Genomic DNA, 57,671 nt, shown 5'->3' on the forward strand with positions numbered 1-57,671 from the left:
CACAGTTCCTGTCCTCCGTCGGCACCCTGACGCTGCCGGTGCAGATCTACAACTCCCTGATGTTCGACATCGATCCCAGCGTGACCGCGGTCAGCGCGCTACTGATCGCCTTCGCAGTCCTCGCCCTGGTGCTGGTCGGGCTGGTGCGCTGGCTCGGCTCCGGCCGGCAGAACGCGCTGCTGTCGGTCGAGACCGCGACCGGGATCGCCGCCCCCGGAGGCGAGGCCGAATGACCACCCAGCGCTCGTGCTCCCGTGGCACACCATCCTGCGATCAGCGAAAGGCCATGCGCATGACTGACACGCTTACCTCTCCCTCATGGGAGTCGGCAGTCCTGGAATCCATCCCTCGTGGCTTCCTCGCCCACGACTGGCAACCCGCCGCCGGCGAGCGCACCTTCGAAGTGCGCAACCCCGCAACCGAAGAAGTCATAGCCACCGTCGCGGACTGCGGGGCACAAGACGCGTTGAGTGCGCTGGACGCGGCGGCCGCAGCCGCCGACGGGTGGGCCTTCACCAGCCCGCGGGACCGCGCGACCGTCCTGCACCGGCTCACCGACGCCATGATCGGGCACCGTGAGCGTCTGGCCCGGATCATCACCCTGGAGATCGGCAAGACGATCACGGAAGCCCGGGGCGAGGTCGACTACGCCGCAGCCTATTTCCGCTGGTACGCCGAGGAAGCGGTCCGCCAGCACGCTCGCAGCACCCCCTCCCCGGACGGCAAGAGTCACATCGTCACCGTCGCCGAACCGGTCGGGCCCTGCCTGCTGATCACTCCGTGGAACGTGCCGCTGGCCATGGCCGCCCGCAAGGTCGCCGCCGCCCTGGCTGCAGGCTGCACCGCCGTGCTCAAACCGGCTGGGCTCACCCCGCTGTCCTCCCTGGCGCTGGGCGAGCTGGCGCGCGAGGCCGGCGCGCCTCCAGGGGTCCTGACCGTGATCACCAGCAGCGACCCGGCAGCGGTCACCATGCCGCTGCTGGCCGACCCCCGGCTGCGCAAGCTGTCGTTCACCGGGTCCACCTCGGTCGGCAGGCTGCTGCTTCAGCAGAGCGGTGCGCGGGTGCTGCGCACCTCGATGGAGCTGGGCGGCAACGCGCCGTTCCTGGTCTTCGACGACGCCGACCTCGACCTCGCGGTCCGCGAAGCGATGATCGCGAGGATGCGGCTCGGCGGTCAGTCATGTGTCGGCGCCAACCGGTTCCTGGTCCAGGAGCAAATCGCCGACGCGTTCGCCGACGCGCTGGGCGAGCGGATGGCCGCCATCCGAGTGGGCCCCCCGGACCTGGAGGACACCGAGCTCGGCCCGCTGGCCGACCACCGTGCGGTGGACAAGGTCCGCCACCTCGTCGAGGACGCCGTGGCCCGTGGTGCCCTCGTCGTCGCCCAGGCGGACATCCCCGACGGGCCGGGTCACTACGCCGCCCCGACCGTGCTGGACCACGTCCCCGCCGACGCCGCGATCATGCACGAGGAGGTCTTCGGACCCGTCGCCGCCATCCACCGGTTCTCCACCGAAGCCGAGGCCATAGCGGTGGCCAACAACACCGAGCACGGCCTCGCGTCGTACCTGATGACGTCCCATATCGACCGCGCCCGCCGGGTCGCCGCCCGTCTGCAGGCCGGAATGGTCGGCATCAACCGCGGCCTGGTCTCCGAGGTCGCGGCACCCTTCGGCGGGATCAAGCAGTCGGGCCTGGGCCGCGAAGGCGGGCCCGAGGGCCTCCACGAGTACCAGCAGCTCAAGTACCTGTCCCTGCCCGGCTTTCACAGCTGAGCAAGCCGGCACGAGCGGAGCCCTCTCCCGCCTCGTGCGGGGCAACGCAGTGACCGGGGTGACGGTCCATTCCGCTACGTCCACCAGCGGCGCGGTCAAGGGTGGCCGCCAGTCTCCGGCCGCCTTAATGTCGCCAGCCTGGCCGCCCGGGCGGATCTTCGACAGGACGGCGGCGTGAAGCAGTTCCTGCCGTCGGCGCCTGCCTCTCAGTTCCTGGTCACCGACGGCAAAGGGCATCCAGCAGTTGGCGGGGCAGGCGTCTGGGACGTCAAGCAGCCACGGCAGCCCGGTGGGGAGTCTCGGTTCTTCCTCACCGGCCCCGCACCATGCTCCGCAGCCCCCATGGCACCCGTGATCCGCGTGCCATGGGGGGCTGCCATCTCCACCGACTTGACGAAGGAGACGGTCGACCGTGGACGCCATCGACGAGAAGATCATCGCCGAGCTGACCCGCAACGCCCGCAGGATCACCGCTGGGACCGAACGTCCGGCTCATCGACCCGCCGGACCCGCGCCTCGCCGCGCCGGGAACCACGCTCGACGAGCACATGCGGCAGCAGGTACGCGGCGCGATCGACGACCTCGAGCGCCACGGCTACCGCCTGGCAGCGCTGATCACCGACTGCGCCTACACCAGCGACGGCATCTTCACGGACCCGGTCGACTACATGCAGGGCGTGGCGGAGGAGGTGCACGCGGCCGGCGGTGTCTACATCGCGGACGAGGTGCAGTCCGGATTCGCCAGGCTCGGGGAGTCGATGTGGGGCTTCACCCGTCACGGCGTCCTGCCGGACATCGTCACCATGGGCAAGCCGATGGGTAACGGAATGCCGATCTCGGGTGTGGTCTTCCGCCCCGAGGTCAGCGAGGAGTTCGGACGCAACGTCCGCTACTTCAACACCTTCGGCGGCAGCTCGATCCCCGTGGCCGCCGGCGCGGCGGTGCTGGACGTCCTCGAGAAGGAGAATGTGCAGCAGCGCGTCCTGGAGAGCGGCAACGCTCTGCGCGCGGGACTGCGGGAGATCACCAAGGACTCCCCCTACGTCGCCGAAGTCCGCGGCGCCGGTCTGTACGTCGGCGTGGAGATCGTGAAGGACCGGGAAACTCTTGAGCCGGACCGCCTGCTGACCGAAGACGTCATCAACGACATGCGCGATCGCCGGATCCTCATCAACGGCACGGGCAAGTCGGCGAACACCCTGAAGATCCGCCCGCCGCTGGCCTTCGACTCCGCCGATGTGACCCGATTCCTGGAGACCTTCGCCGAGGTCGCGAAAAAACGTCTGTGACAGCCTGACCGAAGGGACTGACCGTGAACACCTCACCAGCCAAGACCCATGCTCAGCGGCTCCTCGAGGAGAGCGGCCTGACGTCGTCCCACGAGCCCATCGACGTGATGCTGGTGAGCATTCTCCTTGAGGAGCACTACCGCCTCACCGGGCGCTTGGGGCGACTGGCGACCGAGAAGGACGACACGTTCAGACTCAGCACGGGCTCGAGCAACTACCTCGTGAAGGTCTCACCACCTGACGAGGTGGGGGCGGTTGTCGCCCTCCAGACCGCCGCGATGCGCTACCTCGAAACCGCCGCTGCGCACTTGCCCGTCCAGCGGGTGAAGCTGACCGCCGACGGAGACGACCATGTCACGATCAGGCTGAACGACGGCAGAACGCGCATCCTGCGGGTGTTCGACTTCGTCGAAGGCCCGGTCCTGGCCGATGCGAACCCGGATGCGGAGCGGCTCGCCAGGGCGGGCGAGATGCTGGGGCTGGTCGACGTGGCGCTCAGGCCGTTCACGCACCCGGCGGACCGACGAGGTCTGGCATGGGACATCCGGCATTTCCACCAGATGACCGAACTGGTCGAGCACACGCCGAGCCCCGAGCACCGCCAGTTGGCCCAGTCGGTCTTCCGACTCTTTGGCGAAAACGTCGTCCCGAGGCTGAGTGATCTCGAAACGCAAGTGATCCACGGTGACTTCAGCCCTTACAACATCGTGGTGGACCCAGAGAAGAGCGATCACTTCGTCACCGGTGTCATCGACTTCGGTGACACGGTGCGCAGTGCGGTGATCTTCGACCCCGCCGTTCCCATGGCGAACCTGCTCGGCAGGACGCCGGATCATCCCTGGCGGGACGCCTGCGCCTTCGCCGCAGGCTACCAACGAAAGCGCCCGATCCCGGCCTCGGAACTCCCGCTGCTCCCGGTTGCCGCATTGGCACGGCTCACACTGCGTGCGCTGATCTCGAACTGGCGCGCGGAGCGCGCACCCGAACGGCGCGAGTACCTACTCGATCACGCCAAGGACGACTGGATCAACATCGAGCGTTCCTTGACCGTGAGCCTGGACGACGTCGTCGCGCACCTCAGTGAAGCCCGTCATGGGCATTCCTGAAAAGCCAGTCCCGACCACGGGCAGTTACTCCCAGAATAAAGGCAGGAGCATCCTCATGGCCATTCCCTCCAGTTCCGGCCGAAATACGTTTCGTTCGACTGCTACGGCACGATGAGTGCCATGCCGGGCCGTTCGATCACGCCGGAGTCCTCCGCCCAGAAGCTGCTAGGCATCACCCCGCGGCCCGCGCCGAGACCCGCTCCGACTTCAACACGCTGAACTTGACAAAGAACCAGCGCGAAAGCCCCGCCCGGGTACATGAAACGGTGCCCGAACTCGGCCGGGGCGTCCTGGATGAGGGCGATCTTCCACTCGGGGATCTCGCGGGCGGCCAGTTCCCACTGCGTGAAGCCGAGGTAGCTGGCTCCCCAGGTGGCCGGCACGCCGCCGAACCACGGCTGAGCGCGCAGCCAGCTCAGCGTGCCGTCGGCGTCGGCCGGGTCGATGGTGGAGCCGTCGAAGCGGCCGCCGGAGCCGGCCGTGCCGCGCAGGCTCTGGTACAGCACCTGGTAGCCGCGTTCGGCAAGCAGTTTCGGCAGCTGGTCCAGCGCGTTGCCGCGGCCGTACGGGCTGCGCAGCAGCACCAGCGGCGCCTTGTCCACATCGGCCGGGTAGTAGTGGGTGGCCAGCAGTCGCACCCCGTCGGCGGCGGGGATCTCGACATCGCGCCGCAGGACGCCGAAATCAGTCCCAAGCAGGGAGGCGGCAGGGTCTTTCGGTGTTTCCGATGCCCGTCTCCGCACCGGCCGTCCAACACCTATCCTGCCGATCTGGTTACCAAGGCGGTGGAGAGCCATTTCCTGCTCAAGCACGGCGGGCTGCCCGAACGGGTGAGGATCGCCGGGCATGCCGGCGCCTGAGACGGCGCCAGGCCCTCCGGACCGCGCCCGGAGGACCTGCCTCTGAGGGCGGGCGGCCGGCACCGTGACCCCGGCGCCACTGTTTGGCCCCCAGCATCCGGCGCGATGAGTCGGAAAGGAGCATCAGCAAGAGGAGGGCGCGCGTGAGTCCAGCTGCCTCACTCCATGCCGGTTGAGCAGGATCCGATACCAAGTTGACCGCCCCGCATGGACGAGCTCGGTCAGCCCGGAAGGCTGGCTCCAACGCAGGACGGCGGCGACCGTCTGGTCGGCGATGTCGGCGCCCAGCCGGTCGCTGGCGGCATCGGCCAAGGCTGTGACTTGCACCGCTCGATGTCGCATTTTCTGCATCGCTTCGTGTCGTCCCGCAGATGGGATTTCGGCTGCGGACAGTGGTACGCGGCATGGGGCCAGATTGGGACCCGCGCTGGCGACAGGGCGTTGACCTGGTGGGACGCTGTTCCGGGAAGGGGACAGTATCCAGATTCTGTCTGGTCGAGACCGTTCTGAAGATCGAAAAGTACGCCAAATAGCGATCCCAGAATCACGCCATAGAGCAATCCAAGTCACACCTGAGACAGACATCGAGACCGCCGCCCGGGTCGAACTCCGGGCGGCGGTCTCGGTGTCGTACGGCGTCGGATGGCTCAGCCGCGCCAGAGGTGGATCACCTTGGTGTTGTCGTTCAGCGCGCCGATATTGCGAACCGGCAGCGCGTGGTACTCGTAGTACCCGCCCTCGCTCGTGAGCTTCGACCAGGTGCAGCTGTTGTGGCCGATGACCGATGAGAGTGCGTAGGCGTACTCGCCGTCCAGGATGAAGGTATAGCCCTCGTGGTCACACGGACCGTACTGGCCGTAGAGGTCCACCATCAGGTCGCCGTAGTCCTGATGGCGGTACAGCGACGCCAGCTTGGTGTCCGCCGCGATCGATACACCACCCTCGACTCCAGCCTTGCGATGCGCATCGGCCGCGGAGACTGTCGAGCACTCCTTCGAGAGCACCTTGGAGACCCCGTTGGCATCGCGTTCCTTACTCAAAATCACCGCGCAGTATTCGCCCTTCTCGACGGCAGCCGCCGCGGCCGGAGCCAGGAACGCTCCGACGACGACGACGGTCGCGAGGGTGGCCAATGCCGCCCGAACGTTGAGATACATGGTGCGGATTCGGTTGCGCATGCTCAGGTGAACCTTTCATTCCGTGGGCCGGCATCAGGTCGAGCCGTCCCTTCTGCGGAAGTCGGCCCGCTCACTGTCGCAGGAAGAAATCACGCGCCGCGAGACTTGTAAGTCCTGGCTTAACCGTGCCGCTCAGGGTCTTGCGTGACCGCTTGGCGGCATGCTGTGACGGCGCTGCCGACGCGTATGGGGGGCGGATGCACAGGATTCACTTCATGGCCGACGACCTGGCGCGGGTGCGGGTGGCGCCGACGTTGGGTCCCATGGCCGAGACCCTGTTCAGCCTGTACGCGCTGCGCGGGCGGATGGCGGAGACGATGTTCACCGGATCTGGGACGACTGCCAGGAAGGCCGCTATGAGGTCGGCGTCCAGGCCGGACACCCGCTGGGCTTCTACTCCCACGCCTACGCCGGCGAGGTCGCCATGTGCCGGGTCCTGGCCGATCCGGACGGGGACCTCGCCGACCTGCGGAAAGAGACCAGCCTCTACCCCTCAGCGCTGGGTGCCGCACTCGTCGAGGGCGTAGTCAGACATCTGGAAGGGTTACGGCTCGAACATGGCAGGATAAGTCCGGCGCGATAACGATCACCAGCGTGTTTCCCCAGGCCGTGGTGCTCGATATCTTTCTTTATGTCAAGCCGCCCGGAAGCTCCCGGGTTACACACCGTCGCTTTGGGCCGGGCGGCTCGATTCTTACCGGCCCTTATACGGGACCACAGTCCGATGCCAGGTAGATTCCTCGGCCGCGAGGGGCCCCGGCGCCGGCGTATCGAAACGACTTGTAGAGGTCCGCGCCGGAGATCGTGTAGGGCCCCGGGTCGGGCCAGTTGTTGATGTCCACGCAGAAGGTCTTGGACGTCGTGCAGGTGTTCTTCACCTCAACGTAGCGGCCGTTATTTTCCGTATACCACTTCGAGACGGAAATGCCGCAAGCGGCTGTGACATCGGTTCCCGATGAGACCTCGGCAGATGCCAGCGCGGGGGTGGTTCCGCCCATGAGCGCAGCCGCTGCGATGAGTCCCCCTGCCAAGGTGCCGATCTTACGTCCAAACAACTTGTTTCCCCTTTCTGAGGCGCCCAGTCGGTCGACTGGGATGGATCATGGGCCTCAGGCTAGGGATCGGCGGTATGTAGCCGGTATGCCGCCTACGGCGGTGGCCAGTACGCCGATGCCCCGAGCGCATCCCCAATGGATGCACGCCAGAGGCGCCGTCTACGACTACAAGGGGCGTGGTGAGCGGCATCGGGGACTCAGCCCTGGAACTCCCTGCTCTTCACCCCGTAGAACGTGGCGTTCGCCGGCCTGACGGGGTTCTTCTCCAGCACATCGGCCAGATCGGCGCACATGGGGTGTGACGTGCCACAGTTAGCGTCGCTATTTCTGCCACGCTTTCGTCGTGGTGGGATGCCCAGGTCTCGTGGTCATAGGTCTTCGACGTAGCCGGCGGCGATGTCGTCGGGGGGTTGGTGTACAGCCGCAAGTAGCGGTCGTTGGCGTGGCCCAGGCGCCGCTCGAGCTCGGCGCGGTTGTGGCCGGAGGTCTCCGAGAGCCGGTAGCCGAAGGTGTGGCGCAGGTCGTGGGGGCGGAGGACGCCGAGCTGGCGTTCGCGGTCGGTGATCTGTGCGTCGTGCAGGCGGCCGATCTCACCGACGATCGTGTTGATCGACCGTGGTGAAAGCCGACCTCCTGGGCGGCGGGCGCCGATCGAAGATGCCGCGAGGAACAGTGCCTGGCTGTGCTCGTCGATGTCGCCAGGCCGTTCGGCATCGAGGTAGTCGGCGACAGCGTGGCGGGCGTCGCGGCCGAGGAACACCGTCCGGCTGGTGCGTCCTTTGCCGCGTACGCTGATCAGCTTGGCTTTTTTGGCTTGCCGCAGTTCGGCAGGGTCGGCGGGGTGGAGCTGGTCCAGATCGAGGCCGACGACCTCGGCGCGGCGCAGCCCGGTCCCGAGGATGAGGTGCACAATCGCCCGGTCCCGCAGCGGCCGGGCATGCCGGTGCACGGCGGGTGTCTCGTCACCGCCGCGGTGGCGGCGGCCGGTCAGCCGGTGGAAGCTTTCGATCCGATCCAGCACGTTCTTGAATGTGCGGACCTGTGCTCCGGCCAAGGCCCGGACCTGAGGCGCGGGGAGCCGCAGCGGGTCGACCTTCTTGGTCGGGTCGCCGCCGCGGATCAGCCCGGCGGGGGCGTGCATGATGATCCAGGAGAACAGCGCCGACAGATGGGCGAGGTGATTGTTGACCGTGGTGGGCGCCATCGCAGCTGTGGCGCCGTCGCGGCCGAGGTTGCCTTGGGCGGCCAGATGGTCGCGCCATGCGGCGACTTCGCGGGGGGTGACGGACGAGATGCGGTCGTGGCCGTGGGCGGCGGTGAACCATGCGGTGAATCGGCTGAGGTGCCTGGCGATCTTGCCGGTCACCTCCGAGTTCTCTCCGCGAGGGGGGCTCCAGTTCCCTCCGGACTTCCCCCTTCAGTTCCCTTCAGAAGTGAAAAACCCTTAGCGGAGGCGGGGCGTGGCTGAGTAGGTTGACTGAATGGATCTTGACGAATTTGACGATGATCCTGGGCTCTTCGACTTCGACGCCGATGAGCTCGCCACGCTGCCGCCCGTACGGCTAGCGGATCTGCGTGAGCTGGCCGCGGACGCGCGTCAGAGCCTCTCGTTGACGCGGGCAGTCGAGTATGCCAGGGGCGCGGAGCAGCTCGGGTATGACCCGGACGACCTCCCGCCCGACGACCTCTCCGATGAGGAGAACCGCGTGTTCTGGCTGGCTGCAAACGTAGGCTTCCTGGAGGTCAGGGAGGGGTTCTTCGCCAAGGAACTCGCCTTCGCCTGGCCTGAGGTCTCCGACGCGCAGGCGGTCGAGATGTGGGCGAAAGGCATGTACGGAGTACTCGTCGCCAACGTCACGGACCAACTTGAGATGGATCTCCTCGACGAGCTCCTCGATCAGGACCCGGACGCTGAGGACGCCCTGCCCCCTTTCAACGACGCCTTCCATAAGCTCGTCCCCGTGCTGCTGGTCGCACTGCTCCGGGCACCGGGCAGTGTGCCGGTCAGTGAGCTGCGCCGAGTCGCCGTAGGCCGGACCGGGCAGTGGTCCTGGGACATGGTCGAGGCGCGGCAGGGCGACCCACTTGCCGACACCCTGCAGGTCCTCACCGAATACGGTGCCGCCGTAGTCGAGAATGACGCGGTGCGACTGACGCCACTCGGGCTCTACGGCACGGTGTTCCACATGCAACAGGACGGTCACGCCGTCCCTGTCGCAGGCTGACGAGCCGCGACACCCTGCTGGTCCAGGTGTAGGTGCTGAATCCATTGACGGAGAGGTTTGCGGAAGGGAAAGATCGGTCTCTTCTCTGTCGGTCATAACTTGGAAGAGCAGGTCACACCGCGTTTGTCGAATTCCAGACAGCCAGTGGCGTCATTGTGTGACGGGCGTGCTCCCCGCTCGCGATCCGAGCGGGTGCTTGTCCGCGCGACAGGCCATCCCGCCCTCACTCGACCGAGGGGTCCTTGTAATCGTCCAGCAGTGGCGGTTCTGTCCCGATCCAGTTTGCGTCCGGGCTGGTTTCGGCGGGATGCTCCGGATGCTGGGTGCCGGCCATCTCACACCACGGATCCTCGCAATACATGATCCGTTCTTCCGGTTCTGGTGTGTCGAGGCGTCCCCCGCCAAGGTCGCCAGGAGTCCAGTCGATGCATTCGGGCCTCTGTCCTGTGCCGGTGCGGCAGAACTCCTCCAAAGCGGCACGGATCTGGGCCACCGGCAGGGTGCTGCGCGGGTAGTGGTAGCGGGGAAAGCCCGGGTCGGAGAACACATGAGGGTCGAAGGCGGGCGGGTGCGGGTTGTCCGAGACCCACACGTGCTCGGCGATGCTCGGGGCGACTGGCAGAGTGGTGTCATCCGTGACGAACCACATGAGGGCGCCATAACCGGTTGCCGCGTTCACGGAGATGCCCAGGTAGTTGTCGAACTGGTGCGGGAGATCGTCCGGGTCCTGCCGCTGCTTGATGAAGGCGAATTCGGCGGTCATGCCGCCAGCCGGCCAGCTGGGCTCGGGCAGGCTGTCGATGATCTCCAGGATGCTCGCGGCCAAGGCCTCTGGTATCGGCTCTGGGTCTGGCTCCGATTCAGGATCCGGCAGGTTCTCGACCACCTCCATGACCAACCGCATCATCTCCGGCCACGACTCGGCGTAGCGAACTCTGCCATGCATGAAAGCGCTCAGGATCAACGTCCAGTCCCTCTGGCAGTGGTGGGATATCGGCGGGCAACCTTGGGACCAGCGTGCCCGGCCGGATCCTTGTCCTTCAACTCCGCGAAGCGAGATGAAGAGCGCACACTGCGTTCCGCAGCGTGTCGTAAATATCCTCATCCTCTTCCTCGTCCTCCTCATCCTCGTCAAGGTCGTCGGAGAAGCTAGGGAAAGCCGAGATCCGCGATGTGGTCTGCGATGGCGTCGGGCGAGCGCCCGCGTCTAGCGGACGGGTAGTGAACATTGAAGGCGGAGATCATCTCACCGTCCAGCTGGGGAACGGACGCGACGACGCCCCGTCGGCCCCTGACCCGGCCACCGATGAATTCGACGAGCGGGGCCGGTCTACCCCTACGCACTGCAAGGTACGCACCCGATCAGTGAGGGACCATGAACACGAACGCACTACCGCCCGTCGTCGACGCCGACACCTGGCAGCGTCAGCTCGAAGCACTCCGGGCCCGGGAGAAGGCCGCGACCCGGGAACTCGACGCCATCGCCGCCGAGCGCCGCCGCCTGCCCATGGTGCAGATGCCGGACTACACCCTCGAGGGCGAGGACGGACCGGTTCGGCTGGCGGACGTCTTCGAAGGCAGGAGGCAGCTGATCGTCTACAACCACATGTGGTTCCCGGGCAAGGAGTGGCAGTGCTCGGGCTGCACGGGGTTCACCTCGCAGTTCGCCCGGCTGGAATTCCTGGACAACTACGATGCCCGGTTCGTCATCGTCACCCAGGGCCCGATCGACGAGGCACTCGCCTACAGGCGGCGGGTCGGGAACAAGATGGCCTGGTATTCCACCGCGAACAGCCCGTTCGGCACCGACGTCGGCGCACCGCCCGGCGGAGGCTTCGCCGTCAACGTGTTCCTGCGCGATGGCGACACCGTGTATCGCACCTGGCACACCAACGGCCGGGGCACCGAGCAGCTCACCCACACCTTCGCGCTGATCGACGTGCTGCCGTACGGGCGCCAGGAGGAGTGGCAGGACTCGCCCGACGGCTGGCCGCAGTCGCCCACCTACAGCCGGTGGTCCACCGCCGAGGACATCGCCGCACACTACGGCCCGGATACCGCCTAGGGTCTCAGCAGCCGAGAACGCTTCAGCCCTGGGCATGCCGATACGTCCGATGAGCGTCTTGAAGCCGCTCGAATGTATCTGCTCAAGATTCTCAAGAACGGATCGGAGGCGGCGAGATTCTACGGCGATGACGAGATTCTCGAGCTTGCCGATCAGCTCCGGCACGACCTTGCGGAGCACATGCTTCTTGCCGCCGACAAACTGAAGAAGGCACTGGAAACGCGCGGTTACAACGGGTCTTCCGCGCACGGGTGAGATCTGTGGATTGTCGGCTGGTCGGAGGATGGGGATCGGCGTACGACCATTCGTTCCGGCAGAATGAGGCACCACGCAAGACCCAGAATGGGGGCGTGCAGGCATACAGACCGGTGCGGCCTAAAACCACTTGCCTCGCGTGGTGAGCTCGGGGAACGTGGTGTTCATGATGCTCTGACGGACAGCACCCGCTATTTCGAGATGCCACGGCGCCTGCTCGCGCCGTGATGCCGCCCGCCCATACTCTGTTCAGCGAAGAGAGCGTTTTTGTCTCAGCAACACTCCCGGCAGGAGCTTTTGCCGCCGTCCACCTGGGCCATCGGGTCGGCCACCGTCACCGTGTTCGCCTCCCCCACAAGCTGGATCGAATCCGATGCCGTCGCGCAATGCCACCAGGTGGCCACCCTCGACGGCATGATGCACGTCGCCGCCATGCCGGACCTGCACCCCGGCAAGGGCGCCCCCATCGGCGCCGCCATGGCGTCGGCCATCTTGTACCCGTTCCTGGTGGGCTCCGACATCGGCTGCGGCATCGCCGTGTTCCCCATCAAGCTCAAGCGAGCCGTACCCGAGAAGCTCGCCGCCCGGTTCCCCGATCTCGATCGCGCGCTCGACCCTGAGCAGGATGCCGACGATCCCGCCTGGGCCGTGGTCAAGGGTGATATTCCCGCAGGTCACGTCGAGGGCCTCGGGACGGTCGGCCGGGGCAACCACTTCGTCGAGCTGGCGCGGATCGGGACCGTCTTCGAGCCGGAGCACGCGAGCCGTCTCGGACTCGCAGACGGCGACCTGGTCCTCGTCGTCCACAGCGGTTCCCGGGGGCTGGGCGAGCGGATCCTGCGGGCGCACACCGAGGTGCACGGCGCGGGCCCCGCCCCTGATCCCGGCGCCTACCTGGCGATGCATGACGACGCCGTACGCTGGGGATCGCTCAACCGGCGGCTGCTGGCCGCCCGGGTCGCCCACGCGCTGGGGTTCGAGCCCACCGAGCCGATCGTCGACCAGTGCCACAACCTGGTCGAGCTCCGCGACGGGATCTACCTGCACCGCAAGGGGGCGGCGCCGGGTGACGGCCGCGACGTGCTCATCGCCGGTACGCGAGGCACCCCTTCCTACCTCGTGGCCGCCCACGCCGGGCCGGACGCCAACCATTCCGTGGCGCACGGCGCGGGCCGCAAGATGTCGCGTGCCGACGCCCTGCGCCGAGGCCGGGCCAAGCACACGGTTGAGGAGCTGCGCCGCACACCGATGGGGTCGCTGGTGGTGTGCGGCGACCGCCAGCTGCTCTTCGAGGAGGCGCCGACCGCCTACAAACGCATCGAGCAGGTCATCGCCGACCTCGTCGACCATGACCTGGCCACGCCCGTGGCCACCACGATCCCTCTGGTCACCTACAAGACGGCCGACCTCGGGTCCGCGCCCCAAAGGGACCGCCGGGAGCAGCGCCGCAAGCGAGGCCGGCCGTGAGCGTCCACCTGCTCCTGTCGGCCGGGCGCGGCCCACAGGAGTGCGCCTGGGCACTGGCCCAGCTGCTGCACCGCCTGGAAGCCGGCGCCACCCGGCAGAAGCTGGAGACCCATCGAGCCCAGACCGTTCCCGGTGACCGGCCCGGCACCTACCGATCGGTCCTCATCCAGATCGCAGGAGACGACGCCGAGGCATTCGCCGCCTCGTGGACCGGAACCCTGTGCTGGCAGGCCCCCAGCCCGTACCGGGCCAACACCGGCCGAAAGAACTGGTACGTCATCGCCCAACCGTGTCAGGTCGGTACGCCGCGCACGACGTTCGCGGAAGCGGACGTCGACATCGTCGCCTGCCGCACCGGCGGCCCCGGCGGGCAACATCGAAACAAGGCCAGCACGGCCGTACGGGCGATCCACCGGCCCACGGGGATCGTCGTCGTGGTCGACACCGAGCGCCAGTTCAGCCTCAACCGCCGCATCGCGATTCGGCTGCTGCGACAGCGCATCGAGCACGGCGACGAGGCGGCAGGACGCGCCGTCGCCACCGCCCGCTGGCGCGTCCACGATGAGCTCGTACGCGGCAACCCCACCCGTATCGAACGTCCGGAAACGTCGAAGCAGGACCTGGCTCCGCAGAAGCAGACGCGCCGACGACGGCGCCGGTCCACCCCGGCCACGCCCACCGCCGAAGGAGAATCGCATCCGACAACATGGGGGTCGTTAGGGCCAGAGCGCGCAGTGCCGCCGCCCGGCTGCGCCGCCTGCCCACGGTAAGCCTCCGACGCCGGTCAGCCGTTCGGACTGCCGAAGGGGCCTTTGCCCATGTTCTTCTGCGCGACGGCAGGCTCGATGCCGGTCTACCCGGGCGTGGCGGCCATGATGCTCCTCGCGGCCTCAGCCTCGGCCTGGGCGGGCTCGCGGCCGCCTCGGCGGATGATCACGTCCGACACCCGGCCCCAGCGCAGCGGCCTCAAGGTCTGCCTCATCGTGGCATGCCGGGATCGCCCGCTCGCCGGACGTGCCACCTGGACGCGTAGCACTTCGAGAAGGTGAGGCGCCTCCTCGAAGCGCGTCACGGAATGACGTCGGCCACGATCTTGGTGGCGGCCTTCTGACACGTGGAGAGCCGGCCACTGATGTTCGCCTGGGCGGCCGAGTTGCTGGCGCACCGCCATCCGTCGACGGTCGCGACTCCGGCGCTGCCCTGTTTGGGGGTGTCTCGCCGGTAGTAGGTGCGGAACGTCCGCAGGGCGGTGCCGCAGTCGGCGCGGCCCGCGGCGACCGCGACCGCGGCCATGGGCCCGCCTCCGGGCGGCTGGATCTCGCCGCACACGGTGCCGGGCCGGGCGAGCACGGCCTTGCGCGAGGGCCGAGGCGTCGGCGCCTGAGTCTCGGGGGCCTGAGTCTCGGGGGCCTGAGTCTCGGGGGCCTGAGTCTCGGGGGCCTGAGTCTCGGGGGCCTGAGTCTCGGGGGCCTGAGTCTCGGGGGCCTGAGTCTCGGGGGCCTGAGTCTCGGGGGCCTTGGACTCCGGCAGCGGCGTCCCGGACGCCGGTGGGGGCGATGTGGCGACAGAGGACGGCGCCGTCTGGAGCTCGGGCCCGCCCCCGCAGGCGGTGAGGGACAGCAGCAGCACCGAAACGCAGGCGGTGACAAAGGGACGCACCAGCACGACTCTCCACGACTCGACTTCGAGATTCGCCCAGTCTTTCACCACAGAGGAACCAGCCGGCCCGTACGAGCCAGCCGTGTGCGGGTTGACGGGCCGGCTCGACGTGTGCTCCCTGTACGGTCGCCCTCCGGGGCGACCACCTGCCGGCCGGGGCCGCCCGGTGGGGTCGGGGCCGGAGATGACACGCCATTCCTTTTACCGATCGGCGCCGGGCCGAACCGGACCTGCTGGTCCCGGACGTCTACGGATGATCGGCCTGCTCATCGACCGCACTGACCACGGTCCGGCATCCCGGTCCGGGTCGCCGGTCAGCCGTGTGCCTCGAGCGGGACGTGCAGTGAGAGGTGCGTGGACAGAGCCCGCAGGAAGTCCGGGGCGTCGAAGACCGCGCCCGCGGAGGCGACGCCGGTGGTCCTGGTCCGGCCGGTGAGGACGCGGTCGACGGCCTCCACCGCGAGCGGCGCGCTGATGGCGTAGATGTCCTGACCGGCGGCGGACACGCGGCGTTCCGTGCCGCCCGAGCGGACGAGGACGTCGACGACGAAGGTCTGCGCCGAGCGACCGCGCTCGTCGACGGGGGTCGGTGCCGAGGCGTCGGGAGCGGACAGGTCCGCGGCAGCCTTGGCGGCCATGTAGGTGCGCACTTCCGGGATGGCCAGGTGGCTGGGAACGGTGACGATGTCGGCCATGCTGAACTCTCCGATGACCTTCTGGGGGCCGAGCGGAGCCGGGAAGGCCCACTCCAGGGTCGGCAGAGCGTCATCGTGGTACTCCAGCCGTCCGCCGGTGTAGCGGACGCGGCGGCCACTCCGTCGCTGCCCCGAGACCACGCCCGAAGCGAGCGTTCCCGTGGTGGGGTGCCAACTGCTCAGGCCGTAGGCGATGTGCGCCTCGTCCGCCGCCGTCCAGTCGCCCATCGCGGTGGTGACCAACAGGTCGCCGAGGCCGCCGTAGAAGGCCATCGCCGGGACCACCACAGTGCCCGCGGCGCGGGCGCGCTCCGCGAAGTGCGCGAACGTGTCAACGTTCGCCTCGATCTCGGCCGCCACGTCGACATACGGGATGCCGGCGCGCAGTGCCGCCTCGACCAGCGGGGCGCCGGTCGAGGCGAAGGGCCCGGCACAGTTGATCACGGCGGCCGCGCCGTTCAGCGCGCGGTCGAGCGAGGCCGGATCGTCGACCGACGCCTGCCGCGCCTCGAGCCCAGGATTGTCCTGCGCCAGCGCCAGCAGCTTGTCCTGGTCGCGACCGAGGAGCAGCGGGACGTATCCGCGCGCCCGCAACTCCGCGACCACGAACCGCCCGGTGTGCCCGTAGGCGCCGAACACCGCCACGTTCCGACCCGATCCCATATCTGCTCCCACCTGCTCAAAGTGATCCACGTCGGAAATTCTGTCCCGGTCGGCTCACTGGTGCCAGCGTCCGGAACGACATGACCCGTACAATTTCCGACATGAGTTCTGTCCCGCGCTCCGTCGCGGTCGCCGCTACCGACGGGATGCTCCACTTCGAGCTGGGCCTGGCCTACGAGGTGTTCGGCTCCGCCCCGGACGCCGTGCCAGGCCCCTGGTACGACGTCAGTGTGTGCGGCACGCACGCCGTCCAGGTCGGCCGGTTCCTGCTGGAGCCGGACCACGGGCTCGACCGGCTGGCGCACTCCGGCACCGTGATCGTCCCCGCCTTGGCGGACGTCGACGAGGACCCGCCGGCCGACCTGGTCGAGGCGGTGCGCGCGGCTCACGAGTCGGGCGCGCGGGTGGTCTCCCTGTGCACGGGCGTGTTCGTGCTCGCCGCCGCCGGCCTGCTGGACGGGCTGCGCGCGACCACGCACTGGGCCCACACCGAGGAGCTCGCCGCGCGCTATCCCCGGGTGGAGGTCGACCCGGACGTGCTCTACGTCGACAACGGCAGCGTGCTCACGTCTGCGGGCAAGGCCGCAGCGATGGACCTGTGCCTGCATCTGGTCCGCCGCGATCACGGCTCGGCCATCGCCAACGTGGTCGCCCGCCGTCTGGTCGTGCCGCCCCACCGGGCCGGTGGCCAGGCCCAGTTCGTCGCCACACCGGTGCCCGCCCAGGACGGCCATCCCCTGGCCGAACTGCTCACCTGGGTGCTGCGGCGACTGGACCAGCCGCTCACCGTGGAGGACCTGGCCCGCCAGGCGAACATGAGCTCGCGCCACCTGGCCCGCCACTTCCGCTCGATAGCCGGCACCACCCCGCTGCAGTGGCTGATGACCCAGCGGATCCGCCGCGCGCAGGAGCTGCTGGAGACCACGGACGACAGCGTCGACGCCATCGCCTCGGCCGCGGGCATGGGCACGGCGACGACACTGCGCCGCCACTTCCACCGCACGATCGGCGTGCCACCGGACACCTACCGCCGCACGTTCCGGGCGTGAGGCCGCGCGATGTCAGCGCGATCGAAATCCGTAGTGGCTGCCCGATGCTCGTTCAACGCCGTCATACCCGCCTTGCCGGTGGCGTCTGTCACCAGCTGCCGCAGCTGTCTCTGATGAGCCTCCCGCTTCGCCGGGATCGGCCGCGACGACATCCTCCACCAGGTGGAGGTCGCCGAACGGAGCCGACTAGCGTACCCGCCGCAACGAGCCAGTGAGAACGCCAACCTCTTCGGCATCATCACCGTCGGTATCCATCCTGGACTTGCCAGACTGGGCTCAGGAAGCGAACGGCCGTTGAAGTGACCGGGATCGACTGGAGGCTCGGGTGGGACGGAGGATCGCAGTCGCTGCCATGTGCACGGTGGCCCCGCCCGATTGCTCACCGTTTGCCCCTCACCGCGCGGACCACTTCGGCGAGAGCGCGCAACACCCGTGCCCGGTCGGCCGCCGGGCAGCCCCGGGTGGCTATGAGGACCATCAGCACCGCCGCGACAGCCGCGCATGCCACGCCGGCCATCGGCACCAGTGCCCACATCTCGAGGTTCATCGACGTGTCCTTTCCCTGTCCGGCAGCCGGAGAGCCGGCTGCGACGCCGCCCGCCAGTTCAGCCGGCGGTCGGCAGCACATGAAGGGTTATCGGACACACCGGATCGGCACCGGAAACGCCCAGGTGGCGCAGGCCCCGACCGGCGATCCGGCCGGACGCGCCGGATGGACGCCCGCCTCCCGAGGCCCGCCGCATGACCGGCACCGGGCACCTGCCCGCCCCGCGGGCGGTGCTGACACGGGAGCTGAACCGCCTGGAACAGCGGGCCCGCGACCGGGCGACCGCGTTCTCGCGCGCGAAGGTCATCGACCAGGCCAACCTCCTGCTCGCCAAGCAGCAGGTCACAGCGGGGCTCACCCCGCAGACGGTCAGTGAGTGGATCAACAAGGGCAGTGTCGCCAGAGAGTTCCCTCTGCTCTGGGCCCTGGTCCGCGTGCTTCTGGAGCACACGGACGTCCCGGCCCCCTACCACCCGGGGCACGCATGGTGGCGCAACGAGCATGATCTGTGGAAAGCCCGCTGGGAGCAGGCCCGAGCCGCCGGTGCGCGGCACCCGGTCGACTCCCGCCCCGCGGCCGTCGGGCCGGGCGAGTGCCCGTACCCGGGATTGGCCGCGTTCGGCCCCGAGACGGCGCGATACTTCTTCGGGCGCGAAGAGCTCGCCGACACGCTCGAGGCCCGGGTGCGGACGCAGACCGCGCTGGACGGCCCGCTGCTGGTGGCCGGGCCTTCGGGGGCGGGCAAGTCGTCGCTGCTGCGGGTCGCGCTCCTCCCCGCCGCCGACCGGTCGTCATCCGGCGCGCCGGTGATCTTCACGCCGGGGGAGGACCCCGTCCAGGTCCTCGCCGAGCGGTTCTGCGGCGACGGCGACCCGGCTGACGTGCGGCGGCGCCTGGTCGAGGACCCCTCGTGTCTACGCGTCCCGCCTGGGCAGGACGCTCACCCAAGGACCGTCATCGTCGACCAGTTCGAGGAGATTTTCACCGCTCGCGTCGCGGAGAGCGAGCGCCAGGTCTTCATCCGGGCGCTGCACGCGGCCTGCGCGATGGCGGTGGTGGTGATCGGGATGCGCGCCGACTTCTTCGGCCACTGCGCGGCCTATCCCGAGCTGCTGCCCGCCCTCCAGAACCCGCTGATCGTCGGGCCGATGACCACGGCGCAGCTACGCGAGGCCATCGAGGAACCCGCCAGACGCGCGGGTCTCCCCGTCGAGGCGGGGCTGGTGGATCTGCTCCTCGACGACCTGGGAGCCACCTCCACCGTGGGCAGCGGCGTACTCCCGCTGCTCGCCCACTCCCTGCTCGTCACCTGGAAGCATGAAAAGGGGCAGCAGCTCACGCTGGCCGGCTATCGCGCGACCGGAGGGATCGGCAAGTCGCTGGCCCACACCGCGAAGGACACGCTGCAGGGGCTCGATCCCCTCAGCCGCCCGGCCGCCCGGCGGCTGCTGCTCCGGCTGGTCCGCCTCGGCGAGGGGACAGAGGACACGCGCCGCCGGACGCCACTGACAGAACTGCTCCCACCCGAGGGCACCCCCGAGCACGAAGCAGTCCGCCAGATCCTCGACACCTTCGTCAAGTCCCGGCTGGTGACCGTGGAGCAGGACACGGCCGAGATCACCCACGAAGCCCTGATCCGGGCCTGGCCGCAACTCCGCGCCTGGATCGGCGAGAGCCGGGCCTCGCTGCGGGTCCGGCAGCAGCTCGATGAGGACGCCAAGGAGTGGACCAGGAAGGGGCGCGACCCCGCGTTCCTCTATCGGGGCACGCGCCTGGCGATCGCGCGGGACGCCACCAAGGACGACCAGGCGGAACTCGGGCCGGAGGCACAAGCCTTCCTGGAAGCCGGCATCCGGTACGACCAGGCCGAGCGAGACGCGGCCCGGCGGCGCAGCCGCAACCGCAGGGTGCTGAGCACGGCGCTGGCGGTCCTGCTCGTCATCGCCATCGGCACCGCGGCGACGGCCATCGTCCAGTGGCGGGCGTTGAACGAGCGGGCCCAGACCATCTCCCGGCAGCTCATCCAGGCCGTCGGGAGCCGGGCGGCGGGGCTGGCCGTCACGATGCGCCGTGCCGATCCGATCACCGCCAAACAACTCGCCGTCGCCGCCGCGAGCCTGGCCCTCGACAGTTACGAGGCCCGCCACGCGCTGCTGACCCTCTACGCCCAGCCGGAGCTGTACACCTACCGTCCCCCGGGCGTCGATGAGAGCTGGCGCACCGACACCGACCGAACCGGCCGGCTGCGCGTCTATGTCCGGGGCAACGACGTGAAGATCACCGACATCGACGCGCGCCGGGTGATCAGCTCGTTCATCTTCCCCGGCCAGCCCTTGAACACCGACGACTTCGCCCGGCTCAGCCTCAGCGACGACGGAAAGACCTTGGCGCTGCCCCTGCAGGACGGCACCGTCGTCCTGCTGGACACCGCGACCGGCCAGCCCCGGCCGATCACCATCGAGGCGCCGCCGATCCTGGACCTCCTCGGCGACCACCTGCTGCTCACCAAGGGCCCCGCCATCACGAGCCTGTGGGACACCACGTCCGGCGAGCTCCTGGGGCGGATTCCCGGCTATCGGACGTCGGCCGAGGTCACCCCGGACCAGCGATATCTGATCACCACGAACGACACGTCGCTGGACTTCTGGGATCTGCGCACCGGCCGCAAGGCCCGCACCGTACGGCAGACCAAGGAAGCCAAACCGATCTCCAAGATCGAATTCAGTCCTGACGGCAAACTCCTCGCCCTTGTCCAGAGCAACGGGCGCGTGGAGGACAAGCGGCTCGGGCTCGTCCCCTTCAGCCGGCTCGACCCCTCCCGGATCAGGTGGCGGACCATCCCCGCGCCCTCTGTGCCCGCCGTCGACGAACAGATCATCTTCGACTCCACCGGCAGGTACGTCTCCTTCAACGGCGCCGTATGGGACACCAGGGACATTTTGGCCTCGAAGACCGCCGTGGACGCGTTCGACCATCCGATCTTCGCGCACGCCGACGCCAAGTGCGTCAACTACAGGTTCGGGCCCGGCGATCGCACCCTGCGGTGTCATCAGGACGCCGCTTCCAGCACCGTCGTGGTGTCTCTCGGCGCCGTCCGCGACCCGGTCGCCTTCAGCGACCGCCCGAACGGCGCCATCGCGGAGCTCAGCGACGACGGTTCGACCGTCGTGGTCGCCGATGTGGGCCCGGTCAAGGATCTGGGGCCGCCCACGATCTGGGATCCCATCACGATGGTGCGCCGGAACACGATCCCCGCCGAACGGCAGGCCGGCTTTGTCGGGTACCGGCTGTCCTCGGACGGTCGCCTGCTGGCCGTCATGGAAGGCGACGGGAACACCTACATCTGGGACGTGGCCACGGGGCGCAGGAAGGCCGTCCTGAGGACCCGGCTCGGCCCCGCCGTCTTCGACTCTGTCGCGTTCTCCCCCGACGGCAGGACCTTGGCCGTACTCACCATGCACAACTCCAGGAAGGCCTCCCTCCTGACGCTGTGGGACATCACCTCGGAAACCCCGCGCGCCTCGGTCGTCGGGCAGCCCGCCGCCGGACAGTACGGGGACCTGGGCATCGACATCTGGGACCGTCACATCTTCTTCAGCCGGGACGGCCGGACCATCGTCTCCGCCTCGGACCAGGGCATTGTCGACGCCTCCACCGGCGAGCGGGTGGTCCCGCCCAACTCCGGCATGGATCGTCCCGTGGCGCTGAGCCCTGCCGGAGTTCTCGCCGACTTCCACAATGACAGCGGCAAGCTCACGCTCCGGGACAGCCGATCACTCCAGCAGGTGGGGCAACTGTCCATCGGCGGCGCCCCGGCGGCCTTCTCCCCCGACGGACGTCTCATGGCCGTGGCGAACGCGGCGGACCAGATCCAGCTCTGGGACGTCGCCACCGACCGGCCTCTCGGGCTGCCGTTCGCCGGCTTCCAGCCGGATGACAGCTCCTTGGGGCTCAGCACCCTGAACGCGCTGGCCTTCGCCCCGGACGGCTCGGCCGTCCTGGCCCTCGATGGCCACGGCCGGCTCCGCACCCACCTCATCGCGCCCGGCAAGATCAAGAGCGAGCTCTGTGCCGAGTTCGGCGCCCTGTCTCCGACGGACTGGAACACCTACCTCCATGATCTCCCCTACCGGGACAGCTGCCGGCCGATCTGACGTGATCACATGTCACGATTTGCGGGCTGGGCCGGCCGGGCCGCCGACAAGGAGCAACTGCGCGCCCGTGCGTGGCGGTGATGGTGAAGCGCGGGACTGTGACGTTCAGTACGTCGTCAGGGGCGTGGTCGCGGACGTGGCGGACGGTCAGTCCGGGGCCTGGGCTGCCCGCATGCAGGAGGCCGGCCGGGGTGGTGGGGTGGCGTCCGGCCAGTACGTCGATACCGGCGGTGAGGACGTGGCCGGGTTTCATCGGTTCGTCACCGAGAACGAGGTGGACGTCGATTCCGCCTGTTCCCATGACGCGGAGCAAGGTGAGCGGGCCGGCGGGGGTATCGGCGACTTTGGCACGGTCGAGTATGTGGGTGCGGCGGCGTAAGACATGAATCTCACGTCCGGCCCACGGGCCGGCCTCGAACAGGTCGATGCCGTCGGTGAACGGGCGTAGCCACGTGGTGCGAACGGTCAACGCCATGGCCAGGACAAGGAGCACGCGGCCGGTCTTGGGCGAGGACATTTCTGGCCTTGCGCTTTCCAGGCACGTTGCCACGATTCCGCCTGCCCGCGGGAGGTCAGCCGTTGGAGCTCACTGGACGCTCCAGGCCTCCTTCCGCGGCGGATAGGCGAAGGTCTGCGTATCGGCCCAGTCCTCTCCGACGACGCGGTAGTCGTGCGCGGCTTCGCTCGCGGTGTGGTCGCGGCCGATGTCGACCGTATCGGCAGTCGACCAGACACCGTTGACCTTGTGCTCCACGGTGTAGAGAAACTCGTTGAAGCCCGAGGAGGACACGCACGTGTTGACGATGGTGAGCGAGCGTCGCCCTGTCGTCAGATTCGGCGGGATGGTGACGATCTGGTTTCTCCACTTGTAGATGCTGTCCTCTAGTAGCGGTCGCCATTGTGCGGCCGGGGTTCCGTCAACGGTGATGGTGGCATGTTGCAGACCGACGCCTGCATCCAGCCGGCGGATCAGCCGTACGCCCGTATTGGCCGGGTCGACAGTCACGGTGAACCGGCTCCACCCCCCACGAGGGAACGCACGACCATCGTCACTGACGATGTGGGCGGGATTCACGACGGGGTCAGCCACCCCTTCGGACGCGCCGCGTTGCGGCGTTACTCCCTGAACAATGATGACGCTCAGGGTTGCCGCAGCTGTCGGCGCGGCCACCGCTGTGAGCAGGGCGGCTTGGCGCCAACGTCGGCCGCCGGCACGGGCCGTCCCCGTGCTGCCAGGCGCGGCCATGATCGGGGCAGCGAGTGGCGTGCCATGGGAGGACTCGACGCTGTGATGCTCCTTGGACCCGGCGGGCATCTGATTGACACGCACCCGCTCCCACGCCCGTTCCCACGCCGGGAGCTGATGATCGGGGACGCGGCATCCCTTGAGGAACGCCACCATCACCGCCTTCTTGGGGAAGCGCCGACCGGCCAGCATGTCGGCGCAGGTCGTGCGTGGCAGCCGCGTTCCGCCCGCCCTGTCCGCCCGTGCCTGAAGCTCTCGAAGTGACACGTCGGCCCGCACGAACTGCCCGGCCAGCAGTTTCACCAGGTCCTCGTGGCAGGTCACCGACTCCAGCCCACCCTCACTCGCCTCTCCTGCAGGCCGAGGGTCTTGGTCGCCTTGGGGGGACTCGCTCATCTTTCCCAGACCCTGTCCTCTCCTGATCGGGACGCTCAGGCTCACATGCCGCGCCAGACAGTGTACGAGCGATTGCTCACCGTGTCCGGGTCCGGTGATGGAGCGGCAGCCCGGAGGCGAGCCCACCCCACCGGTCCAGCGCCTCGTCCGCGATACGACCGGGTCGGAGGCGCCGACTCAAGCCCGGCCGAGGGCCGGCCGTACGTCGATGACCCGCATGCCTGCCACGAGCGCCGCGGCGGCTCCCTCGTCGCTGTCCTCATAGGCCACGCAGTGCGCCGGGTGGACCTCCAGCCGCTCGGCGGCGAGCACGTAGACATCCGGAGAGGGCTTGCCGTGCCGGACATCGTCGCGGGTGACGACCGCGTCAAACAGCGGGCGCAGTCCCGTGGCCCGCAGGCCCTCCTCCACGCCGCGCCGCGAGCCGCCCGACGCCACCGCCATCGGCACCCGCCCGTGGTGCGCCCGGGCCACGGCCGCCACGGGCTCATGCGGCTCCACCGCGCCGACGAGGCGGCTGTAGGTGTCGAGCGCGGCAGCGCGCACAGCGGCGTGGTCGAACTCTCGTCCGATCTTCGCCGCCAGCTCGGTCATCAGGGCGTCGGCGGGTAGACCAGTGCGAGCGCGATACCACCCGGGGTCGAGCTCGATGTCCCACTTCTCCAGCGCCGTCCTCCAAGCGCTCTCGTTGGCCGCGGCCGTGTCGAGGAGGGTGCCGTCACAGTCGAAGATCAGGGCGGCGTACGGCGGCTCCGGATGGAGCGGGGAATCGAGCATGGGCACACCTGCGAGTCGGGGAACACAAGGCCTGCTCCAGCGTAGAGCGGTCGGACGCAACGAAGTGAGGCAGGCGGCGCCAGAGGACGTACCCGCAGCTGGGAGGCCGTAGGTGCTCGGGCCCGTGCCGGCCGCGATACGGCTCAGCGCGATGTCTCAGGATCGGCCCCCTGGTCGTGCGGGTTCGAGCGGAGGGACGGTGGGAAGCGCAGCACCCAGCGGCGCTGCCACGGGGTCTCGATGGCCCGATGGTGGTGGTGGTCACGTGTCCAGGCGACGGCGTGGGCCGGGTCGAGACCGGCCAGGACGGCGAGGCAGGCGATGACCGTACCGGTGCGCCCGACGCCGCCCCCGCAGGCTACCTCCACCGCGGCGCCCGCCCGCGCCCGCTCGTGCAGCGCGTGGATTTCCCGCGCGGCCAGACCGTGGTCTCGGGGCAGCCAGAAGTCAGGCCACTGGATCCACGTGTGAGGCCACCGCAGCTCGCTCTCGTGGCGGCGGCGGAGCCGTTCGGAGCCGAGGTAGAGGCCGAAGTCGGGCGTTGGCCCCGCCGGCAGCGGATGGCGCAGGCCGCGGCCGCGGATCCAGGAGCCGTCCGGGAGCTGGAGGGCGCCGACGAGCGGCGGCCCGCTCACCGGCCGGCCGACCGGGTCGGCTGTTGTGCGGTCGCTAGGGTCTTGCATCGAGTTCTCCTTGTGTCTTCCACTGTGTCTCTCACGGGGCGGCGCCGCCCAGCCGCTGCCGTGCGCGGTGATTGGCGACATTGAGCCGGTTGCCGCACAAGTCAGGCATGCAGTAGACGCGGCGCCCCCCGCGACTGGTGTCGACGAACACACCGCGGCAGCCCGGAGCGACGCAGGCGCGGAACCGGCCGTGGCCGAGAGCACGGACGGCCCCGAGCAGCCCGACACCGATGATCGCGGCCAACTCCTCGGCCAGAGATGCGCCCGGCGCGGTCGGGACATACCACTGCCAGCGCCCGCCGGGATCGCGGTCCAGCACCGGGCTGAGACCGGCCCGCCTGGCCAGCACGGCAGCGCCCGCGACCGCCTGATCCTCCGTCTCGGTCTCCACGACGCCACGCGCTTCCCGGCGCAGCAGGTGAACCTCGCGGACGTCCTCGCCGGTTGGCGTCGCTCCGTCCGCCAGGGCGTCGAGCCGCAGCCCGCGCCCCGCGAGGAACCGCAGCAACGCTTCGGGGGTCGGCAGGGCCTCCCCGGCCGCGGCCTGCACGGTGGGTGAGGTGTTGGCCAGGTCTCCTGCCAGGGTCGCTCCCACCGCATAGTCGGTGATGGAGATCCGCATGCCGCACCCACTTCCCGGTAACCGATAAAACGATGTTATAACCCTTACAGGGGGTGGGGTGACGGAATACGCCCGAGAGCGCTCCATCGCCGAGCATCAACTGGTCATGTCCCCGGCGGCCGAGACAAGGGCGCTGCCCCGTACGACGCGTGCCTGGTCGTGGTTGACCGAGGTCGTCAGCGCGCGGTCCCGCAGAACGCCTTGATGGCGATGCCCATGACCTCCTGCGTGGACGGGTTGCGGGTGGAGGGGTTGATCGACATGGTCATCGACTTGCCCGAGTCCGAGCGGAACGCGAACGTCAGGTACCCGATCAGCTCGCCGCTGTGACCCCACACCGTGCCGCATGGCAGCGTGTACGCCTGCAGGCCGGGCCCGTAGCCGAATCCAGCTCCTGTCTCAACGGGCGTACGCATGGCCCGCAGCGATGCAGCGCTGGTCAGCTTGCCGCCAAGCAGGGCGGACATGAACCGCTCCAAGTCCGCCGCGGTCGAGATCATCTCGCCCGCCGCCCAGTCGAGTGAGGGGTTCATCCGCGTCGCATCCACGAGCTGGGGGATCGGCTCGTACCCCTTGGCGTGCGGCGCGGGCACCCCCGCCTGATCGCCGGGCACCACCGTGTGGCGCAGCCCCAGCGGGCGCAGGATGCGGCGCCTGACCTCCTCGCCGTAGGGCCGGCCGGTCAGCTTCTCCACCAGGAGCCCGAGCACCACGTAGTTGGTGTTGGAGTAGTGCCACTTGCCGTCGTCGGGCAGTTCCTTGGCGAAGGCCACTTTCAGCAGCTCACGTGGCTGGTAGGAGCGGAACCGCGCGTCGCCGCGCCACCGGTTGGTCGAGTACCCCGGCTCGCTCATGTAGTCGTACAGGTGGCTGGTGTGGTTGAGGAGCCGGCGGACTGTGATGCGTTCCCCGCCCGGTACCAGACCCGGCAGGTACTGATCGACGGGATCGTCGAGCCGCAGCTTGCCCTCGTCCACGAGCTGGAGCACCACGGTGGCGACGAACGTCTTGGTGACGCTGCCGATCCGGAAGTGCCCGTTGGGCGAGGGCCGACCGCCGCGCTTGATGTCGCGCACTCCCGCGGTGCCGGACCAGGTCCACTCCCCGTCGGAGACCCGCGCCAGAGCAGCCGTCGCCCCATTGCTCTCCACGATCTTCTCCAGCTCGGGACCTACCCCGGCGCCCTGGCCACCTGTCACAAGAGTTGCCGCTACCAGTGCGTTCGTCAGCATCTGCATCATGGGGCTCAACGCTATGGAGGGCTGACCCCCGGCAGAATGAGGTGCTCCGCCTTGTTGCCCTGCGGAAAACCACACGTCGGCGGAGCAATTGTCGACACCTGTGGATCGGGTGGGCGGCCGTCGGCGCACTTGCGGCCTTGACCTCGACCGCACCAGCCGCGGTGGGGATCTCACGTCCTTCCGGCCCACCCCGAACCATCCCTGAGCTGACCCTGAACGGCCCCTGAGAACGGTTCTGTTCGGGCTTTCCCGCACCTATCGTGACGGACGCCCCAAGATCCATTCCAGGAGGAAAACTCATGCACAGCGTGGCCGCGTTCGTCATCGCGGGTCTCGTGGCCGGTTCAACTCTCGGTGCCGCTCCCCCCGTGAGCGCAGCGCCGGCGAGCATCCAATGGACACCCTGCAAACCGGACAGTCCGGAGTGGGCGGCGTGGAAGGGGGCGGAGTGCGCGGCCCTCCGGCTGCCCGTCGACTGGGCCCGTCCCGACGGGCCCACGTTCGATCTCAAGATCGCGCGCCGTACGGCGACCGGCCCGGGAACGCGCGTCGGCACCCTGGTCTTCGGCCCGGGCGGGCCCGGCGACTCGGGCGTCGAACGTGTGGGCACCGGCATCACGCGCTTCAGCGCCGAGGTCCGCCGCAGGTTCGACATCGTCAGCTTCGATCCCCGCGGAGTCGGCGGCAGCAGCCCCGTGACCTGCCCACCCGAGAAGCTCGCGGCCCGGCCGTCGCCGAAGATGACGAGTCAGGCCGACTTCGAGGCCACCGTGAAGTACAACCGGGAGCTGCGCGACGAGTGCCGTCAGCAGACCCCGAACGGCGTCTTCGACCACCTCGACTCAGCCCAGACGGTCCGGGACCTGGAGGCCCTCCGCGTGGCGCTCGGGGAGCGCAAGCTCACCTTCCACGGCAGCTCGTACGGCACGATGCTCGGCGCCCGGTACGCCGGGACCTATCCTCGTCACGTACGGGCAATGGTGCTGGAAAGTGTGATGGACCACAGCGTCCTCCGCACGCCGACCTTCCTGGAGACCGGGGCGGCGGCCGCGCAGGATCTTTTCGACGAGTTCGTGAAGTGGTGCGGTCCCAACGCCGAGTGTGCGCTCCATGACCGCGACATACGAGCCGTCTGGAAGGGACTGCTGGCCCGCGCCGAGAGCGGCCGGCTGGCCACCCCGCCGGACCTGGTGCGCAAACTGGGCCCCACCGTTTCCTCGGTCGACCTGGTCAACGCGATCGCCTTCCGGCGGTTCTACGAGGGCGACTTCGCGGGCCTGGCCAAGGAGATCGACGCGATGGACAGGAGCGCGCCGGTGAACGGCCCGGCGCCGAGGTTGTCCCCCTTGCCGCCCACCACTCCGATCTTCTGCTCGGACTGGCGACTCCCCGTACGGGACTATCGGGAGTACGCGTCGCTGGTGCGGCGGATGAACGCCACCGCACCTGACATGCCGTACCTGCTGCCCCTCCGGATGGTGGCCGCCTGCCTCGGCGCGCCGACCGCCAATCCCCAGCACCACCTCGAGCCGACGGCACGCCAGGCCCCGCCTGTGCTGCTGTCCAACGCGCTGCACGACCCGGCGACGCCGCACCGGTGGGCCACGTCCGTCGCCCGCCAGTTCGGCCGGAAGGGCGTGCTGCTGACGTACGACGGCTGGGGCCACGGCAGCGCCACCAGCGGGCCCTGCATGGAGAACGCCGTTGACCGTTATCTCACCGACCTGGCGGTCCCACCTCGCGGCACCCACTGCCCCGCCGTGCGGTAGCAACTGCGGTGATCATCGACCGGGACGAGGCTGTGGCCGCGCTGCGCGAGATCTGCGGGGAGTGAGAAGCCGCTGTCTTATCGCGGGTTCGCCGTCGGCGACACGGTCGGCGTCGTCCCGGCGTTCCACCAGCCGCAGTACGGCACGTACGGCGACCACGTGCTGGTCCCGGCCACCGCGACCGTGCACCGGCCTGCGTCTTCAACCTGGAGGACATCGTCGCCGGCCACCTGGAGTCCGGCACAGAGCCCGAAGCCTGGCACGCCCGCTCCTTCGACGCCCGTCGTAGTATGACGGGTCAGGCCCAATTCCCGGAGGAGGAGACCCACGTGGCTCGCCCGAAGACCACCCCCCGCACCGTGGACAACCCCTCCGTCGCCGAGGTCACCCTTCAGCAACTCCTCGAAGCCGTCGCCGACCCCGTTCGCCGCTCGGTGATCGCCCAGCTCGCCACCGCGGGCCACGACATCAGCTGCGGCGCCTTCGACCTGCCCGTCTCCCGCTCGACCGCCACCCACCACTTCAACGTGCTGCGTGAGGCCGGCATCATCCACCAGCACTACCAGGGCACCACCAAGATGAACTCCCTGCGCCCGGACGACCTCGACGCCCGCTTCCCCGGCCTCATACAGGCCATCATCGACTCCTGCGTACGCGAAAACGACCAGGTCACCGAAGTCCGCTAGGCGACCGCGCCGGTCGTGGGCACACTCCGCGATTTGCGGCCTCCTGGATTGTGACGCGGTGCGGACGCATCGACCGCCTGACCGCCCTCCGCGACCGCCTCGCCGCACGCCTCATCCTGCGACGCGGTCTGCTCGCGGGCGCCGCCCGGTCTGCCGCCGCCGCAACAAAAGATCCACTTTTTCCGCCGTTCGCGTTGACAACGGCCTTACAGCGATCGATGCTTTCCTCGCTGCACGCCCACTTTTTGACCATCACGCCCAATATTTGGGCATCTTGGAGAGTCCACGCCGTGTTCGCGATTCATCGCCTGGAACCCGAGATCGGGCGCGGTACGCAATGCCCCAGGGGCCTGCCGACCCGCCATTTACCGCCGATCGGAGGGAACGCGCCGTGAATGTCGTCACCGAGCTCCCGAGCCGGCTGCTCTCCCGCTGGTGCGATCTGCCCTGCTCGCCGATCGCGTCATCCATCGCCCGCCACTGGGTGTCGGCGATGCTCGCCTCGTGGGACCTGTCCGTCTCCCCCGCCGACGAGGCGACGATCACCGAGCTGACCAGCGAGCTGGTCACGAACGCGGTCCAGCACGCGGCTCCGCCCGCCGACGGATCCTCCGACATAAGGATCAACGTGCGGGTGGGGGCCGCCACGATCTGGCTGGCGGTCTGCGACCACGATCCGACCCTGCCCACGCGGCGAGATCCCGACTTCCTCGCCGAAAGCGGGCGCGGACTGTTCCTGGTGGAGGCGCAGGCCGACCGGTGGGGCGCTGTCCAGCACGAAAACGGCAAGTACGTCTGGTTCAGCATGGACTGCCTCGGCGGCGTGCGGTACGCGGGCGAGACGCTTCCTGCCACGGCCTTCGCCGGCCACTCCGCATCCGGTGCCACGAACACGAAGGAGAATCCGCCATGTCCCCCGTCGTCCTCCCCCACGACGTCCGCGGCTCCGGGCCGCACTGCGTGATCGCGTTGCACGGCTGGTTCGGAGACCGCGGCTCCTTCAGGAAGATCCAGCCCTACCTGGACGGCGACGCCTTCACCTACGCCTTCCCCGACTATCGGGGGTACGGCGAGGCGCGCGACGTCACCGGCGAGTACACCCTGGCTGAGATCGCCGCCGACGTGACAGCGCTCGCCGACAAGCTGGGGTGGGAGACCTTCTCCCTGGTCGGTCACTCGATGGGCGGAACGGCCATGCAGCGCGTGATGCTGGACGCGCCGGGCCGGGTCCGCAAGCTCGTCGGCATCTCTCCGGTGCCGGCCTCCGGCGTGCCGTTCGACGAGCAGGGCTGGGCGCTGTTCTCCGGGTCCGCCGAGGAGCCCGCCAACCGCCGCGCGATCATCGATCTCACCACCGGCAACCGGCTTCCGGGCGCATGGCTCGATGAGATGGTGCACACCTCGCTGCGGAACTCCATGGTGACCGCCTACCGGGCGTACCTGGACGCCTGGGCCCGTACCGACTTCCACACCGAGGTGGCCGGCGCCACCACGCCCGTGCTCCTCATCGCCGGCGAGCACGATCCCGCGCTCTCCGCCGATGTCATGCGGGCCACGTGGCTGCAGTGGTACCCGAACGCCGAACTGCTGACGTTCGCAGACGCCGGCCACTACGCGATGGATGAGACACCATTGGCCCTGGTGTCCGCCATCGAACGCTTCCTGACCGCCTGACGATCTCTTGGAGGGCTGCCCGTGATCGACATGAGTACGAAGGCCAACGTGTTCGACCCGCGTATCTACGCACAGGGCATCCCGCACGAGACGTACCGCCGGCTGCGCGACCACGACCCCGTGCACTGGCAGGAGGAGCACGAGGTCGGCGAGTGGCCGGCCGGGCCCGGGTTCTGGGCGGTGACCCGCCACGCGGATGTCGTACGCGTACTGCGCACGCCGACCGAGTTCAGCTCCTGGCTGGGCGCCACCCAGATCCGCGACCCGGACCCCGCCGACCTGGCGTTCATCCGGCGCACGATGCTCAACCTCGATCCGCCGGACCACGGCCGACTCCGGAGGATCGTCTCCGGCGTGTTCACCGCCAGGCGCGTCGAGCGCTTCACCGCCGGCATCGAGGCACGGGCACGACTGCTCATCGACGAGATCGCCGAGCGAGGCGAGTGCGACCTGCCGGTGGACGTGACCGACGACTACCCGATCCACAACCTCGCGGATCTCCTCGGCATCCCGCCCGCCGATCGCGGCCAGATCCTCGAGTGGACCAACCGCGTGATCGGCTACCAGGATCCCGACCACGCGACCGTCATGCGCGGCCCGGACGGCAAGCCGGTCAACCCGCGATCCCCGGCCATGCTCACCGACATGTTCGAGTACGCCCACTCACTCGCCGCCCACAAGCGCCGGAACCCGGCGGACGACATCATGACCGCGCTCGCCACGGCCGAGGTGGACGGGCAGCGCCTCACCGATGCCGAACTGTCGATGTTCTTCTTCCTCCTGGTCGTCGCGGGCAACGACACCGTGCGTTCAGCCCTGCCCGGCGGGATGCTCGCCCTGCTCGACCATCCCGGCCAGCATCACCGGCTGCTCGGCCACCCCGACCTGCTCGACTCCGCCGTCGAGGAGATGCTGCGCTGGCATCCCCCCGTCCTCAGCTTCCGCCGCACCGCCGTGCACGACACCGTGCTGGCCGGGCGGCGCATCTCAGCAGGCGACAAGGTCGTCGTCTTTCACGGTGCCGCCAACTTCGACGAGCGGCGCTTCCCCGACCCGGCGCGTTTCGACATCGCGCGCCGGCCCAATGACCACGTCTCGTTCGGGGACGGACCGCACGTGTGCCTCGGCGCCCGCTTCGCCCGGATGCAACTCCGCGTGTTCTACCGGGAACTGCTCTGGCGGCTGCCGGACGTCCAGCTCGACGGCCCACCGGTCCGGCTGGTGTCGAACTTCATCGGCGGCATCAAGCACCTGCCCCTGCGCTACACCCCCGTACCTCGCCTGGGCATCGAATGACCTCTGATCAGCAAAGCCCGGCCGCCTCCGCAACGGGCTCGAAGACGATCGACACCGGCCTGCGGCTCCTGGAGATCCTCAGGCAGCGCCCGGACGGGCTGACGATCACCGAGCTCGCGCAGCTGGCCGGGATCCATCGCAACGCCGTCTCCCGCCACCTGGCCGCGCTCGGCAACCATCGGCTGGTCGCACGGATCGGCACCCGCTACACCCTCGGCCTCGGCATCGTCGAGCTCAACGCCGCCGTGCAGCACAGGCTCCGCAGCGCGGCCGCCTCCGCGCTCCAGCTGCTGGCCGACGCCTGCAACGCCACCGCTTTCATCACGGTGCTCGACATCGACGAGAGCCAGGCGGTCGTGCTCACCGTGGCCGAGCCGCGCGTCTCACAGATCCACGTCAGCTATCGCGCCGGCACCCGGCACCCGGCAGACCGCGGCGCCTCAGGGATCGCCATCCTGGCCGGCCGCCCGGCCCACCCGCGGGAGCGGACGGCGATCACCCAGGCCCGCGTCGCCGGCTACTCGGTCACGGCAGGTGAGCTACAGCCCGGGGCATGGGGCGTCGCCGCCCCGATCAGGACGGCAGGGCGCCCGGCCGACGCCAGCGTGGGCGTGGTGACCATCGGGGTGCGGGATGAGAACGAGATCGCCCCGCTCGTACTCAGCGCCGCAACCGAGATCGCGCGGCTCCTCTAGCGTCTCTGATCAGCCAAGCGACAGGGCGCGGGCACAGGCCGTCTGCATGGCCAGGTGGTTCACTCGGTCAGCTGAGGCCGCTCACGCGCTCTGACTCATCTCCTAACCGCCCGTCGCGCCCCGCTGACACGATCATGAGCTGCGCGGGACTACCAGGCCGGATTCGTAGGCGAAGACCACGAGCTGAGCGCGGTCGCGGGCGTGGAGTTTGGCCATGGCCCGGTTGATGTGGGTTTTCGCGGTCAGCGGGCTGATCACCATGCGGTCGGCGATCTGGTCGTTGGACAGGCCCTGCGCGACCAGGGCGACCGCCTCGCGTTCGCGGTCGGTCAGTTCTTTCAGCCCCGTGTCGGTGCCGGTGTTCAGCGGCTGGGTGACGTACCGGTTGATGAGCTTGCGGGTGATCGACGGTGCGAGCAGGGCGTCGCCGCGCGCGGCGACGCGTACGGCGTGGAGGAAGTCCTCCGGCACGATGTCTTTGACGAGGAATCCGGCTGCGCCGGCGCGCAGCGCGTTGAAGACGTATTCGTCCAAGCCGTAATTGGTCAGGATGACGACGTGCACCCCGGCCAGGGCCGGGTCCGCGGCGATGCGCCGGGTCGCCTCGATACCGTCGACGACCGGCATCTGGACATCGATGAGGGCGACGTCGGGCAGGTGTTCCTTGGCCAGGGCCAGGCCCTCCATCCCGTCGTTGGCCTCGGCCACCACCTCGATGTCGTCTTCGAGGTCGAGGAGCGCGCGGAATCCGCTGCGGATGAGCGGCTGGTCGTCGACCAGCAGGACACGGATCATGCCGTCCGGTCCACGGGGAGTTCGGCCTGGACGGTGAAGCCTCCCTCGCTGCGCGGCTCCGCGCGCAGGCGACCGCCGAGGGCGGTGACTCGTTCGCGCATCCCGAGCAGCCCGACGCCGGGCACTGGGGCGGTGTCCGGTGTGGCCTTGCCGTCGTCATCGATGCATATCGTGAGGGCGTCCGGGCGGCAGTCGATCCGGACCGACGCCGTGCTGGCGGCGGCATGCCGGGCGATGTTGGTGAGCGACTCCTGAACGATCCGGTAGACGGTCCGGCCCACCGCGGCCGGCACGGCGTGTCGTTGCCCTTCGATCGTCAGTGTCGCGTCCAGGCCGATGGTACGGGCCCGTTCCACCAGTTCCGGGATGTGGTCGAGGCCACGCGGCGGGGTCGTGGCGTCGTCGCGCAGCGCCTCCAGGGTCGCGCGCAGCTCCCTGGCCGCCTCACGTCCGGCCTGCTGGATCGCCAGCAGGGCTTCCGGCACCTGTTCACCCCGCTTGCGGGCCACGTGGACGGCGACTTCGGCCTGCACCTTGATGACGGAGATCTGGTGGGTGAGGGAATCGTGCAGCTCCCGCGCGATGTGCAGCCGCTCCTCGTCGGCGCGGCGCCGCGCGGTCTCCTCGCGAGTGCGCTCGGCTTCCTCCGCCCGCCGCTCGGCCTGGCGCAGCGCTTCACCCGCGGCGCCGGCGGCGATCAGCCAGGCGATCTCGAGGGCGCCTCTGGCCTGCGCGAACGCCTCGCCCGTGTCGTGCAGGCCGGAGGCCAGTGCCGCCAGAGGGAGAGCGGCCAGCATGGTCACGCTCGCCGCCACCGTGATGGCGCGGTGTCCCGCCCGTACGGCGGCGTACACCGCGAAGAGGTACGCGATGGCAGGCACGTCGAAACCGGCCGCCTGGTAACCCACCGCGCACAGCCCGGTGACGGCCAGGACGGGAACCGGAGCCCGGCGGCGCGCGGCCAGCCCCAGGCCGCTGACCGTCAGCAGCGCGTAGCCGAGCAGATCGAGATTCGTGGCGGAGTGCTGCCCGGACAGCCCGGTGACCAGAAGCGTCGCCGCCACGCCGACGGCGATCGCCCAATCCATGACATCTGCCCGGACACCGGACCGTCCTGTACCCATGCGCGCACCATAGCCGCATGTTCGCGCGGACGACTCCTGCGCACGGATGATCAGCCACTACCGCACCCGCGGTACCTTCGCGGCTCCTACGGCGTCCGCGGCAGCCGGCTACGGCATCGGCGGCAGCGCGAATGGCCTGCCTCCGATGGACGACCGGCGGCGGGTTCGGCGGACATGATCAGGCGACGTCCAGTCGTAGGAGCAGAAGGAGCACCTCATGTCAGTCCGATTTGTGCTTGCCGTGGCCGGGGCCGCCCTGCTCGGAGGTTTCGGGCTTGCCACACCGGCAGCCGCGCACGTCCTGGTCCAGCCGGATCCCGTCAGTGCCTACACCTTGACCTCAGGGCGCCTCTGGTCCTTGGTGGCCGCGCTGCTGGGCTTGATCGGCGTGGTCATCGGCGGGCTGGCGCTGGCCCGCTCCGCCGGTCGTATCGGCACCGGCAACGGAAGGCGCGGGGCCATCGTGGCCCTGGCGGCGGGGCTGGCCGGCCTGGTCATCGGCGGACTGGTGGTGGCCGCCGCCGATGGCGGTCCCGGCACCGGCTACGGAATAGTCGGCGGCTTCATAGCGCTGGCGGTGGGGCTCATCGCCATGGCTCTCGGCGGGCTGGCGCTGGCCCGCTCCCGGCGCGCTGGCTGACGGTTGGCCGAGCGTTCGCAACTCATGCTCGATCCCCAGGAACGGTAGCGTGGCGGGGCATGGCGATCTCGAACGAAACTGTCGCGACGTTGCGAAGGGCCGCCGCGGGCGGTGACGGGGAGGCGGCTCGTGAGCTGGGGCGGTTGCTGTGCCTGCTCCGCGTGGGCCCCGAACACGATCCCGACGATCCCGCCGTCATTCAGGCCTGGCCCGAGGAACCCTGGCTGAGGGCGGCGGTGCGGGCGCGTCCCGACGACACTCTCGCCGCGACGCTGCTTGCCGGCCGGCTGGTCCAGCAGGTGGCGTTCTGGCGGATCGATCCGTATTTCGCCGAGGGACAGGGCGAGAACGACACCACACTGGCCAGGCGCCGGGATGAGGCGCGCGAGCTCTATGCGCGAGTGCTCCGAGCCCGTCCCGACGACCCGGCGGCACTGGCCGGGACGGCGTGCCTGGACGCGTTGTTCGACGAGGACCGCGAACTGCCGGAATTCTCCGAGCCCTACAGCTACTACGAGCTGAATCTACAGTTATGGTCTGGTTCGTTCTGCCACACCGAGATGGTCATCACCACCGATCTGGACGAGCTGCGCTGGGCCTACCACCAGATGCTGAGGCCCTTCGCGGACGATGGTCCTCCCGATGACCCGACGCTGGAGACGTTCATCGATGGCGAGAAGACGGATTTCGTCGTCCTCAGCGGCGGTGTCGGCCTGGACGCCGTGACGATCCCGCCGCTGACCGGCACGCTGTTGCCGGCTGGGCATCCCGTTCAGGAAGGGCTGGCGCACTACGGCTACTCCTGCGACTGGGGGTAGGCGGCGAGCCGGCGGGGGCGCATCGGCGCGGCTGCTCCCGCCTTTCACGGGAATATTCTGTTGCGGTCTCTTGCTGATGGCCGCACTATGTTCGTCATGTTCCTGCACGCTCTTCTTGCGACGCCCGCGGTGCCGGGTGTGCTTGAGCGTGTCTGCGACGGCCTGGAGCGCTGACCTCTTCCCGTACGTCCTGAGGTGACCCGGCGGGGGGAGGTTGTCGGCCCGGACGGGTCACGAAATTTCCAGGTATCTCAGGAAGGGATCATGGCCAAGCAGGCCTACGTACGGAACAAGCCCCACCTCAACATCGGCACGATGGGGCACGTCGATCACGGCAAGACCACGCTGACCGCCGCCATCACGAAGGTGCTGGCCGAGCGGGGGCAGGCCACGTACACGCCGTTCGAGAGGATCGACCGCACGCCCGAGGAGGCGCAGCGCGGGATCACGATCAACATCTCCCACGTCGAGTACGAGACCGCCACCAGGCACTACGCCCACGTGGACATGCCCGGCCACGCCGACTACGTGAAGAACATGATCACGGGGGCGGCGCAGCTGGACGGCGCGATCCTCGTCGTGTCCGCGCACGACGGGATCATGCCGCAGACCAGGGAGCACGTGCTGCTGGCCAAGCGGGTCGGGGTCGAGCACCTGGTCGTGGCCGTCAACAAGGCCGACGGGGCGGACCCGGAGCTGACCGACCTGGTCGAGCTGGAGCTGCAGGACCTGCTGGCCGAGCACGGCTACACCGGCGTCCCGATGGTGCGGGTGTCCGGGCTGCGGGCGCTGGAGGGCGACCCGGTCTGGACGGCGTCGATCGAGGCGCTGCTCCAGGCGGTGGACGAGCACATCCCCGTGCCGGTGCGGTACGTGGACGCGCCGTTCCTCATGCCGGTCGAGAACGTGCTCACGGTCACCGGCCGGGGCACGGTCGTCACCGGGGCCATCGAGCGCGGCACGGTCCGGGTCGGTGACACGGTGGAGGCGATCGGGTTCGGGGACGGGCTCAGCGCCGTCGTGACGGGCGTGGAGACGTTCGGCAAGACGATGGAGCGGGGCGAGGCCGGTGACAACGCGGCGGTGCTGCTGCGCGGGGTCCGGCGCGAGCAGGTACGGCGGGGCATGGTGCTGGCGGCTCCCGGCAGCCAGCGGGCCCACCGGTCCTTCACCGCCCGCGTCTACCTGCTGACCGCGGAGGAGGGCGGGCGGCGCAAGCCGATCGCGTCCGGGTATCGGCCGCAGTTCTACCTGCGGACGACGGATGTGCCCGGCGAGCTGACGGTGCCGTCCACCGAGCCCGGCACGGCCGTTCCCGCCGGTACCGCCGTTCCGGTCGGTCCAGTGGTGACCGCTCAGCCGGGTGACACCGTGGACGTGCTGGTCGAGCTGGGCAAGGCGGTGGCGCTGGAGCCCGGGCTCGGCTTCGCGATCCGCGAGGGCGGGCTGACGGTCGGCGCGGGCACGGTGCTCACCGTGACCGGCTGACCGCGCGGCCGGGTCCCGCCGAAGCGCGGGACCCGGCCAAAACGCGCGGCACCCCTGTGGGGGATGCCGCGCATGATCGATCAGCTGGGCTCGAACCTGAGCCTGAACGTCACCCGCCCGGCCCTGAGGTCGTACGCGGGAAGCGCGCCGGGACCGCAGGTGGCGGTCCCGATGCCCTGCTGGGCCAGGTCCAGGCCGATGTGCAGGCGGTCGCCGGGCACCAGGTCGGGCCGATGGCGGGCCCGGTCCAGCTCGTCGGCGCTCCATGGGCGCGCCGTCAGGCCGAACACCGGGAACCCGCGCACCTTGAAGGCGCCGAAGTCGGCCCATCGCACGTCTGCCCGGTGGCCGTTCTCCTGCGGGAACACGTACGGGGTCTGGAGCTCGTCGATGCTCGCCCGCCAGCGGCCGACCCGAGCGGACATCCCGGTGTCCGGGTACGCCTCGCCCGGCCCTCTGCCGAACCAGGTGACGTGCTCGACCGCCCCGGCGGGCAGCGTCATGTTCAGGCCGATGCGCGGGATGGGATCGGCCCAGTCGCCCTCGGGCTCGATGTCCACGGTCAGCTCCACGCCGCCGTCCGGCGCCGTCCAGGTGTACGTGGCCCGCATGCCCAGGTCGGTCGCGGCGGGCGCCACCCGGGTGCGTACCGTCAGCCCGTCGCCGGCCTCGATCGCGTCGACGCGGTGGGTGAGGCGGTGCAGGCCGAGCCTGCGCCACGTGTCGGCCAGCCCGGCGTGGGCGTCGTTGTCGGTAGGCGCCCGCCACAGGTCGAGCCGCGGCCCTTCGACCTCCACCCCGAACAGCCGCACGAGCCGGCCGGTGGCCACGTCGAACGCCGCGCCGCCGAGGACGTGACGCTCCTGGCCGTCCACGACGGCTCGCGCCGGAACGTCGCCCGCAGCGGCGGGTTCCCCTGCCGCCGCGGATAGCGTGAGGCGGGTCTGGCCCCAGGCGACCTCGTGCCCGGCCGCGGCCCACGGCTGGTCGGCCGACAGCACGGCGCGCACGGTCAGCCAGAGCTCCCCGTCCCCGTCCGGCGACGGGGGCAGCTTGACCTCGCCGCCCTCGGCGGGCACCGGCAGCCGGTGCTCGGCCACCTGCTCCCCGTCCGCCTCCACGGTGGCGACGAACTCCAGGTGTGACAGGTCCACGAAGCCGTGGCCGTTGGCGACCCGCACCACGCCGTCCGCGAACTCGAAGCGGACCGGCTCAAACACCTTCTTCAGGTCGATCAGCCCGGGCGACGGCGTGCGGTCGGGGAACACGAGCCCGTCGATCACGAAGTTCGAGTCGTGCACGGGCTCGCCGTAGTCACCACCGTAGGCGTACCCGTAGGAGGGGTGCGCCAGCCCGTGGTCGATCCACTCCCAGATGAAGCCTCCGGCCAGCCGCGGATACCGCTCGAACAGCTCCTGGTACTCGGCCAGCCCGCCCGGCCCGTTCCCCATGGCATGGGCGTACTCGCACTGCATGAACGGCATCGCCCGCCGGCGCGCGTCCAGCGCGGGGTCGTCGAGGGGGGCCTCCTCTCGCCGGCCGATGGCCTCGACCTCGGCGTGCGAGGCGTACATGCGCGAATACACGTCCGTGTGCGCGCACGACCGGTCCCCTTCGTAGTGGATCGGCCGGGACGAGTCGCGCGAACGGGTCCAATCGGCCATGACGGCCAGGTTGCGGCCGACGCCGGCCTCGTTGCCGAGCGACCACATGATGACACTGGGGTGGTTCTTGTCGCGTTCGACCATGCGGCGCATGCGGTCGAGCAGCGCGTCGGCGTAGCGCGGGTCGTCGGTGGGGTTGCCGCGCCAGCCGACCTCGCCGAAGCCGTGGGTCTCGAGGTCACACTCGTCGATCACCCACAGGCCCAGCTCGTCGCACAGGTCGAGGAAGTCGGGATGGGGCGGGTAGTGGCTGGTCCTGACGGCGTTGACGTTGTGCCGCTTCATCAGCAGCACGTCCTCGCGCATCGTCTCGTACGGGACCGTGCGGCCGTGCGACGGGTGGAACTCGTGCCGGTTCACGCCCTTGAACAGCAGCGGGCGGCCGTTGGCGAGGAGCACGCCGTCGACGATGGAGATCGTCCGGAAGCCGATGCGCAGCCGTACCGTCTCCTCGGGGAACGTCACGACGGCGTCGTACAGGCGGGGCGTCTCGGCCGTCCACGGCTCCGCCTCCACCTGCACCTCGACCCCGGGCGCGAGATCGGCGACGCCGAGCTCGGGGACGCTCAGCGTCCCGGCGCCCTCGAAGCTGAGCGTGCCGCGCCCGTCGGCGTACGAGGTGCGCACGAAGACGTCCGCGGTGGAGCGGGTGAGCGTGACGTCCCGGAAGATGCCGGGCAGCCACCACATGTCCTGGTCTTCCAGATAGGTGGCGGCCGACCACTGGTGCACGCGGACAGCGAGCACGTTGCGCCCAGGAAGGAGGTAGGGCCCCGCGTCGAACTCGGCGGGCAGCCTGCTGCCGGTCCAGAAGCCCAGCTCGTGGCCGTTGAGCCAGACCCTGGCGAAGGAGTCGGCGCCCTCGAACCGCAGCCGCCCGCCCGTCCAGCCCTCAGGCAGGTCGAACTCGCGGCGGTAGTCGCCGGTCGGGTTCTCGTCCGGGACGTGGGGCGGGTCGACGGGGATGGGGAAGGCGACGTTCGTGTACGCGGGCGCGCCATGGCCGTGCAGGTTCCAATGAGACGGGACCGGCAGCGAGTCCCAGTCCGAGTCGTCGAAGGAGGGCTGGGCGAAGTCATCGGGGATGTTCGCGGTGGGTGAGAGGCGGAAACGCCAGGTCCCGTTGAGGTCGAGAGCGGGCGCGTCGGAGCGGAGTGCGGCCCTGGGTTCGAGCAGGCCCGAACCGGGGGTGAAAGTTTCGAGATCCATCGTGGCCGAGCCTAAAGGTTCAAGATGGTTGCGTCATCGATGAGTTCTCTGTCCGCTTGACCGGAACACCGTCCGCACTCACCCGCCGGCAAGGTCGTAGACCCGGCGGGCGTTGCCGGCGCCCACCATGAAGGCCACCCGCATGGCCTGATCCACCGACCACTCCCCCTCGGCCACGAACCCGCCGAGCACCCGCGCCATCGCCCGCCGCCACAGCAGCGCCCCGAGGTGGTGCAGCTCGGCCGGCCCGAAGGCGTCGGACGAGAAGAGGATCTTCGCGAATGGCGCCACCTCCAGGCTCTCCGCCACCACCGCCACGCTGCGCGCCCCCGTGTGGCTCACCCCGAGGCCGATGTCGAAGAACACGTTCGGGTACGCGTGCGCCAGGAACCCCGCGTGCCGCTGGTACGGATAGCAGTGCAGCAACAGCAGCGGCACGCCGGTCGGCTCGGCCAGCTCGATCAGCCCGCGCAGCAGCAGCGGGTCCGACCGGCGCAGGTCCACGTCCGGATCGCCGTACCCGATGTGGAACTGCAGCGGCAGCCCGCGTTCCAGCCCCGTCCAGATGAGGTGCCGCAGCAGCACGGGGTCCGACAGCCGCCCGCCGCCCGCCGACAGCCAGCGCCCGGCGGCCTCCGTGACCTCCTCGCGGGAGGGCGGCGCGGGGTCGAAGTCGAGCCCGTACCGGTAGGCGGCGACGCTCTTGAGCCCGCGCGCCGTGCGCGTGCGCTCCCAGAGCGCCTCCGCGAACCGGTCGGCGAACGCGCCCGCCCCGCACCCGCCGGCGGCCACCTGCTCGGCCACGCTCTCCAGCCGCACCACCTCGTCGGCGGGCATGCCGCTGGCCTCCGCCATGCCGGACGGGCCGAGCAGCTCGTCGCCGCGGTAGCCGGTCTCGACGAGGAAGTGCCCGATGCCGCTGGCGGCCAGCAGCAGCCGGTTCGTCTCGTCGGCGCCGAGCCTCGCGCGCCTGGCCAGGTACTCCTCCGGCGTGCAGTACGGGTCGAGCCCGAGCACCGGCGCGCAGTGGCGCAGGATGGCGTAGCCGAGCTGGGAGTCGAACTGGGTCATCCACGAGGGCACCGGCCGGTCCGACTCGGTGATCATCTCCTCGAACGCCTTGCGCGACAGGTCGTGGGACGTGGCGCCGTGCACGTGGTGGTCCACCAGCGCCATCTCCTCGATGGCCCGGACGAAGCCGCTGGGCAGGAGGTCGAGCTCAATGGACATCGGCGATGTCTCCCAAGGTCAACGTACCCGCGTGCTACCCGCAAGGGCGCGGGTTCACGCACCCTGGTGAAAATTGTGGCCATGGGTGACAAGAACCACGAAAACTGTTTTAATCCGTGGCTAAGTGACTATGGGGCATACATAGCCCTGTGTGACCGTTTTCCTCGAGCGGGAAAGGCGGGTCCGTGCGAGCACCAGGTGGCGAAGTAGTCATCACTGGCGGTCTCGGTTTCATCGGCTCTCATCTGGTGGACGCCTACCTCGCGGCGGGCCACCGCGTACGGATCATCGACTCGAACGCCGGCGCGGTCGTGGACGGCGAGGACTACGACGCGGACCCCCGCTGCACGGTCATCCGGGAGCGCGTGGAGGACCATCTGGCGGCCGGCGGCGACTTCGCGGGCGTGGACCGCGTCATCCATGCCGCCTCCTACGTCGGCCCGGCGAGCATCCTGTCGCGCTCGGGACGATTAGGGCACGACATCATCGGCAGCACCGCTCCGGTCATCGAGGCGTGCGCGGGCGCCGGGGTGCCGCTGTGCATGTTCAGCTCGGCCGAGGTGTACGGGCGCAGCGGCGTGCTGGACGAGAAGGACGACATCGTCGTGCCGACCCAGTACAACACGCGCATCGAGTACGCCGTCGCCAAGACGCTGGCCGAGGCGATGGTCTGCAACAGCCGCCGGCACGGATTGCGCGGGATCGTCATCCGCCCGTTCAACGTGGCGGGCGCGCGGCAGTCGCGGGCCGGCGGGTTCGTGATGCCGACGTTCGTGCAGCAGGCCCTCGCCGGACGGCCGATCACGGTGTTCGCGGGCGGCGAGCAGGTCAGGGCGTTCGTCGCGGCGAGCGACCTGACGGCGTTCCTCCTCGGCTACATGGACACGGCGCTGGACGGCGACGACGTCATCATCAACGTCGGCAACCCGGCCAACGCCGTCACGGTCATGGAGCTGGCCGAGCGCGTGAAGTCGCTGCTCGGCAGCCCCTCCCCCATCGTCGGCGTGGACGGCAGGAGCGTGCACGGCCCCCACTACGCCGAGGCGGAGTCATTCCACAAGATCCCGGCGCTCAGGACGGCCACCGACCTGGGCTGGCAGCCGCGCGTCACGCTCGATGAGCTGATCCTGAGCACCGCCGACTACTACCGCGCCCGAGAGGACCGAAGGGCAGTGAATGCGCCGCTTTGACCGCGTTCTGGTGATCTCCCCCCATGCCGATGACGAGGTCCTGGGCTGCGCGGGCCTGATGGCGGCGCAGGCGGAGGCCGGGGCCGAGGTACACGTCTTATATCTCGCGGTGGACGGCATGCGCCACTACGGGCTGGACGGCTCCACGACCTACCTGCAGCGGCTGGCGGAGATCGAGGCCGTGCGGTCCCTGCTCGGCTTCACCTTCGAGATCGCGTACGGGGACCGCGGGCTGGCCGAGCGGCTCGACACGCTGCCGCGCAGGGAGCTGGTCGACCTGTTCGAGCAGGCGCTGAACGAGCGGCGGCCCGACTTGCTGCTGCTGCCCAGCTTCGCCGACTACGACCAGGACCACGTCGCGGTCTTCGACGCCGGGTTCGCCGCCGCCCGGCCGATCGCGCAGCAGTTCGGCAAGTGGCTGGTGCCGAACGTCCTCATGTACGAGATGTCGAAGATCCAGTGGGCGTCCGAGCCGATGCCCCGCTCGACCGCGTACTGCGACATCTCCGCCTACATGGACAGGAAGCTGCAGGCGCTGCGGGCGTACAAGAGCCAGCACCGGCCCTCGCCGCACATCAGGAGCGAGGAGTCGGTGACGGCGCTGGCCACGTTGCGCGGGGCGGAGATCGGTGTCACTCGTGCGGAGGCGTTCGGGGTGTTGAGGGAGGTCCTGTGAAGACGTACGCGTTCGCCACGGGGATGGAGTTCGCCGCGCCGGCGGTGGACGTGCTGGCGGCGCAGGGCACTCCCCCGTCGCTGCTGATCGGCTACCCGCCGAAGCTGCAGCACCGCTCCGGGTTCGCGCCGCTGCGGGAGGCGTCCGACAAGCACGGCATCCCGCTGCTGGAGACGGCCGACATCAACGACGGGCAGGCGTACGAGCTGGTCAAGGGCATGGACCTGTTCGTGATCGCGGGGTGGTCGCAGCTCGTGCGCGAGCCCCTGCTGTCGGCGTGCCCGCTGGGGTCGATCGGGCTGCATCCCACCCGCCTGCCCGAGGGGCGGGGCCGGGCCGCGCTGCCGTGGACGATCATCAAGCGGCTGGAGACGAGCGCGGTCAGCCTGTTCTTCCTGGACGAGGGGGCCGACACGGGCGACCTCATCGCGCAGCGGGAGTTCACGATCAGCCGGCGCGACGACGCCGGCGCGGTGTACCGCAAGGTCACGGAGATCAACGTGGACCTGCTGGCCACGTACATCCCGCTGCTGCTTGAGGGCCGCGTGGTCGCCCGCCCGCAGGGGCCGGGCGGGTCGTGGTGGGAGAAGCGGCGGCCCGAGGACGGCGTGATCGACTGGTCCCGGCCCGCCGCCGAGCTCTATGACTGGGTGCGCGCGCTGGCCGCGCCCTATCCCGGGGCGTTCACGTCCGTGTCCGGGCGGCGGCTGTACGTGCACAGCGCGGATCTCGTCGAGTACGGGGGCACGGAACCCGCGGGGACCGTGCTCGCGCCCGTGTGGTCCACCGGGGTGGGCGGGGTGCTGGTGGCCTGCGGGTCGGGGCTGCTGGTGGTGCGCGAGGTGCAATGGGACGGTGAGGAGCGGCGCGACGCCCTGGACCTGATGGAATCGGGCGAGCTCCCGGTAGGCGCATGCCTGGGCAGCTGACCGGGGTCGGCGGCGTGCGGTTGAGCGGCGCCGTGATGGCGCATCCCCGCCGCAGGGAGGCGGCCGCGCGGCTGGCCGGCGACGTGCTCGACGTCGTCACCGACCCCGATCCGACCGGCCGCCCTTCGGCGTTCCGCACCTCGCTGCTGGCCTGGTCCAGCATCCCCGGGGACGCCACGCACCACTTCCTGCTCCACGACGACATGGTGCTGTCCAGCACGTTCTTCGAGCGGGCCGAGCGCGCCGCCCGCGCCATGCCGGACGCCGCGCTGGCCCTGTTCGCGTTCTGGAACTCCCGCAACGGCGCCGCCGTGCGCCAGGGCGCGCTGGCCGGGGCGCGCTGGGTGGCCGGGGCGGGCGAGTACACGCCGGTGGCGGCGCTGCTGCTGCCCAGGCAGGTCGCCGACGGGTACGTGGCGTGGGCGAAGGACCGGGGCGACACCTGGCCCGACGACGTGCTCATGGGGCGGTACCTGCGCCAGGCCGGGGTGCCGGTGTTCGTGGCGGTGCCGAGCCTGGCCGAGCACGAGGACCTGGCCAGCCTGGTGGACAACGACTTCCAGGGGCTGCGCCGCGCGCCGTGCTTCTTCACCGACGACCCGCTGGCGGGGCAGGGCGAGGGTGCCGTGCTGGACGATCTGCCGGTGATCCCGTTCTTCAAGCGGGGCGTCGCGCAGTGCGCCGTACGCGTTCCCGGGTCGAGGCGGTGGCGGGACCTGCGGTGCGAGGACTACCTGGCGGGCCTGGGGATCGACGCCGACGCGCTGCGGGCCGGGGCGGGCGCCGGGCGGCACTGGCCGCTGTGGCTCACGGCGTACACGATGGGCGTCGTGCACCGGGGCGAGCGGGGCGACCCGCGGGTGCTGGACGAGGCGCTGGCCACGATGGGGCCGGGCGGGCTGTGCCACGAGCTCGGGTGGCGGGAGCTGGCCGGGCTGTCGGCGGAGCTGCACGACGTGGCGCGAGCAGGGCTGGAGGCGGGCCTGCAGGACGTGGCGCGGGCGGGGCTGGGGGACCGTTCACCCCGCCGGGTGGATCGCGGGCCGGTCACCGTGAGCGGTTCGAGCACGTTCGTGCGGGACCACCTCGCCGACGCGCTCGCCGACCGGGGGTTCCGTCTCGCCGGGCCGGACGCCGGCGTGCCGGTGGTGCACGTGTGCGCGCTCGGCTGGTCCCCGGACGCCGACCCCGACGAGGAGGTACGGCTGGCGCGTGCCGCCTTCGCCGGCGGGGCCGGCGGGGTGCTGCTCAGCTCGTTCCACGTTTACCCGGAGCGGAAGTGGGTGGACGAGGAGACGCCCGCCGGCCCCGCCGCCACGCCCTTGTCGCGGGCGCTGCTCGAGGTGGAGGCGGCCGCGGCCGGGGCGGTGGTGCTCCGGCTCGGCGAGCCGTACGGGCCCGGCATGCCGCAGCGGGGTCCGGTGGCGGAGCTGGTGCTGCGCTCGTCGCTCAACCGGCCCGCGCCTGTCTGCGGGCGTCCGGTGCAGCTCGTGCACGTGCGGGACGTCGCCAGGGCGGTGCTTGCCGCGCTGGAACGGGGCTCCGCGGGGCGCGTCTACAACATCGCCAGCCGGAAGCGGGTGCGCGTCGGGGAGCTGGCCGAGGCGGTGTCCAAGGCGGTGCGGCCGATGGACGTCGAGACCTCGGACGAGCCTCCTGGCGCGCTGGTCAACGTGGAGCGGGCCGGTGTCGAGCTCGGGTGGCGGGCGAGTGTGACGCTGGACTATGGGCTGCATACGTGTGCGCAGTGGCTCGCCTACGAGAGCAACCGCTCGTAGGGACCCGCCCCGTCAGGCCGTGAGCGAACGCCAGCTGAGCAGGCCGTCGTGTCCCGCGCCGATGAGGCGTCCCGCGGTGGCGGCCAGCGCGGTGCGGCCTGCGGCGGGTCCGAGGTCGCTCCAGCCGGACTCGTGCCGCTCGGCCGATCTGACCAGGATGCGGTCCGCGGCGACGGCGAACAGGCGGCCGTTCATCGCGGTCAGGCTCACCACACCGGCGGCCGGGCCGACCCTGCGCCAGTCGTGCGCGTCGAGCCGCCGGATGGGCAGGTGCCACAGCTCGCCGGCCGACGTCACGGCGAACAGGCCCTCGTCCACGGCGGCCAGTCCGATGGTGCCCTCTGGCGCCCGGCTGACGTCCTGCCACGCCTGCGGAGCCGAGGTGGGGTCGCGGTAGCGGATGGTGCCGTCGGGTGCGACGCCGTACAGGCCCGCGGGCGGGCCGCCGTGCGCCTCCCTTGGGGCGGCGAGCGCGATCGCGTCGGTCGCGCCGATCCCCTCCCAGGGGAGGTTCTGGCCCGAGACGTCGCGCACCGCGAGCGTCCCGTCCGAGCCCGCGGCGTACAGGCGGTTCTCGCAGCACACGAGCGCCCGCACACCGGACCTGGCTGACGGGTCACCCGCCCCCGAACGACGTGCCGCATCCCACACGCCGTCCTCTGCACCCCCGGGCGCCGCATCCGGCGCGCCGCCGACCGCCCTGTCGGGCGCGGCGCGTGGGGTCGGGCCGATCGTGTCCCAGGTGGGTGCGGAGGGGCGGCGGGAGAGGCGGTCGAGGACGTTGCGGGTGATGGTGGCCAGTACCGGGTCGTGGAGGGTGTTGCCCCAGTTGATGGTGCCCGCGTTGAAGATCGTGCCCGCGCCGAGGCGGTGGACGCCCATCGTGGCGGCACCGCCCTTGCCGTAGCGGCGCCAGTGGGACAGGTCAGCGGTGGCGAGGACGACGAACGACGGCGGGGTGCCGTCGCGGCCGGTCACCCTGGGCACGCCGGCCACCCACTCGAGGTCGGCGGCGTCCGTCTCGTAGCCGATCGCGCCCCTGCCGAACGTGTCACCGTCCGCCAGCCCCGTGCCCTCGAACACCCAGTGGCCGGCGAACCTGGCGGTGTAGGACTCCTGTGACATGACGCGGGAGTCCACCCAGCAGCCGGCGCCGTTCCTGAAGGACAGGCCCGTGAGGGTGTTCTCCGGGCGGTTGACCGGGTCGCTCGGCCACTCGACGGTGACCCTGCCGGGGTCGGTGGCGGCCATGGGGTCGGCGGTGGCGTCGCGGTAGCAGACCATGGTACGGAGGTCGTCCTCGAAACGGACCTGCCACCAGCAGGTGTTGCCGGAGAATATGGCGATATTTCCACCGCGGCGGGCGAACTCCTCGACCGTGTCCCGCATCTCCCACGACCAGTACTCGTCGTGGCCGTTGATCAGGAGCAGGCGGTAGCGGGTCAGGAAATCCAGGCCCCCGTGCAGGTCCAGTGCCGAGCAGTAGTCGACCGGGTAGCCGGCCGGGCCGAGCCAGCGGAGCAGGCCCAGCTCCCACTCCTCGATCTGCGGGCCCGCGCCCGGGCGGTCGAAGGTGACCTTGACGGCCCGGTCCGGCTGCTCCGACTGGTAGAGGCCCTCGCCGGGGACTCCCGGACGGTTGTACGCCTCCCAGGTGGGAAACGGGATCGACACCAGGATGGGCGAAGCGGGCATAGCCGCGCACACCACGAAATATGCGGAAGTGTCGTGGTAGATGGCTCGGTAGAGGGAGCTGGGCCAGTCGTCGCCGACCTTCAGGGTCCAGGCAGGCCCGCCCGGCGACTCGTCCTCCACGATCACGCGCCCCGAGGGCACGTCCTCCACCCTGATCGGACCGCCGCCACCCTCGAGGAGCCGGAAGCGGAGCTCCTCCCCCTGCGCGCACGACGTCGCCTCGGCGTACAGGCTCATCCTCGGGCCGCCGCCACGATCAGGCCTTCCAGGTCCAGCAGATACTGCTCGATGCCGGACGGGGGCAACAGCGCGGTGTCCGCGTAGCAGGAGACCTCCATGCGGCCCGGCTCGCCGCCGACGTGCAGGCGGAAGTCGCAGATGTTGCGGTCCATGGCGTCCGTCCAGACCACCTCCGTCTTGCCCTCCGCCGCTCCAGGCGAAGCGCCGTCCTCCTGCACGAGCCGCTGGTCGTTGAAGCAGCCGAACGACCTGATCCCGGGGCCCAGGCCGGCCACCGCCTCCTCCATCGCGTACGGGTCGTACTGGGCCTGCCGGTACGCCCGCAGCGCCGTCCCCCACGCCTGGCGTACCAGCGCGTCGAAGGAGGCCGTGCCGAGGTCCAGCACCACCAGCGCCTCCTGCGAGATCGTGGCCACCACGTCGCGCCGGCCGGCCGCGAAGCGGTTGTTGACGATCACGCGCATCCCGCAGAACCGCTGCCCGGTGAGCCCGCCCGCCACCCGCATCGCCCCGGCCAGCAGCACGGTCGAGGAGCTGACCCGGTTGCGGGCGGCGACCGCCTGCGCGGCGGCGGCCAGCGCCGGCGAGCGCAGCGTGGCCTCCAGGAACCGCGGCTCCCCCGGCACGTGCGGGGACGGCGGCACGGGGTCCATGCGGGCATGCTCGTCCAGCCAGGACGAGATCGTCTCCTCCGACACGCGCCGGCCGGCGTCCGAGCACTGCCACGCGGCCAGCTCCCGGGGCGTGGCGCTGTCCGGGGGCGGCAGCGAGTCGCGGAGCAGGAGCAGGCGGAAGTCCTTGACCACGAGGTCGGCCGCGTGGCCGTCGGCGGCGAGATGGCACAGGACCAAGGCGATATGCCGGACATGTCCCCCGGCCAACACGAACGCCACCCGCAGCGGCCATTCCTCCCAGTACGCGAACGGCTCGGCCGCCAGCCGCTCGCACACCTCCTCAACGGGCCCGGAGATCGCCGCTGGGACCACCTCGTAGGGAGGACGGGCCACCGGCCAGACTTGCTGGAGCGGCGCTTCGCGGGGGCCGGAGAGCCGGGTGCGCAGCGACTCGTGCCTGGCGACCAGCCGCTCGAGGGCCTGCGCGGCGCGCTCCACGGTGATGGGGCGGCGCTTGGGGGCGGCGAAGGAGCGGGCGATGTTGAGGTAGCGCTCCTGCGGCGCGGCCGCGACGACCGCCCGCCAGATGTCCTGCTGCCCCCACGTCAACGGCGCCGTCAGCGGCACATCGCAGGCCTCACCCATGGAGGCGTACGTAGTCCACCAGCGCGTCCAGGCTGTCGACGGCGGCCGGATCGAGCTCCACCCCGAACTCGGCCTCCACCGCGTCGATCAACCGCAAATAGGCCAGCGAGGTGACGCCGAGATCGCTCAGCCGGGCCTGCCCGGCCAGCACCTCGGCCGGATCGACCGCTCCGTCGGCGGCCTTGGCGATCATGCCGGCGAGCCGCTCGTGGAGCTCCCCATCCATCAGCACCTGGTGAACCCTCCCTCGTCGGGGAATCCGGGGCGAGTGTGTCACGCGGTGCCAGATGTCGGCAAGCGCCTGTAGGTAAGGGGTTGACGCATTTGTGCATTTTTTCTAGCGTCAAGCGGCACGACGAAAATAATTCTGGGGGTGGTTCAGTCGGCCCTTCCAGTGCCCGATCTCCTGGCGTCCCGAGCCGCCACCGACCCCGGCCACGAAGCGCTGATCGTCGCCGGTCAGGGCAGCCTGACCCTGGCCGAGTGGGACGAGCGCGCCACCGCCGTCGCCCGCGCACTCCCCGGCCCGCTCGGGGGCGATCGGGTCGCGCTGGTGTTCGGCGCGCGCGACTGGCTGGACTACGCGGTGAGCTGGATGGCCGTGCTGAAGGCGGGCGGCGTGGCGGTGCCGCTCTCGGACCGGCTCGCCCCGCCCGAGCTGGCGTACATGATCGAGAACTGCGGCGCGACGACGGTGGTGCACGGCCGCGGCACGACGCTCCCCCAGGGCATCCCATACGAGGATTTATCGCAAAAATCCGGCACAGAGGTCCTGCCGGAGATCGACCCGCTGTCGCTCGCCCAGATCCTCTACACCTCCGGCACGACCGGCCGCCCCAAGGGCGTCACCGCCACCCACGCGAACCTGACCTCCCCGCCCGTGCACCCCAAGCGCCGCCCGTTCGCGCATTCCCGGCATCTGGTGCACGCCTTCCCCATCGGCACGAACGCCGGCCAGGTGATGCTGCTCCACGCGCTCACCGCCGCCCCCACGGTGGTCACGCTCCCGCTCTTCACCCCGGCCCGCTTCGCCGCCCTGATCGAGGAGTACGCGGCCGGCACGGTCTTCGTCGTCCCCGCGATGGCCGTCGAGCTGCTGGGCGCACGCGTACAGGACCGCCACGACCTGTCCAGCGTGCTGCTGCTCGGCTCGGCCGCCGCCGCGCTGCCCCCGAAGGTGGCCGCCGAGCTGACCGCGGCGTTCCCGAACGCGACCGTCGCGAACTACTACACCTCCACCGAGGCCGCCCCGGCGCAGACCATCATGATCTACGACGCCGAACGCCCCGGCTCGCTCGGCCGGGCGGCCGGCGGCTCCCGGCTCAGGATCGCCGGCGCCGAGGGCGACGCGGTCGAGCCCGGGCAGACCGGCGAGGTGTGGCTGCGGGCCGCCGCACATGCCCGCGCATACTACGGCTCCGACCAGGACGACGCCTTCCAGGACGGCTGGGTACGCATGGGCGACCTCGGCTACCTCGACGACGAGGGCTACCTGTATCTCGTCGACCGGGAGAGCGACGTGATCAAGTCGGGCGCGTTCAAGGTCTCGACGCTGCAGGTGGAGTCGGCGCTGCACGAGCACCCGGCCGTGGCGGACGCGTCGGTGTTCGGGGTGCCGCACCCGGTGATGGGCATGGCGGTGGCCGCCGCCGTGGTGGCCGGGGAGCCGCTGGCGCTCAGCGACGTGCGGGCCTTCCTGAGCCCCCGGCTGGCCGGGCACGAGCTGCCCTCGGTGCTGCTCAACCTGGACGCCCTGCCCAGGAACGCCGCGGGCAAGGTCATCAAGCGGGAACTGCGCCGTATGGCAGAGGAGTGAAGATGGTCCTGGCATCGCAGGCCCAGCACGGCATGTGGATCACCGAGGTGATGCACGACACCGGCACGGCCTACCACATGCCGTTCGCCATGTGGTTCGACGGCCCGCTGGACCGGGGGGCGATGCTGAAAGCGTGCGAGTCGGTGCTCGCCCGCCATCCGGTGCTGGGCTGCGCGTTCGAGGACCGCGACGGCGCGCTGCACCTGGTGCCCGCCGCCGACCGGCCGCCGGTCGAGTTCGTTCAGGCGGCGGACCCGGAGGCGCTGATCCGGGAGGAGCTCGCCCGGCCGTTCGACCTGGGGAGGGGGCCGCTGGCGCGGTTCACGCTGGCGGAGGTGGCGCCGTCGCGGCATCTGCTGCTGTTCGTTGGGCATCATCTGGTGTTCGACGGCGAGTCGAAGGATCTGCTGGTGCGCGACCTGGCGGCGGCGTACTCGGGCGGGCCGCTGCCGCCGCTGCCCATGCCGTACGGGGCGGCCGCCGCCGTCCCGCCCGAGGCGGAGGCGTACTGGCGCGAGCACTGGCGGGACCTGCCCACGGTGGTGGTCGGCGGCGTGGCCAGGACGGCGCGGACGGCCGGGCGCGGCGAGACGGTCCTGCTCGACCTGACGGCCGAGATGGCCGGATGGGAGCGGGCCGGGGTCACGCGGTTCGAGCTGTTCCTGACGGCCGTGCACGCCCTCCTGTTCGGGTACGGCAACGCCGAGGCGGCGGTCGCGGTGGCCATGTCCACCAGACGGCAGGAGACCAGGGACCACATCGGCCTGTTCGCCACCGAGCTACCCGTCTACTCCGCGCCCACGCCGGGCACCACCCTCGCGGAGCTGGCCCACGTCCTGCGGGCGCAGCTACGCCGGCTGAACGGCTTCCGCGACGTCCCCGTGGCCAGGGCGGCGGGCGGCATCAGGCCGCGCCCGGCGCTGGCGCCGGTGTCGATCAGCTTCCGGCGGCGCGCGGCCGACGTGGCCTTCCCCGGGCTGGAGCTGGCCGCCGCGTGGAAGATGCCGAACCACATGGTCAGGAACGTGCTCCACCTGCAGGCCGTGGACGGCGACGACGGGCTCCAGCTCACCCTGCACTACAGCCCGGACATCATCGAGCGGGAGCAGGTGGAGCTGGCCGGGGAGCACCTGCGTGCCGTGCTGGCCGCCGACCCCGGTCTCAGGCTCGCCGACCTGCCCATGCCCACCGCCGCGCCGGTGCCGGCGCCGCAGGTGGCGGTGCCCGTACCGCTTGCGGGACCGGTGACGCTCGACGGCGAGCTGGTCGAGCAGGTGCGGCAGATCTGGATGGAGGTCCTGCGGATCGACGACATCGCCCCCGACGAGGACCTGTACGACCTCGGCGGCCACTCGCTGACGATCACCCAGATCAGCGCGCGGATCAGGAAACGGCTCGGCGTCGAGGTGCCGTTCGACGTGTTCCTCGACGATCCCACGGTCAGCGGCGTGGCGGCGGCGGTGAGCGAGCTGCGCGCATGATCTCCCTCGGCCAGGAGCGGCTCTGGTTCCTGCACCGGCTGGATCCGGCCGACCCCGCCTACCGGGTCGCCGTCGTGCGCCGCATTCGCGGCCCGCTCGACATCGGCGCGCTGACCGGCGCGTTCGCCGACGTCGTGGTGCGGCACGAGTCGCTGCGCACCCGCTTTCCAGGCCACGACGGCCAGCCGGTCGCCGTCGTGGACCCGCCGGGTCCTGTGCCGGTCGAGCGGGTCGACCTCGACACGCCGGAGCAGGCCGAGCGGCTGCTCGAGCAGCGCGCGAACACCCCCTTCGAGCTGGGCTCGGCGCCGCCGCTGCGCGTCACGCTGGTCCGGCTCGCCCCGGATGACCACGTGCTCTGCGTGGTGCTGCACCACATCATCGGCGACGGCTGGTCGCTGAACGTGCTCATGGACGACCTGGCCACGTGCTACGCCGCCCGCAGGGACGGCCGGCCGGCCGGGTTACCCGAGCTGGCGACGAGCTACGCCGAGTACGCCGACGCGCAGCGGGCCGCCGACGCGGACCTGTCCTACTGGACGGCCAGGCTGGCGGGCGCCACGCCGCTGGAGCTGCCGGTGGACCGGCCGCGCCCGGCCCGGCGGGGCAGCGCGGGCGGGGAGGCGTGGTTCGATCTCGACCCCGCGCTGGTGGGCTCGTTGCGGCGGCTGGCCAGGGCGGAGCGGTGCACGCTGTTCATGGTGCTGCTGGCCGCGTACCAGGCGCTGCTGGCCCGGCACACGGGGCAGGACGACATCGTGGTGGGCTCGCCCACGGCCGGGCGCGACCGGCCCGAGCTGGAGCCGATGGTCGGGCTGTTCGCCTCCACGCTGGTGCTCAGGGGCGACCTGTCGGGCGATCCCACGTTCACCGAGCTGCTGCGGCGGACCCGCCGTACCGTGGTGGAGGCGATGGCGCACGGCGAGACGCCGATCGAGCGGGTGCTGTCGGCGCTCGACATCGAGCGCGACCTCAGCCGCACGCCGCTCTTCCAGACCATGTTCGGACTGCACAACGCTGCCGTCGGGTACGGCGAGGCCTCGACGTTCGCGGGGCTGGAGAGCGTGCCGTTCCCGCACGGGGCGCCGCCCGCGATGGTGGACCTGCGGGTGGACCTGTGGCCGGACGGCGAGCGAGACGACGGGGGGCTGCGCGGGGCGTTCGTCTACAGCGCCGAGCTGTTCACGCCGCCGACGGCCGAGCGCTTCGCGGCACGCTTCCACACGCTGCTGGAGTCCGTCGCCCACCGTCCCGACGCGCGGGTGTCCGAGCTGGAGCTGCCGGCCCCCGGCGAGCGGCGGCTCCTTGCCGCCTGGAACGACACCGCGCTGGAAGTGCCGTCCGGCACGGTCGTGGACCTGTTCCTGCGGCACTCGGAGCTGCGGCCGGACGCCGTGGCGGTGGAGTCCGCCTCCGCCACGCGTTCCTATGCGGAGGTGGCCGCCCGGGCCCGGCTGGTCGCCGCGGAGCTCCTCGCGCGCGGGGCGGGGCCCGGGTCGGTGGTGGCGGTGTGCCTGCCGCGGACGGCCGACCTGCCGGGGTCGCTGCTGGGCGTGATGATGGCGGGGGCCGCGTACCTGCCGGTGGATCCGGCTCTGCCGGGCGGACGCGTCGCGGCCATGCTCGCCCAGGCAGGCGTGCGGGTCGCGCTGGCCGTCCCGTCCGCGCCCCTGCCCGCGCACGTCGAGCGGATTGAGCCGGCCGCCGACGGGGCCGTGCATGACGGGACGGCGGCGACGGCCGGCGCTCCGGCCTACGTGCTCCACACCTCGGGCTCGACCGGCACGCCCAAGGGGGTGGTGGTGCCGCACTCGGCGCTGGTCAACCTGCTGGCCGGGATGGAGCGGCTGCTGGGATCGGGCCCCGAGGACGTGTGGCTGGGGAGCACGGCGCTGTCGTTCGACATCGCCGGGCTGGAGCTGTACCTGCCCTTGGTGACGGGCGGCCGGCTGGTGCTGGCCGACGACGCCACCGTACGGGACGGGATGGCGCTGGCCCGGCTGATCGGCGCGTCCGGGGTCACCCACGTGCAGGCCACGCCGTCGGGATGGAGCATGCTGCTGTCCGGCGGGCTGGACCCGTCCGGTCTTGTGGCTCTGGCGGGGGGCGAGGCGCTGCCGCTCGCGCTGGCCAGGAGGCTGCGCAGGCGCGTGGGACGGCTGCTCAACATGTACGGGCCGACGGAGACCACGATCTGGTCCACGGCCTGGGAGGTACCCGACTCGCCCCATGGCGTCCGCATCGGGCGGCCGCTCGCGAACACCACGGTCCGGGTGCTCGACCGGCAGGGCTCGCCCACGCCGATCGGCGTCCCCGGTGAGCTGGTCATCGGCGGGGCGGGGCTCGCGCTCGGGTACCTGCGCTCGCCCGGTGAGCCGCTGGACCGGTTCGCGGACGGGTGGTACCGCACGGGTGACCGGGTGCGGTGGCTGGGCGACGGGACGCTGGAGTTCCTGGGGCGGGGCGACGGCCAGGTCAAGGTGCGGGGGCACCGGGTCGAGCTGGGCGAGATAGAGGCCACGCTGGAGCGCCACCCCGGAGTGCGCCGGGCCGCCGTGCTGGTGCGGGGCGACGACCTGGTCGCTTACGTGGTCCCCGGCCACGCGGACCGCGAGCACGTGCACCCGGGCGACCTGCTGGAGCGGGCCGCCGAGTGGCTGCCGCCGTACATGATCCCGGCGGTGGTCGTGCCGCTGGCGGCGCTGCCGCTCACCCCGAACGGCAAGGTGGACCGGCGGGCGCTGCCCGAGCCCGCGCGCCCGGCGGCCGGCCGGGGCGGGGCTCCGGTCACCGCCAGGGAGCGGCAGGTGGCGCGGATCTTCGCCGAGGTGCTCGGGACCGGCGAGCTCGGCGCGGACGACGACTTCTTCGCCCTCGGCGGCCACTCGCTGCTGGCCACCCGGGTCATCGCCCGGCTGGCGGCGGCGGGGACGACGGCGCCGCTGCGGGAGCTGTTCACGCATCCGACGGTGGCCGGGTTCGCCGGCATGCTGGAGGACCTGGCGGGCGAGCAGGGCAGCCCCCTCGTGCCCCGCCCGGCCGGGACGCTGCCGCCGCTCTCCCCCGCCCAGGAACGCCTCTGGTTCCTGCACCGCCTGGATCCCTCCGACGCCTCCTACAACATGTACATCGTGCGCAGGCTCCAGGGCCCGCTGGACGAGGCGGCGCTGGAGCGGGCGCTGACCGGGCTGGTCGCCAGGCACGAGTCGCTGCGGACCCGGTTCCCCGAGGTGGACGGGCGGCCGGTGGCCGTCGTCGAGCGGCCCGCGCCCGTCACTGTCGAGCGGCTGGCCGCCCGGGACGAGGCCGAGGCACGTGCCCTGGTCGGCGCCCGCACGAACGCCCCTCTCGACCTGGGGGCCGCGCCGCCGCTGCGGGTCACGCTGGTCCGGCTCGCCCCCGATGACCATGTGCTGTGCGTCGTGCTGCACCACATCGTGGCGGACGGCTGGTCGATCACCGTGTTCCTGGACGACCTGGCCGCCCTGTACGCCTCCGCCGAGCTGCCGCCGCTGGCCGTGCAGCACGGGGACGTCGCCGGATGGCAGCGGGAGCAGGACCGGAGCGCGGCGCTCGACCACTGGCGGGCGCGGCTCGCCGACCCGCCCACGCTGGACCTGCACACGGACCGGCCGCACCGCCCGGGGGCGACGCGGGGCGGCTTCCACGTGATGGAGGTGCCGGGCGACCTGCTCGCGGCGCTGGAGAAGGCGGCGCGCGGGCATCGGGTGACGTTGTTCATGGTGCTGCTGGCGGCGTACCAGATCCTGCTGTCCCGGCACACGGGGCAGGACGACGTGCTGGTCGGGTCGCCGACGGCGGGGCGGGACCGGGTGGAGCTGGAGCCGCTCATCGGCTATCTCAGCACCACGCTGGTGCTGCGCGGCGACCTGTCGGGCGATCCGACGGTGGAGGAGCTGCTGGCCAGGACGCGCGGGACGGTCCTGGAGGCGATGGCTCATCACGACGTGCCGTTCGAGCAGCTGCTGGCGGAGCTGGACGTCGAGCGGGACCTGTCCAGGAAGCCGATGTTCCAGACCCTGTTCACCCTGAACAGCCAGACCGCCGACGGCGAACGCGACCGCCTCGGCCCGGTGCGCATGTCGTTCTTCGACGACGGGTACCGGCAGGCCAAGTTCGACCTGACCGTGGAGGCTTGGCGGTCGCCGGGGCGGCTGCGGGTGGCGTTCGGTTATGACGCGGGGTTGTTCGACGCGGAGACGGTGGCGGAGCTGGCGGAGCGGTTCGTCGTCGTGCTGCGGGGCGTGGCCGACGCGGGGAACCGGCGGGTGCCGCTGTCGCGCCTGCCGGTGCTCACGCCGTCCGACGAGGCGGTGCTGGCGTCGCTGGACGGCCCGACGGTGGCGCAGGTCTCCGAGCCGGAGGCGGGGACGGTGCTCGGGCTGATCGCCGAGTCCGTGGCGGCGCACCCCGGCGAGGTGGCCGTGAGCTGCGGCGCCGAGACCGTGACGTACGCCGGACTGGAGCGGCGGGTGGCGCGGCTGGCCGC

General features: G+C 70.6%; 50 protein-coding genes (1 of these 50 running past the window's edge). 28 read left to right on the forward strand and 22 right to left on the reverse strand.

From position 1 onward, the window contains the following. The 4 genes from ABN273_RS34360 to ABN273_RS34375 form a co-directional block, all read left to right on the forward strand. Positions 1-233 (forward strand): hypothetical protein (locus ABN273_RS34360; RefSeq protein WP_502911173.1); only part of this gene is annotated, 233 nt, incomplete at its 5' end. 59 nt (positions 234-292) lie between these two features. Then, positions 293-1,777, forward strand: a complete 1,485-nt coding sequence (locus ABN273_RS34365; RefSeq protein WP_349453259.1) for an NAD-dependent succinate-semialdehyde dehydrogenase — start codon at positions 293-295, stop codon at positions 1,775-1,777. 548 nt (positions 1,778-2,325) lie between these two features. Further along, positions 2,326-3,066: an aminotransferase class III-fold pyridoxal phosphate-dependent enzyme gene (locus ABN273_RS34370; protein WP_349453260.1), complete on the forward strand. Its 741-nt coding sequence runs from the start codon at positions 2,326-2,328 to the stop codon at positions 3,064-3,066. 107 nt (positions 3,067-3,173) lie between these two features. Continuing rightward, positions 3,174-4,172 (forward strand): phosphotransferase, encoded by a 999-nt coding sequence (locus tag ABN273_RS34375; RefSeq protein ID WP_349453402.1) that lies wholly within the window; start codon positions 3,174-3,176, stop codon positions 4,170-4,172. Positions 4,173-4,273: 101 nt separating this feature from the next. Here the strand turns inward: ABN273_RS34375 and ABN273_RS34380 are convergent, their stop codons facing one another. The 4 genes from ABN273_RS34380 to ABN273_RS34395 form a co-directional block, all read right to left on the reverse strand. After that, positions 4,274-4,915, reverse strand: a complete 642-nt coding sequence (locus ABN273_RS34380; RefSeq protein ID WP_349453261.1) for a CocE/NonD family hydrolase — start codon at positions 4,913-4,915, stop codon at positions 4,274-4,276. Between the two features lie 764 nt (positions 4,916-5,679). After that, positions 5,680-6,210 (reverse strand): hypothetical protein, encoded by a 531-nt coding sequence (locus ABN273_RS34385; protein WP_349453262.1) that lies wholly within the window; start codon positions 6,208-6,210, stop codon positions 5,680-5,682. A 208-nt stretch (positions 6,211-6,418) separates the two neighbouring features. Then, on the reverse strand, positions 6,419-6,613 hold the full coding sequence (locus ABN273_RS34390; RefSeq protein WP_349453263.1) for a hypothetical protein: 195 nt from the start codon (positions 6,611-6,613) through the stop codon (positions 6,419-6,421). Positions 6,614-7,485: 872 nt separating this feature from the next. Beyond that, positions 7,486-8,631 carry a tyrosine-type recombinase/integrase gene (locus ABN273_RS34395; RefSeq protein ID WP_349453264.1) on the reverse strand — a complete coding sequence of 382 codons (1,146 nt, stop codon included), beginning with the start codon at positions 8,629-8,631 and terminating at the stop codon, positions 7,486-7,488. 115 nt (positions 8,632-8,746) lie between these two features. Here ABN273_RS34395 and ABN273_RS34400 point away from each other — a divergent pair, with 115 nt between their 5' ends. Beyond that, positions 8,747-9,490 carry a hypothetical protein gene (locus ABN273_RS34400; protein ID WP_349453265.1) on the forward strand — a complete coding sequence of 248 codons (744 nt, stop codon included), beginning with the start codon at positions 8,747-8,749 and terminating at the stop codon, positions 9,488-9,490. Between the two features lie 223 nt (positions 9,491-9,713). Here the strand turns inward: ABN273_RS34400 and ABN273_RS34405 are convergent, their stop codons facing one another. Then, positions 9,714-10,454 (reverse strand): Imm1 family immunity protein, encoded by a 741-nt coding sequence (locus tag ABN273_RS34405; RefSeq protein ID WP_349453266.1) that lies wholly within the window; start codon positions 10,452-10,454, stop codon positions 9,714-9,716. A gap of 411 nt (positions 10,455-10,865) precedes the next feature. On the opposite strand from ABN273_RS34405, the gene ABN273_RS34410 reads away from it, so the two are divergent. From ABN273_RS34410 to prfH, 4 genes are all read left to right on the forward strand, one after another. Continuing rightward, positions 10,866-11,555, forward strand: coding sequence for a DUF899 domain-containing protein (locus ABN273_RS34410; protein WP_349453267.1), 690 nt, complete (start codon positions 10,866-10,868; stop codon positions 11,553-11,555). 72 nt (positions 11,556-11,627) lie between these two features. Next, positions 11,628-11,810: a hypothetical protein gene (locus ABN273_RS34415; RefSeq protein WP_349453268.1), complete on the forward strand. Its 183-nt coding sequence runs from the start codon at positions 11,628-11,630 to the stop codon at positions 11,808-11,810. Between the two features lie 297 nt (positions 11,811-12,107). Beyond that, positions 12,108-13,277 carry an RNA ligase RtcB family protein gene (locus ABN273_RS34420; protein WP_349453269.1) on the forward strand — a complete coding sequence of 390 codons (1,170 nt, stop codon included), beginning with the start codon at positions 12,108-12,110 and terminating at the stop codon, positions 13,275-13,277. Continuing rightward, positions 13,274-14,047 (forward strand): peptide chain release factor H, encoded by a 774-nt coding sequence (prfH, locus tag ABN273_RS34425; protein WP_349453270.1) that lies wholly within the window; start codon positions 13,274-13,276, stop codon positions 14,045-14,047. Before ABN273_RS34420 ends, prfH begins: the two co-directional genes overlap by 4 nt. A gap of 83 nt (positions 14,048-14,130) precedes the next feature. Here the strand turns inward: prfH and ABN273_RS34430 are convergent, their stop codons facing one another. The 3 genes from ABN273_RS34430 to ABN273_RS34440 all read right to left on the reverse strand — a co-directional run bounded on the left by ABN273_RS34430 (position 14,131) and on the right by ABN273_RS34440 (position 16,294). Further along, entirely contained in the window at positions 14,131-14,259 is a 129-nt protein-coding gene (locus ABN273_RS34430; RefSeq protein WP_349453271.1) for a hypothetical protein, read from the reverse strand. 86 nt (positions 14,260-14,345) lie between these two features. Next, positions 14,346-14,936: a hypothetical protein gene (locus ABN273_RS34435; RefSeq protein WP_349453272.1), complete on the reverse strand. Its 591-nt coding sequence runs from the start codon at positions 14,934-14,936 to the stop codon at positions 14,346-14,348. Positions 14,937-15,250: 314 nt separating this feature from the next. Beyond that, a complete protein-coding gene (locus ABN273_RS34440; protein WP_349453273.1) occupies positions 15,251-16,294 on the reverse strand; it encodes a saccharopine dehydrogenase family protein in 1,044 nt (347 codons plus the stop codon). 101 nt (positions 16,295-16,395) lie between these two features. Between ABN273_RS34440 and ABN273_RS34445 the strand changes: the two genes are divergently transcribed. Beyond that, the gene (locus ABN273_RS34445; protein WP_349453274.1) at positions 16,396-17,343 is read left to right on the forward strand and encodes a helix-turn-helix domain-containing protein; all 948 of its coding nucleotides are present in this window, start codon (positions 16,396-16,398) and stop codon (positions 17,341-17,343) included. Positions 17,344-17,722: 379 nt separating this feature from the next. Here the strand turns inward: ABN273_RS34445 and ABN273_RS34450 are convergent, their stop codons facing one another. Beyond that, positions 17,723-17,890, reverse strand: a complete 168-nt coding sequence (locus ABN273_RS34450; RefSeq protein ID WP_349453275.1) for a hypothetical protein — start codon at positions 17,888-17,890, stop codon at positions 17,723-17,725. A gap of 194 nt (positions 17,891-18,084) precedes the next feature. On the opposite strand from ABN273_RS34450, the gene ABN273_RS34455 reads away from it, so the two are divergent. Further along, entirely contained in the window at positions 18,085-22,044 is a 3,960-nt protein-coding gene (locus ABN273_RS34455) for an nSTAND1 domain-containing NTPase (protein ID WP_349453276.1), read from the forward strand. A gap of 124 nt (positions 22,045-22,168) precedes the next feature. Continuing rightward, positions 22,169-22,423, forward strand: coding sequence for a hypothetical protein (locus ABN273_RS34460; protein WP_349453277.1), 255 nt, complete (start codon positions 22,169-22,171; stop codon positions 22,421-22,423). 207 nt (positions 22,424-22,630) lie between these two features. Here ABN273_RS34460 and ABN273_RS34465 read toward each other — a convergent pair whose 3' ends face one another. The 5 genes from ABN273_RS34465 to ABN273_RS34485 form a co-directional block, all read right to left on the reverse strand. Beyond that, positions 22,631-23,614, reverse strand: coding sequence for a hypothetical protein (locus ABN273_RS34465; protein WP_349453278.1), 984 nt, complete (start codon positions 23,612-23,614; stop codon positions 22,631-22,633). Positions 23,615-23,863: 249 nt separating this feature from the next. Further along, positions 23,864-24,463 carry an HAD family hydrolase gene (locus ABN273_RS34470; RefSeq protein ID WP_349453279.1) on the reverse strand — a complete coding sequence of 200 codons (600 nt, stop codon included), beginning with the start codon at positions 24,461-24,463 and terminating at the stop codon, positions 23,864-23,866. Between the two features lie 143 nt (positions 24,464-24,606). Beyond that, on the reverse strand, positions 24,607-25,146 hold the full coding sequence (locus ABN273_RS34475; RefSeq protein ID WP_349453280.1) for a phosphatase domain-containing protein: 540 nt from the start codon (positions 25,144-25,146) through the stop codon (positions 24,607-24,609). Positions 25,147-25,177: 31 nt separating this feature from the next. Beyond that, positions 25,178-25,768 carry a CGNR zinc finger domain-containing protein gene (locus ABN273_RS34480; protein WP_349453281.1) on the reverse strand — a complete coding sequence of 197 codons (591 nt, stop codon included), beginning with the start codon at positions 25,766-25,768 and terminating at the stop codon, positions 25,178-25,180. 176 nt (positions 25,769-25,944) lie between these two features. After that, entirely contained in the window at positions 25,945-27,009 is a 1,065-nt protein-coding gene (locus ABN273_RS34485; protein WP_349453282.1) for a serine hydrolase domain-containing protein, read from the reverse strand. Between the two features lie 299 nt (positions 27,010-27,308). Here ABN273_RS34485 and ABN273_RS34490 point away from each other — a divergent pair, with 299 nt between their 5' ends. Beyond that, complete coding sequence (locus tag ABN273_RS34490) at positions 27,309-28,778, forward strand: alpha/beta hydrolase (RefSeq protein WP_349453283.1); 1,470 nt, start codon at positions 27,309-27,311, stop codon at positions 28,776-28,778. A 77-nt stretch (positions 28,779-28,855) separates the two neighbouring features. Here ABN273_RS34490 and ABN273_RS34495 read toward each other — a convergent pair whose 3' ends face one another. Continuing rightward, a complete protein-coding gene (locus ABN273_RS34495; protein WP_349453284.1) occupies positions 28,856-29,041 on the reverse strand; it encodes a hypothetical protein in 186 nt (61 codons plus the stop codon). A gap of 66 nt (positions 29,042-29,107) precedes the next feature. On the opposite strand from ABN273_RS34495, the gene ABN273_RS34500 reads away from it, so the two are divergent. The 5 genes from ABN273_RS34500 to ABN273_RS34520 all read left to right on the forward strand — a co-directional run bounded on the left by ABN273_RS34500 (position 29,108) and on the right by ABN273_RS34520 (position 33,129). Beyond that, positions 29,108-29,464, forward strand: coding sequence for an ArsR/SmtB family transcription factor (locus ABN273_RS34500; RefSeq protein ID WP_349453285.1), 357 nt, complete (start codon positions 29,108-29,110; stop codon positions 29,462-29,464). A gap of 391 nt (positions 29,465-29,855) precedes the next feature. Beyond that, entirely contained in the window at positions 29,856-30,428 is a 573-nt protein-coding gene (locus ABN273_RS34505) for an ATP-binding protein (RefSeq protein ID WP_349453286.1), read from the forward strand. Continuing rightward, positions 30,374-31,138, forward strand: a complete 765-nt coding sequence (locus ABN273_RS34510; protein ID WP_349453287.1) for an alpha/beta fold hydrolase — start codon at positions 30,374-30,376, stop codon at positions 31,136-31,138. The genes ABN273_RS34505 and ABN273_RS34510 overlap by 55 nt, the downstream gene beginning before the upstream one ends. Positions 31,139-31,168: 30 nt before the next feature. After that, complete coding sequence (locus ABN273_RS34515; RefSeq protein WP_349453403.1) at positions 31,169-32,434, forward strand: cytochrome P450; 1,266 nt, start codon at positions 31,169-31,171, stop codon at positions 32,432-32,434. Then, complete coding sequence (locus ABN273_RS34520) at positions 32,431-33,129, forward strand: IclR family transcriptional regulator (protein WP_349453288.1); 699 nt, start codon at positions 32,431-32,433, stop codon at positions 33,127-33,129. The genes ABN273_RS34515 and ABN273_RS34520 overlap by 4 nt, the downstream gene beginning before the upstream one ends. Positions 33,130-33,261: 132 nt before the next feature. Here ABN273_RS34520 and ABN273_RS34525 read toward each other — a convergent pair whose 3' ends face one another. Both ABN273_RS34525 and ABN273_RS34530 read right to left on the reverse strand, forming a co-directional pair. Next, positions 33,262-33,924, reverse strand: a complete 663-nt coding sequence (locus ABN273_RS34525) for a response regulator (RefSeq protein ID WP_349453289.1) — start codon at positions 33,922-33,924, stop codon at positions 33,262-33,264. Next, positions 33,921-35,012: a sensor histidine kinase gene (locus ABN273_RS34530; RefSeq protein WP_349453290.1), complete on the reverse strand. Its 1,092-nt coding sequence runs from the start codon at positions 35,010-35,012 to the stop codon at positions 33,921-33,923. Before ABN273_RS34530 ends, ABN273_RS34525 begins: the two co-directional genes overlap by 4 nt. 253 nt (positions 35,013-35,265) lie before the next feature. Between ABN273_RS34530 and ABN273_RS34535 the strand changes: the two genes are divergently transcribed. The 3 genes from ABN273_RS34535 (at position 35,266) to tuf (ending at position 37,994) form a co-directional block, all read left to right on the forward strand. Continuing rightward, a complete protein-coding gene (locus tag ABN273_RS34535) occupies positions 35,266-35,688 on the forward strand; it encodes a DUF6223 family protein (RefSeq protein ID WP_349453291.1) in 423 nt (140 codons plus the stop codon). A gap of 59 nt (positions 35,689-35,747) precedes the next feature. Continuing rightward, complete coding sequence (locus ABN273_RS34540; protein WP_349453292.1) at positions 35,748-36,506, forward strand: hypothetical protein; 759 nt, start codon at positions 35,748-35,750, stop codon at positions 36,504-36,506. 264 nt (positions 36,507-36,770) lie between these two features. Further along, the gene (gene tuf / locus ABN273_RS34545; protein WP_349453293.1) at positions 36,771-37,994 is read left to right on the forward strand and encodes an elongation factor Tu; all 1,224 of its coding nucleotides are present in this window, start codon (positions 36,771-36,773) and stop codon (positions 37,992-37,994) included. An 80-nt stretch (positions 37,995-38,074) separates the two neighbouring features. Here the strand turns inward: tuf and ABN273_RS34550 are convergent, their stop codons facing one another. Further along, entirely contained in the window at positions 38,075-40,867 is a 2,793-nt protein-coding gene (locus ABN273_RS34550; RefSeq protein ID WP_349453294.1) for a glycoside hydrolase family 2 TIM barrel-domain containing protein, read from the reverse strand. 78 nt (positions 40,868-40,945) lie between these two features. Continuing rightward, positions 40,946-42,097 (reverse strand): amidohydrolase family protein, encoded by a 1,152-nt coding sequence (locus ABN273_RS34555; protein WP_349453295.1) that lies wholly within the window; start codon positions 42,095-42,097, stop codon positions 40,946-40,948. Between the two features lie 185 nt (positions 42,098-42,282). Between ABN273_RS34555 and ABN273_RS34560 the strand changes: the two genes are divergently transcribed. The 4 genes from ABN273_RS34560 to ABN273_RS34575 are packed head-to-tail and all read left to right on the forward strand — an operon-like array spanning position 42,283 to position 46,670. Further along, the gene (locus ABN273_RS34560; RefSeq protein WP_349453296.1) at positions 42,283-43,287 is read left to right on the forward strand and encodes an NAD-dependent epimerase/dehydratase family protein; all 1,005 of its coding nucleotides are present in this window, start codon (positions 42,283-42,285) and stop codon (positions 43,285-43,287) included. Further along, positions 43,274-43,963 (forward strand): PIG-L deacetylase family protein, encoded by a 690-nt coding sequence (locus ABN273_RS34565; protein ID WP_349453297.1) that lies wholly within the window; start codon positions 43,274-43,276, stop codon positions 43,961-43,963. The genes ABN273_RS34560 and ABN273_RS34565 overlap by 14 nt, the downstream gene beginning before the upstream one ends. After that, the gene (locus ABN273_RS34570) at positions 43,960-44,892 is read left to right on the forward strand and encodes a methionyl-tRNA formyltransferase (RefSeq protein ID WP_349453298.1); all 933 of its coding nucleotides are present in this window, start codon (positions 43,960-43,962) and stop codon (positions 44,890-44,892) included. Before ABN273_RS34565 ends, ABN273_RS34570 begins: the two co-directional genes overlap by 4 nt. Then, positions 44,877-46,670: an NAD-dependent epimerase/dehydratase family protein gene (locus ABN273_RS34575; RefSeq protein ID WP_349453299.1), complete on the forward strand. Its 1,794-nt coding sequence runs from the start codon at positions 44,877-44,879 to the stop codon at positions 46,668-46,670. The genes ABN273_RS34570 and ABN273_RS34575 overlap by 16 nt, the downstream gene beginning before the upstream one ends. Before the next feature lie 12 nt (positions 46,671-46,682). On the opposite strand, the gene ABN273_RS34580 is transcribed toward ABN273_RS34575, so the two are convergent. Genes ABN273_RS34580 through ABN273_RS34590 form a run of 3 tightly spaced genes read right to left on the reverse strand, consistent with a single transcriptional unit; the run spans position 46,683 to position 50,090 of the window. After that, entirely contained in the window at positions 46,683-48,602 is a 1,920-nt protein-coding gene (locus tag ABN273_RS34580) for a N,N-dimethylformamidase beta subunit family domain-containing protein (protein ID WP_349453300.1), read from the reverse strand. Further along, the gene (locus ABN273_RS34585; RefSeq protein ID WP_349453301.1) at positions 48,599-49,864 is read right to left on the reverse strand and encodes a condensation domain-containing protein; all 1,266 of its coding nucleotides are present in this window, start codon (positions 49,862-49,864) and stop codon (positions 48,599-48,601) included. Before ABN273_RS34585 ends, ABN273_RS34580 begins: the two co-directional genes overlap by 4 nt. Continuing rightward, on the reverse strand, positions 49,857-50,090 hold the full coding sequence (locus tag ABN273_RS34590) for an acyl carrier protein (protein ID WP_349453404.1): 234 nt from the start codon (positions 50,088-50,090) through the stop codon (positions 49,857-49,859). Before ABN273_RS34590 ends, ABN273_RS34585 begins: the two co-directional genes overlap by 8 nt. Before the next feature lie 147 nt (positions 50,091-50,237). Between ABN273_RS34590 and ABN273_RS34595 the strand changes: the two genes are divergently transcribed. The 3 genes in view from ABN273_RS34595 to ABN273_RS34605 are tightly spaced (at most 2 nt apart) and all read left to right on the forward strand, a layout consistent with a single transcriptional unit that may run on beyond the window. After that, complete coding sequence (locus ABN273_RS34595; protein WP_349453302.1) at positions 50,238-51,680, forward strand: class I adenylate-forming enzyme family protein; 1,443 nt, start codon at positions 50,238-50,240, stop codon at positions 51,678-51,680. A 2-nt stretch (positions 51,681-51,682) separates the two neighbouring features. Then, positions 51,683-53,161 (forward strand): condensation domain-containing protein, encoded by a 1,479-nt coding sequence (locus ABN273_RS34600; RefSeq protein ID WP_349453303.1) that lies wholly within the window; start codon positions 51,683-51,685, stop codon positions 53,159-53,161. After that, positions 53,158-57,671, forward strand: partial view of a non-ribosomal peptide synthetase gene (locus ABN273_RS34605; protein WP_349453304.1) — the 5' portion only. 1,588 nt of this gene lie beyond the right edge of the window; 4,514 of the gene's 6,102 nt are visible here — the first part of the coding sequence; its start codon is at positions 53,158-53,160; its stop codon lies beyond the right edge, outside the window. Before ABN273_RS34600 ends, ABN273_RS34605 begins: the two co-directional genes overlap by 4 nt.

The sequence above is a fragment of the Nonomuraea sp. B19D2 genome (genome assembly GCF_040137845.1).
Classification (GTDB): Bacteria; Actinomycetota; Actinomycetes; order Streptosporangiales; family Streptosporangiaceae; genus Nonomuraea.

Excerpts from the sequence above, each read along its gene's own strand:
- ABN273_RS34375 (WP_349453402.1), top strand. The coding sequence starts at position 3,174 with ATGCTGGTGAGCATTCTCCTTGAGGAGCACTACCGCCTCACCGGGCGC.
- ABN273_RS34555 (WP_349453295.1), bottom strand. The coding sequence starts at position 42,097 with ATGTCCATTGAGCTCGACCTCCTGCCCAGCGGCTTCGTCCGGGCCATC.
- ABN273_RS34580 (WP_349453300.1), bottom strand. The coding sequence starts at position 48,602 with ATGAGCCTGTACGCCGAGGCGACGTCGTGCGCGCAGGGGGAGGAGCTC.
- ABN273_RS34515 (WP_349453403.1), top strand. The coding sequence starts at position 31,169 with ATGAGTACGAAGGCCAACGTGTTCGACCCGCGTATCTACGCACAGGGC.
- ABN273_RS34575 (WP_349453299.1), top strand. The coding sequence starts at position 44,877 with ATGCCTGGGCAGCTGACCGGGGTCGGCGGCGTGCGGTTGAGCGGCGCC.
- ABN273_RS34430 (WP_349453271.1), bottom strand. The coding sequence starts at position 14,259 with ATGAGGCAGACCTTGAGGCCGCTGCGCTGGGGCCGGGTGTCGGACGTG.
- ABN273_RS34385 (WP_349453262.1), bottom strand. The coding sequence starts at position 6,210 with ATGCGCAACCGAATCCGCACCATGTATCTCAACGTTCGGGCGGCATTG.
- ABN273_RS34370 (WP_349453260.1), top strand. The coding sequence starts at position 2,326 with ATGCGGCAGCAGGTACGCGGCGCGATCGACGACCTCGAGCGCCACGGC.
- ABN273_RS34565 (WP_349453297.1), top strand. The coding sequence starts at position 43,274 with ATGCGCCGCTTTGACCGCGTTCTGGTGATCTCCCCCCATGCCGATGAC.
- ABN273_RS34490 (WP_349453283.1), top strand. The coding sequence starts at position 27,309 with ATGCACAGCGTGGCCGCGTTCGTCATCGCGGGTCTCGTGGCCGGTTCA.
- ABN273_RS34590 (WP_349453404.1), bottom strand. The coding sequence starts at position 50,090 with ATGGATGGGGAGCTCCACGAGCGGCTCGCCGGCATGATCGCCAAGGCC.
- ABN273_RS34455 (WP_349453276.1), top strand. The coding sequence starts at position 18,085 with ATGACCGGCACCGGGCACCTGCCCGCCCCGCGGGCGGTGCTGACACGG.
- ABN273_RS34535 (WP_349453291.1), top strand. The coding sequence starts at position 35,266 with ATGTCAGTCCGATTTGTGCTTGCCGTGGCCGGGGCCGCCCTGCTCGGA.
- ABN273_RS34400 (WP_349453265.1), top strand. The coding sequence starts at position 8,747 with ATGGATCTTGACGAATTTGACGATGATCCTGGGCTCTTCGACTTCGAC.
- ABN273_RS34450 (WP_349453275.1), bottom strand. The coding sequence starts at position 17,890 with ATGAACCTCGAGATGTGGGCACTGGTGCCGATGGCCGGCGTGGCATGC.
- ABN273_RS34600 (WP_349453303.1), top strand. The coding sequence starts at position 51,683 with ATGGTCCTGGCATCGCAGGCCCAGCACGGCATGTGGATCACCGAGGTG.
- ABN273_RS34445 (WP_349453274.1), top strand. The coding sequence starts at position 16,396 with ATGAGTTCTGTCCCGCGCTCCGTCGCGGTCGCCGCTACCGACGGGATG.
- ABN273_RS34485 (WP_349453282.1), bottom strand. The coding sequence starts at position 27,009 with ATGATGCAGATGCTGACGAACGCACTGGTAGCGGCAACTCTTGTGACA.
- ABN273_RS34540 (WP_349453292.1), top strand. The coding sequence starts at position 35,748 with ATGGCGATCTCGAACGAAACTGTCGCGACGTTGCGAAGGGCCGCCGCG.
- ABN273_RS34440 (WP_349453273.1), bottom strand. The coding sequence starts at position 16,294 with ATGGGATCGGGTCGGAACGTGGCGGTGTTCGGCGCCTACGGGCACACC.
- ABN273_RS34475 (WP_349453280.1), bottom strand. The coding sequence starts at position 25,146 with ATGCAAGACCCTAGCGACCGCACAACAGCCGACCCGGTCGGCCGGCCG.
- ABN273_RS34480 (WP_349453281.1), bottom strand. The coding sequence starts at position 25,768 with ATGCGGATCTCCATCACCGACTATGCGGTGGGAGCGACCCTGGCAGGA.
- ABN273_RS34470 (WP_349453279.1), bottom strand. The coding sequence starts at position 24,463 with ATGCTCGATTCCCCGCTCCATCCGGAGCCGCCGTACGCCGCCCTGATC.
- ABN273_RS34520 (WP_349453288.1), top strand. The coding sequence starts at position 32,431 with ATGACCTCTGATCAGCAAAGCCCGGCCGCCTCCGCAACGGGCTCGAAG.
- ABN273_RS34365 (WP_349453259.1), top strand. The coding sequence starts at position 293 with ATGACTGACACGCTTACCTCTCCCTCATGGGAGTCGGCAGTCCTGGAA.
- ABN273_RS34585 (WP_349453301.1), bottom strand. The coding sequence starts at position 49,864 with ATGGGTGAGGCCTGCGATGTGCCGCTGACGGCGCCGTTGACGTGGGGG.
- ABN273_RS34525 (WP_349453289.1), bottom strand. The coding sequence starts at position 33,924 with ATGATCCGTGTCCTGCTGGTCGACGACCAGCCGCTCATCCGCAGCGGA.
- ABN273_RS34550 (WP_349453294.1), bottom strand. The coding sequence starts at position 40,867 with ATGGATCTCGAAACTTTCACCCCCGGTTCGGGCCTGCTCGAACCCAGG.
- ABN273_RS34415 (WP_349453268.1), top strand. The coding sequence starts at position 11,628 with ATGTATCTGCTCAAGATTCTCAAGAACGGATCGGAGGCGGCGAGATTC.
- ABN273_RS34510 (WP_349453287.1), top strand. The coding sequence starts at position 30,374 with ATGTCCCCCGTCGTCCTCCCCCACGACGTCCGCGGCTCCGGGCCGCAC.
- tuf (WP_349453293.1), top strand. The coding sequence starts at position 36,771 with ATGGCCAAGCAGGCCTACGTACGGAACAAGCCCCACCTCAACATCGGC.
- ABN273_RS34410 (WP_349453267.1), top strand. The coding sequence starts at position 10,866 with ATGAACACGAACGCACTACCGCCCGTCGTCGACGCCGACACCTGGCAG.
- ABN273_RS34530 (WP_349453290.1), bottom strand. The coding sequence starts at position 35,012 with ATGGATTGGGCGATCGCCGTCGGCGTGGCGGCGACGCTTCTGGTCACC.